General features: G+C 64.3%; 47 protein-coding genes (1 of these 47 running past the window's edge). 30 read left to right on the top strand and 17 right to left on the bottom strand.

All coding sequences use genetic code 11. From position 1 onward, the window contains the following. Both PAN31108_RS23695 and PAN31108_RS23700 read left to right on the top strand, forming a co-directional pair. Nucleotides 1-207 (top strand): electron transfer flavoprotein subunit alpha/FixB family protein (locus PAN31108_RS23695; protein WP_206093596.1); only part of this gene is annotated, 207 nt, incomplete at its 5' end. A 92-nt stretch (nucleotides 208-299) separates the two neighbouring features. Next, nucleotides 300-1,406 (top strand): NAD(P)/FAD-dependent oxidoreductase, encoded by a 1,107-nt coding sequence (locus tag PAN31108_RS23700; RefSeq protein WP_150671220.1) that lies wholly within the window; start codon nucleotides 300-302, stop codon nucleotides 1,404-1,406. A gap of 215 nt (nucleotides 1,407-1,621) precedes the next feature. On the opposite strand, the gene PAN31108_RS26525 is transcribed toward PAN31108_RS23700, so the two are convergent. Then, the gene (locus tag PAN31108_RS26525; RefSeq protein WP_039366796.1) at nucleotides 1,622-2,017 is read right to left on the bottom strand and encodes a transposase; all 396 of its coding nucleotides are present in this window, start codon (nucleotides 2,015-2,017) and stop codon (nucleotides 1,622-1,624) included. Between the two features lie 782 nt (nucleotides 2,018-2,799). Between PAN31108_RS26525 and PAN31108_RS23710 the strand changes: the two genes are divergently transcribed. From PAN31108_RS23710 to PAN31108_RS23720, 3 genes are all read left to right on the top strand, one after another. Then, nucleotides 2,800-3,603, top strand: a complete 804-nt coding sequence (locus PAN31108_RS23710; protein ID WP_150671222.1) for an IclR family transcriptional regulator — start codon at nucleotides 2,800-2,802, stop codon at nucleotides 3,601-3,603. A gap of 675 nt (nucleotides 3,604-4,278) precedes the next feature. Next, nucleotides 4,279-5,373 (top strand): porin, encoded by a 1,095-nt coding sequence (locus PAN31108_RS23715; protein ID WP_150671223.1) that lies wholly within the window; start codon nucleotides 4,279-4,281, stop codon nucleotides 5,371-5,373. Between the two features lie 211 nt (nucleotides 5,374-5,584). Next, nucleotides 5,585-6,916, top strand: coding sequence for an MFS transporter (locus tag PAN31108_RS23720; RefSeq protein ID WP_306440168.1), 1,332 nt, complete (start codon nucleotides 5,585-5,587; stop codon nucleotides 6,914-6,916). Nucleotides 6,917-7,068: 152 nt separating this feature from the next. Here PAN31108_RS23720 and PAN31108_RS23725 read toward each other — a convergent pair whose 3' ends face one another. The 3 genes from PAN31108_RS23725 to PAN31108_RS23735 form a co-directional block, all read right to left on the bottom strand. After that, on the bottom strand, nucleotides 7,069-8,079 hold the full coding sequence (locus PAN31108_RS23725) for an AraC family transcriptional regulator (RefSeq protein ID WP_150671224.1): 1,011 nt from the start codon (nucleotides 8,077-8,079) through the stop codon (nucleotides 7,069-7,071). Between the two features lie 186 nt (nucleotides 8,080-8,265). Further along, the gene (locus PAN31108_RS23730) at nucleotides 8,266-9,033 is read right to left on the bottom strand and encodes an SDR family NAD(P)-dependent oxidoreductase (protein ID WP_150671225.1); all 768 of its coding nucleotides are present in this window, start codon (nucleotides 9,031-9,033) and stop codon (nucleotides 8,266-8,268) included. Between the two features lie 109 nt (nucleotides 9,034-9,142). After that, nucleotides 9,143-10,804, bottom strand: a complete 1,662-nt coding sequence (locus PAN31108_RS23735; protein ID WP_150671226.1) for an acyl-CoA synthetase — start codon at nucleotides 10,802-10,804, stop codon at nucleotides 9,143-9,145. A 507-nt stretch (nucleotides 10,805-11,311) separates the two neighbouring features. Here PAN31108_RS23735 and PAN31108_RS23740 point away from each other — a divergent pair. From PAN31108_RS23740 to PAN31108_RS23750, 3 genes are all read left to right on the top strand, one after another. Further along, nucleotides 11,312-12,445: an acyl-CoA dehydrogenase gene (locus PAN31108_RS23740; RefSeq protein ID WP_150671227.1), complete on the top strand. Its 1,134-nt coding sequence runs from the start codon at nucleotides 11,312-11,314 to the stop codon at nucleotides 12,443-12,445. Nucleotides 12,446-12,547: 102 nt separating this feature from the next. Further along, on the top strand, nucleotides 12,548-13,693 hold the full coding sequence (locus PAN31108_RS23745; RefSeq protein ID WP_150671228.1) for an enoyl-CoA hydratase/isomerase family protein: 1,146 nt from the start codon (nucleotides 12,548-12,550) through the stop codon (nucleotides 13,691-13,693). Between the two features lie 64 nt (nucleotides 13,694-13,757). Next, entirely contained in the window at nucleotides 13,758-14,315 is a 558-nt protein-coding gene (locus PAN31108_RS23750) for a YggT family protein (protein WP_150671229.1), read from the top strand. Here the strand turns inward: PAN31108_RS23750 and PAN31108_RS26530 are convergent. Continuing rightward, nucleotides 14,289-14,666 (bottom strand): hypothetical protein, encoded by a 378-nt coding sequence (locus tag PAN31108_RS26530; protein WP_174995125.1) that lies wholly within the window; start codon nucleotides 14,664-14,666, stop codon nucleotides 14,289-14,291. The two genes, PAN31108_RS23750 and PAN31108_RS26530, sit on opposite strands and share 27 nt — an antisense overlap. Before the next feature lie 493 nt (nucleotides 14,667-15,159). Between PAN31108_RS26530 and PAN31108_RS23760 the strand changes: the two genes are divergently transcribed. The 14 genes from PAN31108_RS23760 (at nucleotide 15,160) to PAN31108_RS23825 (ending at nucleotide 31,812) form a co-directional block, all read left to right on the top strand. Then, the gene (locus PAN31108_RS23760) at nucleotides 15,160-16,305 is read left to right on the top strand and encodes a MurR/RpiR family transcriptional regulator (protein WP_246184120.1); all 1,146 of its coding nucleotides are present in this window, start codon (nucleotides 15,160-15,162) and stop codon (nucleotides 16,303-16,305) included. Further along, entirely contained in the window at nucleotides 16,302-17,258 is a 957-nt protein-coding gene (locus PAN31108_RS23765) for an isoaspartyl peptidase/L-asparaginase family protein (RefSeq protein ID WP_150671230.1), read from the top strand. The genes PAN31108_RS23760 and PAN31108_RS23765 overlap by 4 nt, the downstream gene beginning before the upstream one ends. Nucleotides 17,259-17,378: 120 nt before the next feature. After that, entirely contained in the window at nucleotides 17,379-19,265 is a 1,887-nt protein-coding gene (locus PAN31108_RS23770) for a dipeptide ABC transporter ATP-binding protein (protein ID WP_150671231.1), read from the top strand. Between the two features lie 220 nt (nucleotides 19,266-19,485). Further along, a complete protein-coding gene (gsiB, locus tag PAN31108_RS23775; RefSeq protein ID WP_174995126.1) occupies nucleotides 19,486-21,045 on the top strand; it encodes a glutathione ABC transporter substrate-binding protein GsiB in 1,560 nt (519 codons plus the stop codon). A 133-nt stretch (nucleotides 21,046-21,178) separates the two neighbouring features. Continuing rightward, complete coding sequence (gene gsiC / locus PAN31108_RS23780) at nucleotides 21,179-22,099, top strand: glutathione ABC transporter permease GsiC (protein ID WP_150671267.1); 921 nt, start codon at nucleotides 21,179-21,181, stop codon at nucleotides 22,097-22,099. A 10-nt stretch (nucleotides 22,100-22,109) separates the two neighbouring features. Then, a complete protein-coding gene (gene gsiD, locus PAN31108_RS23785; RefSeq protein ID WP_150671232.1) occupies nucleotides 22,110-23,024 on the top strand; it encodes a glutathione ABC transporter permease GsiD in 915 nt (304 codons plus the stop codon). Nucleotides 23,025-23,044: 20 nt separating this feature from the next. After that, entirely contained in the window at nucleotides 23,045-24,175 is a 1,131-nt protein-coding gene (locus tag PAN31108_RS23790; RefSeq protein WP_246184121.1) for a DmpA family aminopeptidase, read from the top strand. Nucleotides 24,176-24,220: 45 nt separating this feature from the next. Beyond that, nucleotides 24,221-25,039, top strand: a complete 819-nt coding sequence (locus PAN31108_RS23795) for a M55 family metallopeptidase (protein ID WP_150671233.1) — start codon at nucleotides 24,221-24,223, stop codon at nucleotides 25,037-25,039. A 341-nt stretch (nucleotides 25,040-25,380) separates the two neighbouring features. Further along, nucleotides 25,381-26,307 carry a DUF4118 domain-containing protein gene (locus PAN31108_RS23800; protein ID WP_150671234.1) on the top strand — a complete coding sequence of 309 codons (927 nt, stop codon included), beginning with the start codon at nucleotides 25,381-25,383 and terminating at the stop codon, nucleotides 26,305-26,307. A gap of 2 nt (nucleotides 26,308-26,309) precedes the next feature. Further along, a complete protein-coding gene (locus tag PAN31108_RS23805) occupies nucleotides 26,310-27,176 on the top strand; it encodes an alpha/beta hydrolase (protein WP_150671235.1) in 867 nt (288 codons plus the stop codon). A 152-nt stretch (nucleotides 27,177-27,328) separates the two neighbouring features. Next, entirely contained in the window at nucleotides 27,329-28,507 is a 1,179-nt protein-coding gene (locus PAN31108_RS23810) for an ABC transporter ATP-binding protein (protein ID WP_150671236.1), read from the top strand. Between the two features lie 118 nt (nucleotides 28,508-28,625). After that, nucleotides 28,626-29,939 (top strand): ABC transporter substrate-binding protein, encoded by a 1,314-nt coding sequence (locus PAN31108_RS23815; protein WP_150671237.1) that lies wholly within the window; start codon nucleotides 28,626-28,628, stop codon nucleotides 29,937-29,939. Between the two features lie 110 nt (nucleotides 29,940-30,049). Beyond that, nucleotides 30,050-30,925 carry a carbohydrate ABC transporter permease gene (locus PAN31108_RS23820; RefSeq protein WP_150671238.1) on the top strand — a complete coding sequence of 292 codons (876 nt, stop codon included), beginning with the start codon at nucleotides 30,050-30,052 and terminating at the stop codon, nucleotides 30,923-30,925. Then, the gene (locus tag PAN31108_RS23825) at nucleotides 30,922-31,812 is read left to right on the top strand and encodes a carbohydrate ABC transporter permease (protein ID WP_246184122.1); all 891 of its coding nucleotides are present in this window, start codon (nucleotides 30,922-30,924) and stop codon (nucleotides 31,810-31,812) included. The genes PAN31108_RS23820 and PAN31108_RS23825 overlap by 4 nt, the downstream gene beginning before the upstream one ends. Nucleotides 31,813-32,064: 252 nt before the next feature. Here PAN31108_RS23825 and PAN31108_RS23830 read toward each other — a convergent pair whose 3' ends face one another. The 3 genes from PAN31108_RS23830 to rarD form a co-directional block, all read right to left on the bottom strand. Beyond that, a complete protein-coding gene (locus PAN31108_RS23830) occupies nucleotides 32,065-32,526 on the bottom strand; it encodes a universal stress protein (RefSeq protein ID WP_150671239.1) in 462 nt (153 codons plus the stop codon). A 304-nt stretch (nucleotides 32,527-32,830) separates the two neighbouring features. Further along, nucleotides 32,831-33,085, bottom strand: coding sequence for a hypothetical protein (locus PAN31108_RS23835; protein ID WP_150671240.1), 255 nt, complete (start codon nucleotides 33,083-33,085; stop codon nucleotides 32,831-32,833). Between the two features lie 102 nt (nucleotides 33,086-33,187). Beyond that, nucleotides 33,188-34,096: an EamA family transporter RarD gene (gene rarD / locus PAN31108_RS23840; RefSeq protein ID WP_150671241.1), complete on the bottom strand. Its 909-nt coding sequence runs from the start codon at nucleotides 34,094-34,096 to the stop codon at nucleotides 33,188-33,190. Nucleotides 34,097-34,429: 333 nt separating this feature from the next. On the opposite strand from rarD, the gene hisN reads away from it, so the two are divergent. Beyond that, complete coding sequence (gene hisN, locus PAN31108_RS23845; RefSeq protein ID WP_150671242.1) at nucleotides 34,430-35,230, top strand: histidinol-phosphatase; 801 nt, start codon at nucleotides 34,430-34,432, stop codon at nucleotides 35,228-35,230. Between the two features lie 54 nt (nucleotides 35,231-35,284). Here the strand turns inward: hisN and PAN31108_RS23850 are convergent, their stop codons facing one another. From PAN31108_RS23850 to PAN31108_RS23865, 4 genes are all read right to left on the bottom strand, one after another. After that, the gene (locus PAN31108_RS23850; protein WP_150671243.1) at nucleotides 35,285-36,616 is read right to left on the bottom strand and encodes an MATE family efflux transporter; all 1,332 of its coding nucleotides are present in this window, start codon (nucleotides 36,614-36,616) and stop codon (nucleotides 35,285-35,287) included. Nucleotides 36,617-36,773: 157 nt separating this feature from the next. After that, complete coding sequence (locus PAN31108_RS23855; protein ID WP_150671244.1) at nucleotides 36,774-37,754, bottom strand: lipase secretion chaperone; 981 nt, start codon at nucleotides 37,752-37,754, stop codon at nucleotides 36,774-36,776. Next, nucleotides 37,751-38,812: a triacylglycerol lipase gene (locus PAN31108_RS23860; RefSeq protein ID WP_150671270.1), complete on the bottom strand. Its 1,062-nt coding sequence runs from the start codon at nucleotides 38,810-38,812 to the stop codon at nucleotides 37,751-37,753. Before PAN31108_RS23860 ends, PAN31108_RS23855 begins: the two co-directional genes overlap by 4 nt. Nucleotides 38,813-38,975: 163 nt before the next feature. Beyond that, complete coding sequence (locus tag PAN31108_RS23865) at nucleotides 38,976-40,496, bottom strand: amidase (RefSeq protein ID WP_150671245.1); 1,521 nt, start codon at nucleotides 40,494-40,496, stop codon at nucleotides 38,976-38,978. A 398-nt stretch (nucleotides 40,497-40,894) separates the two neighbouring features. On the opposite strand from PAN31108_RS23865, the gene PAN31108_RS23870 reads away from it, so the two are divergent. From PAN31108_RS23870 to PAN31108_RS23900, 7 genes are all read left to right on the top strand, one after another. Beyond that, nucleotides 40,895-41,278: a YXWGXW repeat-containing protein gene (locus PAN31108_RS23870; protein ID WP_174995127.1), complete on the top strand. Its 384-nt coding sequence runs from the start codon at nucleotides 40,895-40,897 to the stop codon at nucleotides 41,276-41,278. A gap of 648 nt (nucleotides 41,279-41,926) precedes the next feature. Then, complete coding sequence (aspT, locus tag PAN31108_RS23875) at nucleotides 41,927-43,615, top strand: aspartate-alanine antiporter (protein ID WP_150671247.1); 1,689 nt, start codon at nucleotides 41,927-41,929, stop codon at nucleotides 43,613-43,615. 97 nt (nucleotides 43,616-43,712) lie between these two features. After that, entirely contained in the window at nucleotides 43,713-45,398 is a 1,686-nt protein-coding gene (aspT, locus tag PAN31108_RS23880) for an aspartate-alanine antiporter (RefSeq protein WP_150671248.1), read from the top strand. Between the two features lie 118 nt (nucleotides 45,399-45,516). Further along, complete coding sequence (locus PAN31108_RS23885; protein WP_150671249.1) at nucleotides 45,517-47,130, top strand: bifunctional aspartate transaminase/aspartate 4-decarboxylase; 1,614 nt, start codon at nucleotides 45,517-45,519, stop codon at nucleotides 47,128-47,130. 571 nt (nucleotides 47,131-47,701) lie between these two features. Next, complete coding sequence (locus PAN31108_RS23890) at nucleotides 47,702-48,925, top strand: ShlB/FhaC/HecB family hemolysin secretion/activation protein (RefSeq protein WP_150671250.1); 1,224 nt, start codon at nucleotides 47,702-47,704, stop codon at nucleotides 48,923-48,925. A 523-nt stretch (nucleotides 48,926-49,448) separates the two neighbouring features. Beyond that, nucleotides 49,449-49,886 carry a hypothetical protein gene (locus tag PAN31108_RS23895; RefSeq protein ID WP_150671251.1) on the top strand — a complete coding sequence of 146 codons (438 nt, stop codon included), beginning with the start codon at nucleotides 49,449-49,451 and terminating at the stop codon, nucleotides 49,884-49,886. 392 nt (nucleotides 49,887-50,278) lie between these two features. Next, nucleotides 50,279-51,127, top strand: a complete 849-nt coding sequence (locus tag PAN31108_RS23900) for an EamA family transporter (RefSeq protein WP_150671252.1) — start codon at nucleotides 50,279-50,281, stop codon at nucleotides 51,125-51,127. A gap of 74 nt (nucleotides 51,128-51,201) precedes the next feature. On the opposite strand, the gene PAN31108_RS23905 is transcribed toward PAN31108_RS23900, so the two are convergent. From PAN31108_RS23905 to PAN31108_RS23925, 5 genes are all read right to left on the bottom strand, one after another. Next, nucleotides 51,202-51,435, bottom strand: coding sequence for a formate dehydrogenase subunit delta (locus PAN31108_RS23905; RefSeq protein ID WP_047907450.1), 234 nt, complete (start codon nucleotides 51,433-51,435; stop codon nucleotides 51,202-51,204). A gap of 267 nt (nucleotides 51,436-51,702) precedes the next feature. Next, nucleotides 51,703-54,567, bottom strand: a complete 2,865-nt coding sequence (gene fdhF / locus PAN31108_RS23910; protein ID WP_150671253.1) for a formate dehydrogenase subunit alpha — start codon at nucleotides 54,565-54,567, stop codon at nucleotides 51,703-51,705. 13 nt (nucleotides 54,568-54,580) lie between these two features. Further along, nucleotides 54,581-56,167: a formate dehydrogenase beta subunit gene (locus tag PAN31108_RS23915; protein ID WP_150671254.1), complete on the bottom strand. Its 1,587-nt coding sequence runs from the start codon at nucleotides 56,165-56,167 to the stop codon at nucleotides 54,581-54,583. Next, nucleotides 56,164-56,631 carry a formate dehydrogenase subunit gamma gene (locus PAN31108_RS23920; protein WP_150671255.1) on the bottom strand — a complete coding sequence of 156 codons (468 nt, stop codon included), beginning with the start codon at nucleotides 56,629-56,631 and terminating at the stop codon, nucleotides 56,164-56,166. The genes PAN31108_RS23915 and PAN31108_RS23920 overlap by 4 nt, the downstream gene beginning before the upstream one ends. Nucleotides 56,632-57,113: 482 nt before the next feature. Beyond that, nucleotides 57,114-57,671: the 3' portion of a GntR family transcriptional regulator gene (locus tag PAN31108_RS23925; protein ID WP_150671256.1), read on the bottom strand. Its footprint extends 156 nt past the window's final position; only the last 558 of its 714 coding nucleotides appear in the window; its start codon lies off the right edge, out of view — the gene reads right to left on this strand; its stop codon occupies nucleotides 57,114-57,116.

A 57,671-nucleotide genomic window follows, 5' to 3' on the forward strand; every position in this document is an offset into this window, starting at 1 on the left:
GTCGGGCAGACGGGCAAGATCGTGGCGCCGCAGTTGTACGTGGCGGTGGGGATCTCGGGGGCGATTCAGCACCTGGCAGGGATGAAGGATTCGAAGGTGATCGTGGCGATCAACAAGGATCCGGAAGCGCCGATCTTCTCGGTGGCCGATTACGGTCTGGTGGGCGATCTGTTCACCGTCGTGCCGGAACTCACGGGCGCGCTGTAAGCGTCTGATGCCCGTCTGGGAATTCGGGTGGCGCGCATCCATGCCGTCGCCCGGTTCCCGAGGCGGCCCCGAGCCGCAAACAGGGAACAGCAATGGACAAAGTCGATTGCGTCGTGATCGGCGCGGGCGTGGTGGGATTGGCCGTCGCACGAACGATGGCCATGGCCGGGCACGAGGTGGTGGTGCTGGAAGCCGAGCGCGCCATCGGCACGGGCACGAGTTCGCGTAACAGCGAGGTGATCCACGGCGGCATCTACTACCCGCCGGGGTCGCTGAAGGCGAAGCTGTGTGTCGAGGGGAAGCATCGGCTGTACGAGTTTTGCGCGTCGCATAGGGTGGAGCACCGCCAATGCGGCAAGCTGATCGTCGCGACGACCGATCGTCAGGTCGGGGAACTCGACGCCATCGCCGCTAATGCACTTGCCAGCGGTGTGGAGGATCTTCGGTGGCTCAGCGCCGGGGAAGTGGCGCAACTCGAACCTGAATTGCACTCATTTGGTGCATTGCTCTCACCGTCAACGGGCATCGTCGACAGTCACGGTCTCATGCTTGCGTTGCAGGGCGATGCGCAGACCGCTGGCGCAATGCTCGCTTTCGACGCGCGCGTGACCGGCGCTCGCGTGGGTGGCCCGCACGGCATCGCGCTGGACGTCGAGACCGACGGCGTCACCTCAACACTGTTTGCGCAGACCGTGATCAACAGTGCGGGGCTTTACGCGGTGGACGTTGCGCGTCGGTTCGACGGACTGTCGTCGGCGCACATTCCGCAGCGGTACTTCGCGAAGGGCAGCTATTTCGCCTGCGCGCAGCGAGCGCCGTTCACCCATCTGATCTATCCGGTGCCGGAGCCCGGCGGGCTGGGCGTTCACCTGACGCTCGATCTCGGCGGTCAGGCGCGCTTCGGACCGAATGTCGAATGGGTCGACAAGATCGACTACACGGTGAACCCGTCGGATGGCGACGCGTTTTACGCAGCGGTTCGGCGCTATTGGCCGACGCTGGCGGATGGCGCCTTGCAACCGGGCTATGCGGGCATTCGACCGAAGATCAGCGGACCGGGAGAACCGGCGGCAGATTTCCGAATCGATGGACCTGACGTACACGGCGTGGCAGGACTCGTGAACCTGTTCGGTATCGAGTCGCCGGGGCTTACGGCATCGTTGGCCATTGCCGAAGCGGTACGCGCAGCGCTTTCCTGACGCGACACATCGTACATGTCGCGAGGCACAATTCGCGAGATGGACCGCCCGGCCACATCTCGCCATCAGACTGCTATTACTGCTATCTGGCTAACCCCGTGATATCCCGACGACGGTGTTGCGAGCGTTGCGCAACCTTCCTGTCGGCGGAAATCCTTGCATCGGTAGACCTGCGTGAGCCGGTGTGCGGGTCAGCACACCCACAATCGCATGTATCAGCGCATGGCCACCGGCGGCTTCCACGACGCCGGATTCGTCCAGAACACACCGCGCAGGCGATCGGTGTCGCCACACGGGGTGCTACGGGCCGGCTTGCTGATTTGACCTGCACAGGCGCTGATATCGCGTCCCGATTGTTGCAGGCGTTTCAGGATCGTATCGAGCATGCCCGATTCGCGCCATTCATTCAGTTTGCGACGGCAGGTCGGCACGGAGGGATACTGCATGGGCAGCTTGGACCAGCTCTCGCCAGTGAACAGCACCCACAAGACAGCATTGGTCAGCGTGCGCTGCTCGACTTGAGGGCGTCCGCGTCGTTCCGTACGGACCGGTCGGTCGCAAATCAGATCACGCAGGGCGTGCCATTCAACGTCGCTCAGTTCAGTAAACATAACACCTCGACCCAAAACAAACGGAGGCGCCGCAAGGGGCGAGTCCGGGCTTCGCGATCTGGCACATACCGGTGCAATCTGGTGCGTACTTATCGTCAAAACTCGGCCAAGGCGGCGTCGATCCCCGATGCTGGAAATACAAGCAACAAGCATGCCAGGACATCGGGTTCTCTCGTGAAGAACACCGCGGGCGGGTCGAACCACACTGCGAAGGGAGCGTTTGACCAGCAAAAAAACGCCCACTTGGCAGGTGGGCGCAGCTCCTGAGTGGCTATTGGGATAGGCAATCGCAAAAGCGTCAGGAGAAAAGGAATACGTGCCTTTTGGCCAGTCCGGATCGTTTGTTGTTCTCGGCCCCGGCCAGGGTGTCTCGCTCCACATGCGCCAGCTTGTCAAGCTTGCAGGCGCAATCATGACAAAAAGCGGGGGTCGACGCGCTTCGGAATTACCCCCATTGCGGTGCATGGGGTGCACCGAAGGGGACGGGGTTCGGAACGACGCGAAATGTCAGGTCGCCTGCCCTAGATGAGTGCCAGACTGCGCTCCGATAGGGCACTGTGTCGCGAGAACGGGCGCAACCCATCGCAACCGGGCATTGACGCCGGCGCAACCGTGTCTCGCCTGGTGAGAAAGTTTTTCGATGAAGTGGCCCGGTGGCGTCATGGTCTTCCGTCATGGCCGTGTGGCGGGACCGTGGCCTATAATGTGCGCCTTCGATGAATATCGTCTATCGGCTGCGCGGAATCGCCGCACACCGGTCGGCGCCATTGTGCGCAAACGGCATGAGCAACGACAGCGATAACAAATACTCGGTCCCGGGCCTGGAGCGCGGCCTGCGCATTCTCATGACTTTCTCGGCGCGTGAGCCGGTGCTGGCCGGAGCGGATCTGGCGCGGCGTCTGGACATTCCGCGTTCCACGGTTTTTCGTCTGCTGCAAACGCTCGAGGCGGAGGGCTTCATCGAGAAGGCCGGGGACGATCGCCATTACCGGCTCGGCGTGGCGGTGCTGCGTCTTGGCTTCGAATACCTGAACTCGCTCGAATTGACGGATCTCGGCACGCCGGTGATCGAGAAACTGCGCGATGCCACGGGCTTTTCCAGTCACATCCTGATTCTCGATCAGCGCGACGCGGTCTTCGTTGCGAAGGCGGCGAGCCGTGAACTGGTGTTCGGCACGGTGCGCGTGGGCACGCGTTTGCCTGCGCATGCGACCGCCGTCGGCCATATTCTGCTGGGCGATTACTCGCTGCCGTCGCTCAAGCAGCTTTATCCGGAGCGCAAACTCGAAGCGTTCACGGCGCATACGCCGACGACCGTCGATGCCCTTCACCGTGTCGTGCAGGAAGACATCGCCCGTGGCTACAGCATGAGTCAGGCCTTCTTCGAGCAGAACATTTCCACGATTGCCGCGCCTGTGCGCAATCATCGTGGCCAGATCGTCGCCGTCATCAGCGTGACGATTCCGCAGGCTCGCGTCGAAGCGGATCTGCTCGAGAACGGCATCGTCGAGAAGGTTGTCTCCGCCGCCGACGAGCTATCGCACAAGCTGAACTATCGGGCCGAGCGGGCCGGGGTTTTGAGCTGATCCTGGAATGGCGGGGCGGCGCCAGTGACCGGCCCGCTGATGTCGCGGCTTCATAAAGGTCGCGCAGCGTCATAGCGCCGACGATTGCCGCTAAGCCTGCGCCATACTTTTTCGCTTTCGTGCGCCGTGGGGCTTCCGGGGCGGTTATCGGTGGAAGGTGGCGCTTTGCCGTTCATCGCGCCCGGGTGGCGCTGTCGTGTCGGTAGCGATCCTCACCTCGGCGTCCTTCATCTTCACTTTGTTCCGCGGACGATGGTGGCGCCGTCTCGCGTTTCCATTTCCCGTGCATTTCCCGCGACCTCGCTGCGCTGATCTCCCGATCGGGTTGTCGCGCCGGCGTGCGGTCACGCCCTGTCTTATTTCTTATTTATCTCTTATTTATCTTTTACCGCCGCGTGCATGGCTCGCGCCGGTTTGCCGGCCGAGTCCACCCTCGATTTTTTTCCGCAGACGCGCGACACCTTTCTGATTAGCATCTGCGCATTCTCAATAAACGCTTACTTATTTTCTGCTTGTCTCGTTGAATTCACTTCGCCATAATTGTCTCGCATATTAACAAATGTTTCATAAGTGAGACAAAAATGATGCATCGGCCGACACGTGACGTAGGGCATCGACGCTGTCGGTACAGGGGGTAAAGCGCCCAAAAAGCATCAGGAAGCACAACAGGAGTGGATGGTGAAGAGACGCAGTATCGGCGCAGCCGGCCTCTGGCTGGGACTCACGTGCGCTGGCGTGGCACATGCCGCAGGCAGTTCGTTACAGATCTACGGGACGGTCGACGACGGCCTCACTTATGTGAGCAATCAGGGCGGCGGACGTCTGTTCAAAATGGACGCCGGTATCGGCCAGCCCGATCGCTTCGGCCTGAAGGGACGGGAAGACCTCGGCGGTGGCCTCTCGGCTGTCTTCCAACTGGAGCAGGGCTTCAATACGAGCACCGGTGCGCTGATCAACAGTGGCGTGGAGTGGAATCGTCAGGCCTGGGTCGGTCTCGCGGGCGACCGGTTCGGCACGGTGTCGATCGGCCATCAGACCGACTTCATGCAAGACGTCTCGATTCGCTATTCGAACGGCTTCTGGCAGCACAATCTGTATGCCTATCACCCGGGCAACCTCGACAATCTGGCGAACTCGTCGCAGATCGATAACGCGGTGAAGTGGCACAGCGCCAGTTTTCACGGGCTGACCGGCGGTCTGATGTACGGCTTCGCCGGGGGCAACGCGCTGGGCCGCACCGTCGGGGGCTATGTGAAGTACGACAACGGGCCGCTGTCCGTTGCCGCGACTTACGTGAGCATCAACAAGCGGACGTTCGATTTCTCCTCGCGCCTCGGCATCTCGTCGATCTTCGGGCAGTCGGCGCTGTCCGCAACGAATGTCTTCAAATCGGATGCCGTGAACAACACCGGTATCGGCGCTTCGTACCGTCTGTGGTCGCGGTGGAACGTGCACGCGCTGTACACCCGCAGCGAAGTCCGTGCGCCGGGCGGCTCGGGCAACATGTTCAATTACGACATTGGCACGGAGTACCGGGTAACGGAAGCGAACGCGCTTACGCTGGGGTATTCGTATTCGTCGTTCAATCACACGCACTACAACCAGATCGAAGCGGGTGACCTGTATTCGCTCTCCAAGCGTACGCAATTGCAGGCGCAAGTGACGTATATCGCCGCGACGGGCGACCACCACGCCGCGTCGTATCCGATCGGCGCGTCGAGCAATCACGATCAGATGTTGCTGCGCGTCGGGATGTATCACAGTTTCTAAGTCGCGACGTCTCCGGGGCCAACGTCGCAGACGGCTCCATCGATGTCGATGCCGGCAGGTTTTCGGCGGCGATCCTCGGGCGCCGCCGCACATTACGAGATGCAATATGTCAGGTTCTCTGCCTCCGTCCTCTTTGAACGCTTCCTCCTCTTCGTCGTCCTCGTCGTCTTCGTTGTCCCCGAGCGCCGCGTTCTCACAACGACCATCGCGCGTGCGCTACTGGATGCTCTTTCTGATCTTCGTCGGCACGGTCATCAACTACGTCGACCGTGCCAATTTGTCGGTTGCTGCGCCGATGCTCAAGCAGGAGTTCGGACTCGGTCCCGTCGAACTGGGCTTCATTTTTTCCGCATACGCGTGGACGTACGTGATCGCGAACATTCCCGGCGGCTGGGTCATCGACCGCTTCGGCACGCGCGCGATTTACGGCGTCGCCATCCTCAGCTGGTCGATCCTCACGTTCATGCAGGGGTTCACATCGCGTTTTGCCACGCTCTTCGGCATGCGACTGGGTGTCGGTGTCGCCGAAGCCCCGACGTTTCCTGTGAACAATCGGGTGGTTTCGATCTGGTTCGCGCAACGCGAGCGGGGCGTGGCGACCAGCGTTTATCTGGTTGGTCAATACATCGGCATGGCCGCGCTCACGCCGGTGCTGTTCTGGATTGCCCACACATGGGGCTGGCGCGAAATATTCTATGCGACCGGCTTGCTGGGCATCGTCTGGGCGGGCGTGTGGTTCGTTGGCTATCGCGATCCGGACAAGTGCGCGTGGGCGAACGCCGCCGAGCTTGACCACATTCGTAGCGGTGGGGCGCTCGTCGAAGTGAAACCGGCAGCACGCGCGACATCGCAGAAATTTCCGTGGCGCAAACTGCTGGTGCTGTTCCGCAATCGTCAGATCATTGCGATTTGCGTGGGCAAGTTCGCGTCGCTCTCGTCGCTGTACTTTTTCCTGACGTGGTTTCCGACCTACCTCATGACCGAGCGGCATATGACGGTGCTCAAGGCGGGCGGTGTGACGTCGGTGCCGTTTTTGGCCGCGTCCATCGGTGTGGTCTGCGGCGGCTGGCTCTCCGACGGGTTGCTGCGCCGTGGCGTGGCGGTCGGCACCGCGCGCAAGACGCCCATCGTCACCGGGCTGCTGCTCGTGCCGACGATGTCGCTCACGGTGCTTACCGATGCCAACTGGCTGGTGATCGCCATCATGTCGTTTGCGTTCTTCGCGCAAGGCGTGGCGTCGGCGTCGTGGTCGCTCGTGGCGGACATCGCGCCGAAGGGCATGGTCGGTATCACGGGGGGCGCGGTGAACTTCGCCGGGAACCTCTCAGGCATCATCACGCCAATCGCGATCGGCTTCATTGTGAAAGCGACAGGCTCGTTCGGCTGGGCGCTCGGCCTCATCAGCCTCTTCGCGATCGCCGGTGTGCTGTGCTATCTGCTGCTGCTTGGCGAAGTGAAACGTATCGAACTCGACGACGATGACGGCGAAAGCCGCACCGTCGATGCCGGGCGCGAACCGCGTGAGCGTTGGGACGGCGCATAGCGCAAGGGGAAGGGCGCCGACGCGCATCGCCCTGGCCCGACGTCACGCGCTGCTAGCGGTCGCGACATTGCCATGACGGAACGTGACACAACGTGATGCGTCGCCGGTCCCGATACGACCGGCGTGGCCGCGCGCGATCCCAAACATCGACCTCACGCTTCGGCCGCCTGACGCCGGTAATCGCCCGGCCGTGCCCCCGTCCATTTGCGAAAAGCACGGAAAAATGCGCTGGGGTCCGCAAACCCTAACGACAGCGCGATTTCCAGCATTGGCTTGGACGTGTGGCAAAGCGCGTGAATGGCGAGATCGCGTCGCAACTGATCCTTGATCGACTGGTACGACTGACCTTCGTCCTCAAGCCGGCGACGCAGTGTCGACGGGGTGGTATGGAATTCGCCCGCCAATGCTTCGAACGCCGGCCAGCTATCCGTGGGCATGGTTTTCAGACGCCGCCGCACCCGCGCCACCATCCCCTTCGTGTTCTTGTACTTGAGAATGATGTTCCCCGGCGCGGCGCGCAGGAAGTCCTTCACGCTGACTTCGTTTTGCACGACCGGCAGGTCGAGACACGCTGCGTCGAACTCGATGGCCGTATGGGCGGCGTTGAAGATCAGACGTGCCGAATACATGGTTCGGTACTCGTCGCTGTACACCGGCTCATCGTAGGCAAAGTACGCAGTGCTCAGCGTGACGCGACGCGCGATCAGCCAGCACGTGAGCGCATAGAAGAGGATCAGCAGCGTTTCATGTCCGAACACGCGTGGCGCTCGGGCATCTGCACGCTCGTGGACTTCCAGCCGGGCGAGGGCGCCGTCGCGCACCAGTTGCATCTCCAGATCGTCGAGCAGCAAACCGAAGAAACGGGCGGCGCGCTGCAAAGCTTGCTCCAGCGTGCGGCAGGCAACCACGCTGTGACACAACATGGCAAAGCTGCCCACTTTCATGCGACGCGAATCCTGACCGAAGAATTCGTCGTCCAGCGCCACACTGATGAGGCGCCACAGATGCGCATAACGATCCGCCGACACGCGGCCTTGCGGATGCGTGAGCAGCGACGGTGCAATATCGGCGGCGTGCAGCAATGCCGCCGGATCGCCGCCGAGTCGTTCGACGTGCGCCAATGCGTTGACCACGAAATGTATCGAAATGCTGCCTTTTTCCATGCGTCGCGATTCGGAACCGGTGCAATGCCATAGCAGGGGGACGCAGGAATTCTAGCAGTGCGGCCCATGATGACGCTTCCGGCGCCGTCCGAAAAGCGGATCGGCGTATTCCGAATTCGCAGGTGACGTCGCTTACGCACTCGTCCGCGACGTCGTTCGCGGCGGAGATTGCGATGCTTCGACGGCTTACTTCGGCGCCATGCGCAGCGCGCCGTCAAGGCGAATGACTTCGCCGTTGATCATGGTGTTCTCGACGATATGACGCACGAGCGCGGCGTACTCGGACGGGCGTCCCAGCCGCGGCGGGAAGGGCACCGACGCGCCGAGCGCCGCCTGAACTTCCGGCGTCATGCCGGCCATCATCGGCGTCTCGAAGATGCCCGGGGCAATCGTCACGACGCGCACGCCCACGCGCGCCAGTTCGCGTGCGGCAGGCAGCGTGAGCGCTGCAACGCCGCCTTTAGACGCCGCGTAGGCCGCCTGTCCGATCTGGCCGTCGAACGCGGCGACAGATGCGGTGTTCACGACCACGCCGCGCTCGCCTTCGGCATCGGCCGCGCCTTGCGCCATGGCCGACGCGGCGATGCGCAGCACGTTGAAGGTGCCGATCAAATTGACGTTGACGATGCGAGCGAAGCTCTCGAGTCGATGCGGGCCCTGTTTGCCGAGAATGCGTTCGCCGATGACGAGGCCTGCGCAATTGACGACACCGTTCAACTGGCCGAAAGCGCTTTGGGCGGTGTCGACGAGACGCTGCACATCGTCTTCACGGGTAATGTCCGTGGCGACGAAGCGAGCGGCGTCGCCCAGCGCATCCGCCTGGCTTGCGCCGGCTTCGGCGTTGATATCGCCGAGCACGACGCTGGCGCCGGCGTCGACGAACATGCGCGCCGTGGCGGCGCCGAGACCCGACGATGCGCCGGTGACGAGAAAAACGCGATCCTTGATTTGCATGCGTAGCGATCCTGATAAAGGCTAGAGAGTGGCTTGGCGACTTTCACTCGACGTTCGCGCGACGTTCACTCGACGTTCAGGCGAACTTTCGGTCGACATTCATATGCGCTCATGCCGCGCTGGCCCAGGTTTGCGAGGTCTTGGCGATCTCCTGGTTGCGCAGAATGAAGCGCTGGAGCTTGCCGCTCGGCGTCTTGGGCAACTCGGTGACGAATTCGATTTCACGCGGGTACGAATGCGTGGACAGTCGTTGGCGAACGTGTTCCTGCAATTCGCGGGCGAGCGCATCGGTCGGCGCAAACTGTGCATGCAGCACTACGAACGCCTTGACCAGCTCCGTGCGTTCGGGGTCCGGTTTGCCGATCACGGCCGTCTCGATCACCGCAGGATGCTCGATCAGCGCACTCTCCACTTCGAACGGTCCGATACGGTAGCCCGAGGAGGTGATGACGTCGTCGTTCCGGCCTACGAAGCTGATACTGCCATCGGCGTTACGCTCGACCGTGTCGCCCGACAGGTAATAGTCGCCCACGAATGCCGGCGTCTCGCGCTCCCAGTAGCCGCCGAACCACATCAGCGGCGACCGCTTGCGGTCGAGCGCGAGCACGCCCGGCGTGCCGACGGGACACTCACGCCCGTCGTCGTCGAGCACGACGACGCGATGGCCGGGCGATGCAAAACCCGCTGCGCCGGTCTGCACCGGGTGGGCGAGCGCATGGTGATTGCACACGACCATGCCTAGTTCCGTTTGGCCGTAATGATCGTGAATGGTCACGCCGAGATGTTCCGCGAACCAGCGGATGACCTCCGGATTGAGCGGCTCGCCGGCGCTGGACACGGCGCGCAAACGGCCCTTGACCGATGCGGTCGCCTTGTCGCCACCGGCGATCAGCAGACGGAAGGCCGTAGGCGATCCGGCGAGATTGGTGATGCCGAGTTTGTGGATGACACGACAGGTGCTCTCGACATTGAAAGGACCATCGTAGAACGTGGTGGGAATGCCCATCGCGAGCGGCCCCGTGACGGCGTAGTAAAGCCCATACGCCCAGCCCGGATCGGCAATATTCCAGAACGTGTCGGTCGGTCGCAGATCGACGGCGTCGCGCATGTAGCCCACGAACGCCATGATCGCGCGCAGCGGCACCATGACCGGTTTGGCAGCGCCTGTCGTGCCGGACGTGAACATCATGAGGAAAGGATCGTCGCCGCGACGCATTACCGGTGTGAACGCCGCGTCATGTTGCTCGACTTCATGCCAGAAGCTGAAGTCGCCGCGTCGCACGCCCTCGCCGCGCGGACCGCTGACGGTGACGACCGGCGGGCAGTTCGCAACGTCGTCGAGCTTGATACGGTTGGCGGGGTCGGTCACCACCAGCTTGCTTTGGGCGCCATGCAGGCGATGCTCGATCGCCTTGGGGCCGAATGCGGTAAAGAGCGGCTGATAGACGGCGCCCGCCCGCCACGTGCCCAGGATCGTGATCAGCAATTCCGGTGTGCGCGGCAGCAGGCCGCTCACGCGGTCGCCGGGTTGCACGCTTTGTTCGCGCAGGAAGTTGGCGAAGCGCGCCGACAGCGTCTGCAATTGCTTGAAGGTCCATGTCTGGCTCGCGCCGTCTTTGCCCTCCCAGAATAGGGCGATGCGTCCGGGCATGGCGTGACGGTCGCAGCACTCGACGCATGCATTCATGGCGTCGAGGTTGCCGCTGAGCGTGGCGCGTACCGTAGCGTCGAGGTCGAACGCGTCGTAGGCTTGGGCGTAATCCGCAGTCATCGGTCGTCTCCTGTTGTCAGATGCTCGCCGGCGGGCGCGTCTATGATGCAAAAGGACCTCGATGCGCGTCGTCGGCTGCCCCTGGCGCCGTCTGTGGATGGGAATGGACGCGGCGCTCACGGGCAAAGGCGAAATTCATGCTAATGCGTGGCCTCGGCGGCAGGCAATGCCCAAACGGGTCAGAGTTTGTGAGGGATTTATCCACTCCGCAGATATGGGATTTCGCGCCGCCGCCGCACGCCAGGGGGCGTTGCCCTGCGGCGGGGGGCGGTGGGGGGGCGGCGGGATGTGGGGGGATATAGCGGGATATGGCGAGAAAGCGGGCAGCAAGGGTTTGTCCGGATCGGCATACAGACGATTCCGATGGCAATTCCGCTCATCCAATTTGCCGTTTTTGGCTATGGTGCCAACGCGCTGCGATCCCTACACTGGATCCATCGACATGGCATGAACGTCGGCGATTCGTCCCCGGTGGGGGCGGATCACGCCACGACGCAGGAGACCGATATGGATTTCTATACTGAAGACCAACGCATGATCCGCGACATGGCGCGCGCATTTTCGTCCGAACAACTCGCACCTAACGCCGCACAGTGGGACCGTGAGTGTGCATTGCCCGACGCGATGGTCGCGCAGATGGGCGAACTGGGGCTGCTCGGCATGATGGTGCCGGAGCAGTACGGCGGGTCGTACACCGACTACACGGCGTATGCCTTGGCAATGGAAGAGATTGCGGCCGGTTGCGCTTCGACGGCGACCATGATGTCCGTCCACAACTCGGTCGGGTGCGCACCGATTCTGAAATTCGGCACGGATGCCCAGCGTGAGCGCTGGCTGCCGGATTTGGCGGCCGGCAAGAAGATCGGCGCGTTTTGTCTCACCGAGCCGCAGGCCGGATCGGAAGCCAATAACTTGCGAACCCGTGCCGAGCGCCGTGGCGACAAGTGGGTACTCAACGGCAGCAAGCAGTTCGTGACGAACGGCAAGCGTGCCGCAGTCGCGATCGTCTTCGCGGTCACGGATCCCGCGGCGGGCAAGCGCGGCATCTCGGCGTTCATCGTGCCGACCCACACGCCGGGATTCGACGTCGGACACCCCGAACACAAGCTCGGCATCCGGGCGTCGGACACGTGTCCGATTACGCTCGTCGACTGTGAGGTCGGCGACGAGGCCCTGCTCGGTGAGCCGGGGCAGGGGCTGAAAATCGCATTGTCCAATCTCGAGGGCGGGCGCATCGGGATTGCCGCACTGGCCCTCGGCGTGGCCCGCGCGGCATTCGAAGCGGCGCTGAAGTATGCGAACGAGCGTCAGCAGTTCGGCAAGCCGATTCGTGAGCATCAGAGCATTGCGAACATGCTGGCGGACATGACGACGCGTATCAACGCGGCCCGCTTTCTGATTCTTCACGCCGCAGCCCTTCGTACGCAGGGGTTGCCTTGCCTATCCGAGGCGTCGCAGGCGAAGCTGTTCGCGTCCGAACTGGCCGAATGGGTTTGCACGCACGCGATCCAGATTCACGGCGGCTACGGCTATCTCGAAGACTATCCTGTCGAGCGCTATTACCGAGACGCGCGCATCACCCAAATTTACGAAGGCACGAGCGAGATTCAGCGGCAAGTCATTGCCCGCGCGCTCGATTGAGCGCCGTTCGGGCGTACACCGGTTCGCCGGGACGGCCGCGTGAGGCCAACGCGAGAGAATAAATCTGTCGATCCCGACCCTTCAGCGTCACGAGGAGGACGAGTGAGTTTGCACGATAGCGCGATCGATGCGCAGGATGAGGTGTTGTTCGATGTGATCAACGGATTTGGCGTGATCACGCTGAATCGGCCGAAAGCGCTGAACGCCATCACCCATGGCATGGTGCGTGCCATGTGGCGGCAGCTCAACGCGTGGGTCGACGATCCTGCGGTGCGCGCCGTGCTGATCGAAGGGGCTGGGGAGAAGGCGTTCTGTGCTGGCGGCGATGTGCGCGCGTTGTACGAGAGCCGGATAAGCAACGCCGATCGTCATCAGACGTTTTTCATCGACGAGTACCGGCTCGACTACCTGATTCACCGATACCCGAAGCCCTATATCGCCCTGCTCGACGGCATTGTGATGGGCGGTGGCATGGGCGTCGCGCAGGGCGCGGCGCTGAGAATCGTGACCGACAGAACACGGCTGGCAATGCCTGAGACGGGGATCGGACTGTTTCCCGATGTCGGCGCCAGTTGGTTCCTCGGACATCTGGCACCCACGCTCGCGCGCTATCTCGGTTTGTCCGGCGCGACGATCACAGCGGCAGACGCGCTTTACTGCGGGTTGGCAGACGTATGGCTCGAAGGCGATGCCCCGGCAGCGGTGCATGAGGTGCTGCGACGGTTCGAATGGCCGGATGGCGCTCATGCGCGTCAGGCCGATGACCTGCTGGCAGCGCTTCGCGCCGCCATCTTGCCGCTGGGCCGCACATGGACCGATGCTGCTCCGCTCGCACGGGTAAGAGCTACGCTCGACCGGCATTTCAGCGCGCCGGACGTTCAGGGGGTTGTGGCCTCGCTGCGCACCGATACCGAAAGTTCGTGGGCTGCCGAGACGCTTACGCTCCTGCGGCAGCGTTCGCCGCTCAGTCTGTGCGTGACGGACCGGCAGTTGCAGAAGGGCCGTCGTCTCGATCTGGCCGATGCCTTTCGCATGGAGTTGATGTTGGGCTATCACGCATTTGCGTCCGGTGATTTCGTGGAGGGCGTCCGCGCGTTGCTGATCGACAAGGACAAGCAACCGCGCTGGCGATACCCCTCGCTGGCTGAGGTGCCGACGGCGCAAGTCGATGCGTTCTTCGTTTGCCCGTGGCCAGCGGGCGAGCATCCACTGGCGGCCTTGGGCGATAGCGCGGTGAGCAGGGGTTGAACTCGGGCAAACGCATGCGACAATGCCGGTTTTGCGGGGGACCGCACAACCCGTTGGAGTCCAGATGCTCGTCGAAATCGCCCGTCTGCTGCTAGACCTTGTTTTCTCGCTATTCGGCGCTTTGTTGCTATTGCGTGTGTGGATGCAGGCGACACGGCTGCCGCCGAGAAATCCGCTCTCACAAGGGGTATTCCAGTTCACTAACTGGATCGTGTTGCCGTTGCGGCGTGTCGTGCCGGGTGTGGGCGGCATCGACTGGGCGTGCGTGATCGGCGCATGGCTGGCCGCCATGCTTTATCTCGTGCTGATCACAGCGGTGGTGGGGGTGTCGCCGATCTCGGTGTTTCCGCGTGGCTTGCTGGTGGCGTTGGTGCTCGTGGCCAAGTGGGGCGCCAATCTCGTGATGTGGCTAACGCTGCTTATGGCGGTGCTGTCGTGGGTGAACCCGCGCGCGACCGCCATGCCGATTCTCCAGCACCTGCTCGACCCGTTGCTGCGCCCCATTCGCCGCGTCATTCCGATGGTCGGCGGCTTCGACCTGTCGCCGTTGGGGCTGTTCCTGCTGATGCAGATTCTGCTGATCGTGCTCGCGCGCTTAAGCCTGTTCTTCGCGATGCTCTGACGTTTTCCCCGAAGCGTCCGCCGGCAGCGACGCTGCCTGCCGGCCTTCCATCGGCTGCGCCAAGTCGCGGCCGATCGGCGAATTGAGGGTGTTATCTTCTGCGCGGGCGCGCATCGCCAGATGCGACGCCGGCCCGCGCTCCCCGCCTGAGCGTTCCAATCCCAGACGACGCAACACCCGATGACCGTCTTCGGTCACGCTCACCTTCGTTTGTCCCTCGTCTACCGCGACCTGCACCAGTTGGGCTTGCTCCAGCGCCGCGAGGTCGGGCGGTTCGAGCGCATCGGCATCGATAGGACCCAGCGACGCGGCCGCCAATAACAGCGTGGCGATTTCATGCGGGCTCAGCATGGTCATGCTCCTTGAGGCGAATGGCTTTCATGTCAACGCAGTCAGGGTAAAGGGCAGATGTAAGCCCGCGACTACGCCATGTTTACTGCACGTTACGACCCGCCTCCGACCCGGCCTCCCCAGGCGGTCCTGTCACTTTGCGATGACTTTCCCATGACGTGGTGCGACGGTCGTGTACGCCGGCTATCCGACGCATCACGGTGATCCGGCGCCGCTTTGCAGACCGGTCGGCATCCACCGGGCGATACCTCGTGGCCTCAGCGTCGGATCGCAACGCCGCCGGCAAGTTCGTGCATTCGGGTTTCCCCTAGTATGCCCGTTTTTCGCGTACGACTGTGGCCCGTCCCCCTTGTTTTGACAGGGTTTGCGGGATGGGTAAGGGAAATGCCTCGTGCTCGGCGGACCGGCTGGCTGCATTTGAACTATTTTTTTTCTTTTGACGGGGTGGTGATGAAAATATACTTTCTTTTACTCCGAACGATGACTGTTATCCATGATCGACGCCGATTCGCCGTCTGCCGACTTGCCGCTCACCGAGCGCATCGTGCGAGCCATGCCCGAACTCACGCCTGCACAACAGCGCATGGCGGCGTTCGTGCTCGACAACACGTTTCGCGCGGCGACCATGCGGATCGACGAATTTGCCGATGCGGTCGGCGTCTCGCTGGCCACCGTCAATCGCTTCGCGCGGGCCCTGGGCTTCGACGGCTATCCGCAATGTCGCGCGGCGATGGTGCGTGGCTACGAGGCCACGCTCGCACCCATCGAAAGCCTGCGCACGAGCAAGGCGCAGGCGAGCGCCAGTGCTGACGTGATGGCGGCGTCGCTGGCGCAGGCCATCGAGAATCTGGAATGGACGCGCCGTGCCCTCGACGCCGCCACCTGCGAGCGCGCCGTCGATGCGATCTTGCAGGCGCAGCGCCTTTACGTGCTCGGCCTCGGCGCGAGCGGATACCTCGCCGGCTTGCTGCACCACGGCCTCGACCCATATTGCGAGAACGTGCAATCGGTCGTCGGGGCGGGCGGCTCGACGCATGCCGCGCGCCAGTTGTTCAAGCTGCGCGAGGGCGATCTGGTGATCGCGCTCGGCTTTCCACGTTACGTATCCGATACCGTTACGCTATGCCGCCGTTTGCGCGGACGCGGGGTGCCGGTGATGGTGCTGACCGACAGCCCCACGTCGCCATTGGCGCCGCTCGGCGATATCGTGATGTTCGTGCGCAGCAAACCCCGCCTGTCGAGCAATTCCGAGGCGAGCGTGCTGGCGGTGATCGACGCGATTTGCGATGCCGTCGCACAACGTGCCAAACACGCGGTCGACCGCGCCACCGAACTGACCGATTTTCTGCTGCCGTGGATCGACTCCACGTCATCGTCGGCTTCATCGCCGTCGTCGCCGTTGTCGTCGTCGTCGTCGTTGATGTTGCCGAATGCACCCGCCAACGCCTCGGCCAATCGCTTGGCCAATGCGCCAAAGACCGCCACCACGCCGGGCGCACCCAAGTCGGCGCCTGCGAACGTTTCGAACCTGTCGGCCGCACCGCTTAGCGCCGGCTGTGCCGCCGCGGCCATTGCAAGCGACGCGCTTCCCGACCTCGGGGCAGGCGGCAACGAAAGAAAAAAGGACACTGCATCATGAGTCGCACCCAACGTGCCGTGATCGCCATTCACGGTGGCGCCGGAACGATCAGCCGCGATACGCCGCCCGAGGAAGTCAAGGCGTATCACGAGGCATTGGCCGACGTGCTGCGCGCCGGGCAGGCCGTGCTCGCCGCCGGTGGCTCGGCGCTCGACGCCGTGACCGAAGCCGTGCGCCATCTCGAAGACTGTCCGCGCTTTAACGCCGGGCGCGGCGCCGTGTTCACCCATGGAGGCACCCATGAACTCGACGCCGCGATCATGAACGGCGCCACGCTCGATGCGGGAGCGATCGCGTGCGTCCATCGCCTGCGCAACCCGATTCTCGCCGCACGCTCGGTGCTGGAGCGCAGCCCGCACGTGCTGCTCGTGGGCGAAGGCGCGGAAGCGTTCGCCGCCGCGAACGGCGCGGAACTGGTCGACCCCGAGTACTTCTTCACCGAGGCCCGTTACGCCCAATGGCAACGCGCGCTCGCCAGTGCCAGCGTCTCGCTCGACCACGATATGCCGCTCAGGCAAGCGCCCATCGACCCGGACACCAAGTTCGGCACGGTCGGTGCGGTCGCCTGCGACATCCACGGCCATGTGGCTGCCGCCACGTCCACGGGCGGGATGACGAACAAGGCCGTCGGCCGCGTGGGCGATTCCCCGCTCATCGGCGCCGGCTGCTATGCCAACGACGCGACCGCCGCCGTGTCGGCGACGGGCACGGGCGAGGCGTTCATTCGCGCCGTCGCCTGTTATGAAGTCGGCGCGTTGATGGCCTACGCGGGCCTGTCGCTGGCGGACGCCGCCGAGCGCGTGATTCGCGAGCGTCTGCCCCGCGTGAACGGCCGCGGCGGGCTGATCGCCGTGGACGCACAGGGTCATGTGGCGCTGCCGTTCAATACGGAAGGGATGTACCGCGGCGTGGCGCGCGTTGGTGAAACGCCCGTGACGGCCATTCACGAGTAAGGCCGGATGTCCCGGGACGTCACCGGACGTCACCGGACGTTCGGGCAGGACGGCGCGAGGCCATACGCGGCTGCGCGTACCAGTATCGGATTCAGCAAGAGAAGATTAGCGAGGACAGGCGTGGCTGAGCGTGAGACAACCCCAACGATTTCGTTGCCCGAGGAGCGCGTGCTCGACGTGCGCGGCATTACCGTGCAGTTCGCGACGTCCGAGCGCGTGGTGACTGCCGTGCGCGACCTGTCCTTCCATGTCGACCGTGGCGAGACGCTCGCCATCGTGGGCGAGTCGGGCTCCGGCAAGTCGGTGACCTCGCTTGCGGCCATGCGCCTCGTCGAGAACGGCGGCGGTCGCATCACCCAGGGCTCGATGATCATGCGCCGCCGCAACGGCAAACTCGTCGACCTCACACGCGCCGGCGGCAGCACCATGCGCAGCATCCGAGGTGCCGACATGGCGATGATTTTCCAGGAGCCGATGACCTCGCTCAACCCGGTCTTCCCGGTGGGCGAGCAGATCGCGGAGTCCATTCGCCTGCATCAGGGCAAGGATGCCGCTGCCGCGCGCGCCGAAGCGCTGCGCATGCTCGAACTCGTGCGCATTCCCGAAGCGAAGCGCGTGCTCGGCCGCTTCCCGCATCAGCTCTCGGGCGGTATGCGTCAGCGCGTGATGATCGCGATGGCGCTCTCCTGCAAGCCGGGCCTGCTGATCGCAGACGAGCCGACCACCGCCCTCGATGTGACGATTCAGGCGCAGATTCTGCAGCTTATCCGGGCGCTTCAGGACGAAATGCACATGGGGGTCGTGTTTATCACGCACGACATGGGCGTGGTGGCCGAAGTCGCCGACCGCGTGCTTGTGATGCATCGTGGCGACAAGGTGGAAGAGGGCAAGTCGGCGGAAATCTTCGCGGCGCCGCGCGAGCGTTACACGCAGGCGCTGCTCTCAGCGGTGCCGCGTCTGGGCTCGATGCAGGGCACGGACCTGCCGGCGCGTTTCCCGCTGTTGCGCTACGACGCCCCGGCGGACGCCAAACCCGCCGCCGAAACCCCGCAACCGACCGTCATGACCGAGGCCGGCCCGATCCTGCGCGTGAAGGATCTCGTTGCGCGCTTCGATGTGCCCTCGGGCTTGCTCGGCCGCGTGAAGCAACGTGTGCACGCCGTCGAGCGCGTGAGTTTCGATCTTTATCCTGGCGAGACGCTGGGCCTTGTGGGCGAGTCCGGCTGTGGCAAGTCGACCACCGGCCGTGCCTTGCTGCGTCTGGTCGCCAGTCAGGGCGGCTCGATCGAGTTCGGCGGCAAGCCCATTCACGATCTCGCCGGCCGCGCGTTGCAGACCTTACGTCGCGACATCCAGTTCATCTTCCAGGATCCGTTCGCTTCGCTCGATCCGCGCCTGACCGTGGGCTTCTCGATCATGGAGCCGCTGCTGGTGCATGGCGTGGCGAGCGGGGCGCAAGCCGAGAAGCGCGTGGCGGAACTGCTCGAACGCGTGGGACTGCCTGCCGAATACGCACAACGCTACCCGCATGAGTTCTCGGGCGGCCAGCGTCAGCGCATCGCGATCGCCCGTGCGCTGGCGCTCAAGCCGAAGGTCGTGATCGCGGATGAATCCGTCTCCGCGCTGGACGTCTCCGTGCAGGCGCAGATCATCAACCTGATGCTCGACCTGCAAAAGGAATTCGGCATCGCGTTCCTGTTCATCTCGCATGACATGGCGGTCGTGGAGCGCATCAGCCATCGGGTGGCGGTGATGTACCTCGGCCAGATCGTTGAGATCGGCCCGCGTCGGGCGATCTTCGAAAACCCGCAGCACCCGTACACGAAGAAGCTGATGTCGGCGGTGCCGATTGCCGATCCGGCGCGTCGTCACGCCAGGCGGGAACTGTTGACGGAAGAGATTCCGAGCCCGATCCGCACGATCGGCGACGAACCGCAGGTGCAACCGCTCGTGGAGGTCGGCGCGGGGCACTTCGTGGCGCGTCACCGCGTGGCCGGCGCTTATTGATCGGCCTCGGTCGATGCTTTGGTCGGCTCGTGATCGCGTTGTGATGGATTCGGCGGCCGAACGTCCGGCACCGGATTTTGCATTCCCCGGGGATCTGGGTTCCCGGCAGTTTCAGGTAGTCCCCAAGTTGCACGTCTCGTTGTAGCCATAATGCCCGCCAAGTGGCGCAGTCTCACGACGCGTCCGCGGCGACCTCGTCAGACCAGAAGGAGAAGGACAGATGTCGAAAAACGTTGTGTTGGGCGCTCGCTGGAAAACCGCGCTCGCGTCCGTCGCCGTGGCGTCCGCCGTGTTCGGCGCAGCCCCGGCGTTCGCCGCCAAGGATGTCGTGATGGCCGTGCAGTCGACCTTCACGACGATGGATCCGTACGATGCGAACGATACGCTGTCGCAAGCCGTCGCGAAGTCGTTCTACGAGGGCATGTTCGGTTTCGACAAGGACATGAAGCTGGTGAACGTGCTGGCCGATAGCTATACGGTCTCGCCGGACGGCCTCGTCTACACGATCAAGCTCAAGTCGGGCGTGAAGTTCCAGGACGGCACGACCTTCGACGCGGCCGCCGTGAAGGCGAACTTCGACCGCGTGACGAACCCGGACAACAAACTCAAGCGCTACAACCTGTACAAGGAAATCGCCAAGACGGAAGCGGTCGATGCGCACACGGTGAAGTTCACGCTCAAGGAGCCGTTCTCGCCGTTCATCAACACGCTGGCGCACCCGTCGGCCGTGATCATCTCGCCCGAAGCGCTGAAGAAGTATGGCAAGGACATCGCCTCGCATCCGGTCGGTACCGGCCCGTTCGAGTTCGTCGAATGGAACCGCACCGATTACGTGAAGGTGAAGAAGTTCGACGGCTACTGGAAGAAGGGCTACCCGAAGGTCGACACGATCACCTTCAAGCCGGTGGTCGACAACAACACGCGCGCGGCCGTCATGCAGACCGGCGAAGCGGGTTTCGCTTTCCCGTTGCCGTATGAGCAGGCCGACGGCCTGAAGGCCAGCGGCAAGGTCGATGTGATCGCCGGCCCGTCCATCATCCAGCGCTATGTGAGCTTCAATACGAAGCAGAAGCCGTTCGACGACGTGCGTGTGCGTCAGGCGATCAACTACGCCATCAACAAGGAAGCGCTGGTGAAGGTGGCCTTCGCGGGTTATGCCACGCCGACCGACGGTGTGGTGCCGACGGGCGTGGACTACGCGGTCAAGACCGGCCCCTGGCCGTACAACCCGGCCAAGGCGAAGGAACTGCTCAAGGAAGCGGGCTATCCGAACGGTTTCGAGACCACGCTGTGGTCGGCCTACACGTACACCACGGTGCAGAAGGTGATCCAGTTCGTGCAGCAGCAACTGGCGCAGGTCGGCATCAAGGCGCAGGTTCGCGCGCTCGAAGCCGGTCAGCGTGTCGAACTGGTCGAATCGGCCCCGGATCCCGAAAAGGCGCCGGTGCGCATGTACTACGTGGGCTGGTCGTCGTCGACGGGCGAAGCCGACTGGGCGCTGCGTCCGCTGCTGGGCTCGGAGTCGTTCCCGCCGAAGCTTTTCAACACCGCCTACTACAAGAACGAGGCCGTTGACGCCGACTTCAGCAAGGCGTTGCTGACGACCGATCGTGCCGAGAAGGCCAAGCTGTACACGGACGCCCAGCAAAAGATCTGGAACGACGCGCCGTGGGCGTTCCTCGTGACGGAAAAGCTGCTGTACGCACGAAACAAGAACCTGTCCGGTGTGTACACGATGCCTGACGGCTCGTTCAACTTCACCGAAATTTCGATGAAGTAAGCGCGACGCCCGTCGCCGCCCTCAAAAACGCTGCGAGGGCAGGCGCGTGTGATGTTCCCCGCACCGCCGGTTACGGCCGGTGGTGCGGTCTACCGCAAGACATGGTTTCGGCAAGACGTTCGGCAAGACTGCGATGCTCAATTACTTTCTCAAACGCCTGCTCGGCCTGATCCCTACGTTGCTGATCGTGGCAGTGCTGGTGTTCGGCTTCGTGCACATGTTGCCGGGCGATCCGGCGCGTCTGGCTGCCGGTCCGCAGGCGGACGAGGCGACCGTGGCGCTGGTGCGTCAGGATCTCGGCCTCGACAAGCCGCTGCTCACCCAGTTCACCACTTTCATCACCAATGCGGTGCGCGGCGACTTCGGTCTGTCCATGCGCAGCAAGCAACCGGTCTCGGCGGAAATCGCCAGCCGTTTCATGCCGACGCTGTGGCTCACGCTGGTGAGCATGGTCTGGTCGGTGCTGATCGGCATGGGACTTGGGGTAGCGTCTGCCGTGTGGCGCAATCGCTGGCCCGACCGGCTCGGCATGACGTTCGCGGTTTCGGGCATCTCGTTCCCGGCGTTCGCGCTGGGCATGTTGCTCATGCAGATTTTCTCGGTGCAGCTCGGCTGGCTGCCGACCATCGGCGCCGATTCGTGGAAGAGCTACATCCTGCCCTCGATCACGTTGGGCGCGGCCGTCGCCGCCGTGATGGCGCGCTTTACACGTTCGGCGTTCGTCGAAGTGTTGCACGAGGACTTCGTGCGCACGGCCCGTGCGAAGGGCCTGAACGAAATGCGCGTGGTGTTCAAGCACGCGCTGCGCAACGCCATGATCCCCGTCGTCACCATGATGGGGTTGCAGTTCGGTTTTCTGCTCGGCGGCTCGATCGTCGTCGAGGTGGTATTCAACTGGCCCGGACTCGGACGCCTGCTGATCGACTCGGTCGAGATGCGCGACTACCCGGTGATTCAGGCGCTGGTGCTGCTGTTCTCGCTTGAGTTCATTCTGATCAATCTCGTGGTCGACGTGCTGTACGCCGTCATCAACCCGACCATTCGCTACAAGTGAGGCACGTATCATGAGCGCAAGCCAACCGACAACGCAACCGGCGACGGCGACTGCTGCGGCCGCCGGCGGCAATCGCGTGCGCACGCCGTGGCGCGAGTTCTGGCGCAAATTCAGGAAGCAGCATATCGCGATGGTCGCGGGCGCATTCGTGCTGGTGCTGGTCGTCATCGCGATCCTTGCGCCGCACCTCGTGCCGTTCGATCCGGAGAACTTCTTCGACTACGACGCCCTGAACGCCGGGCCGTCTGCAAAGCACTGGTTCGGCGTGGATTCGCTCGGGCGCGACATCTTCAGCCGCGTGCTCGCGGGCACGCGCATTTCGCTCGCCGCCGGCTTCGGCTCGGTGGCGATCGGCGCGGTGATCGGCACGGTGCTGGGGCTGCTGGCGGGTTATTACGAGGGCTGGTGGGACCGCATCGTCATGCGTATCTCCGACGTGCTGTTCGCCTTCCCGGGCATTCTGCTCGCCATCGGCGTGGTGGCCGTGCTGGGTAACGGCATGATCAACGTGATCGTGGCTGTGGCCATTTTCTCCATTCCGGCGTTCGCGCGACTCGTGCGCGGCAACACGCTGGTGCTCAAGCATCTGACGTATATCGAAGCGGCGCGCTCCATCGGGGCGTCGGACTGGACGATTATCATGCGCCATATTCTGCCGGGCACGGTATCCTCCATCGTCGTGTACTTTTCGATGCGTATCGGCACGTCGATCATCACGGCCGCGAGCCTGTCGTTCCTCGGGCTGGGCGCGCAACCGCCAACGCCGGAGTGGGGCGCCATGCTCAACGAAGCGCGTGCCGACATGGTCAATGCCCCGCACATCGCCATTTTCCCGAGCCTGGCCATTTTCCTGACCGTGCTCGCGTTCAATCTGCTCGGCGACGGCCTGCGCGACGCGCTCGATCCGAAGCTCGACCGGCATTGACGACTGCGCAGGAGCGCGAAATGATGCCCCCCTCAGACTTTCGCGAAGCATTGTTCGGCGCCCCCCACGTCGGGTGGCTCCCCGCCGGGCCGCGCGACGCGATCTCGGACGTGCCCGGTGTCTTCGTCGGGCATGCGACGCTCGCCGACGGACCGGTGCAGACGGGCGTGACGGTCGTCTGCCCGACGCCCGCCACGACGATGGATCATGGCGGCGCTGCCGCCGGCGCGATCTCGCCGAGCCCGCAGTGGGACCCGTTTCGCACCAAGATCCCTGCGGCCGCTGCCGTCATCAACGGCTTCGGCAAGAGCGTCGGTCTGATGCAGATCGACGAACTCGGCGTCGTCGAAACACCGCTGGCGCTCACCAACACGTTTTCCGTCAGTCACGTGGTGCTCGGCCAGTTGCGGGCAGCCATCGCGGCGAATCCCGGCATCGGGCGGGACAGGCCGTCGCTGAACCCCACGGTATTCGAGTGCAACGACGGCTATCTGAACGACATGCAGGCCTTCGCCGTGACCGAAGCGGATTACGCGCAGGCGCTGGCGAGCGCCTCGGTCGACGTCGCGCAGGGCGCGGTCGGCGCCGGGCGCGGCATGTCGAGCTTCGGTCTGAAGGGCGGTATCGGGTCCGCGTCGCGAGTCGTGGAGACGGCCGGGGCGATGTTTACGGTCGGTGTGCTTGTGCTATCCAACTTCGGCCGCCCGTCGCAACTCACGATTGCCGGGCGGCATGTCGGACCGGTGCTCGACGAACGCCTCGCTCAGCCCGAGTCAGGGGCGGCGCCGGAGCGTGGCTCGATCATCATGCTCGTGGCCACCGATGCACCGCTCGACGCCCGTCAGTTGCGCCGTGTGGCCACCCGCACCGGCGCGGGACTGGCCCGCACCGGTTCCGTCTACGGTCATGGCAGCGGCGACGTCGCGCTGGCTTTCACCACCGGCTACACGGTGCCTCACGACGCGATGGGGCGCGTGGCCCCTGCGGCGCTGGTCCCCGACGCCTTGCTCGATCCCATTTTTCAGGCCACGGCCGACGCGACGGAGCAGGCCATTCTGCACGCCCTGTTCGCCGCCGAGTCCGTGCTCGGGCGCGACGCTCACGTGCGGCGCGCCCTTGCCGACGTACTGCCGGACTGGGCGACGTTGTAGACGGGCCCTGCCGGCCCCGTAGCCACTCACGACACAATCGACACGATGCGAATTCTGATCTCTACCGATATCGAGGGCGTCGCAGGCGTCTTTCATGCCGAGCAGACACGGGCGGGCAACGGCGAGTACGAGCGCGCCCGCCGCTGGATGACGCGCGAAGCCAACGCCGCCGTGGAAGGTGCGTTCGCGGGCGGTGCGACCGAAGTGATGGTCAACGACTCGCACGGCGGCTTCCGTAACCTGTTGCCGGACGAACTCGATCCGCGCGCCCGTCTCGTGCTGGGCAAGCCGCGCTATCTCGGCATGGTCGCAGGCGTCGAAGCCGGATGCGACGCGCTTTTCATGATCGGCTATCACGGCAAGGCCCAGAGCGCGGGAATTCTGGCGCATACGATCAACAGCTTCGCCTTCGCGCGCGTGTGGCTGGGCGGTGTCGAGGCCAGCGAGGCCCTGCTGTACGGGGCGCTTGCGGGCGAGCGCGGCGTGCCGGTGGTCATGGGCAGCGGCGACGATGTCTTCTGCGAGGAAACGCAACTGATTTTTCCCGCCGCGCATTTCGTGCAGACGAAGGCGGCGTGGGGGCAGGGCAGCGGCATGACGCTCAGCCCGTCGCAGTCGTGCGACCTGATCCGCGAGGCGGCGAAAGCGTCGCTGGAGGACTCGCGCAAGTGGCACACGTACAGGGTGCAGACGCCCGTCGAAGTGCGTCTGCAAGCGCAGAGCACGGCGCTTGCCGATCTCTTCGGCCAGTGGCCGACGCTCGAGCGAGTGGACGGGGTCACGCTGCAATACGTCGCGCCAAGCGTCGAGGCGGCGGTGCGGGTGCTCAATTGTTTGTCGGCAATGTCGTTCATGTTGCGCTGACAGGGCGTGGCTATCGCCCGCATGTACCGCGAAATCATCTGAGATATGCCGTTTTCAAGGCTTAAACCCGTGCTAAACGGCTTCGTATCTTTTTGATTTGCCGGGATTTGTGGAGTTTTGTCACCGGTATTTCCCTGTCAACCGATCCGGCACTGCCCGCTTAGCCCCGCCAGTGCTGGATCTACGGTTTTCATGTTGCGGCGGCACGACTTTCTCAGGGTTCACCACGCCGAAACGTCAAGGGCGGACGTGCGATAATCCGTAATATTTTGTAACAGCGGCACCGCGCTATCGGGTGCTGCGACGGATTATCGAGCGTCGGCGAGCGTCGACGGTGAATCATGGATATCAGAAACGCCCGACGTTGGGCGGAGCCCGGCGCAAAGCGCTATGTGGGCGCGTTAATGGTGGTACTCGCTGCGTTTCTCATTCGCAGCCTCCTGCATCCGGTGCTCGATCACGCGATGCCGGGCGTCTTTTTCGTTTGCGCCGCCATCATCGTCGAATTCACCTGGGGGCTGGGGCCGGCCATCATGGCGATGGTCATCAGCATTCCGATTTTCGACTTTTTCTTCGTGCCGCCGTTTCGCGACATCGCCGAGCTCGACCGTCGCGACGTGATGATCGTCGCGGGCTTCATGCTCATCACGCCGCTGTCGGTCGCGCTCATCGAGCGCCTGCGCCGTGCGCAGTATCGTGCCGAGCTTCTCGCGGAAGTCGCCCAGACGCGTTACGAGATGCTGTTGCGCGCCGAGAACGAACGCATGGTGCTGTCGGACTCGGTGCAATTGGGCAACGCGCTCATGACCTACCTGACCAAGCACCTCGACTCGATCTTCTATCTGGCCAATCCCGCAACGCACTACGAATTCATCGACGAGCATTTCCGTCGCGAAACGGGCGTGTTGCCGGAGGTCGTCAAGCGAGAAGGCCTGCGGGCGCTGCTGCATCCGGAGGACGCGCAGCGCATGGCGGGGCTCTTCTCGACGGACGGCGAGCAGCCGGCGCCGGGCGCGTACAACCTGCGCGTGCGCATGCGCGACGGCGAATACGACGTGGTGCACTGCGAGTTGCAGCACTTCCGTGCGCATGTCGGCACGTATGTGATCCTGCGCCAGCATACGGGGCCGGCGGTGCGCCCGCTCAGCCCGGTGACGCAGTTGCACGCTGCCGCACCGGGCGAGCGCGCATCCCACACGCCTTCCACGGCCAGCACGGCCGGCGAGCCTGAAGTTACGCAGACGTCCGGCGTCTGTGGCGGGGTTTGACTATGTTTCAGCAAGATATCTTCTACAAAGGCGGCGAGCACGCCGTGCTGTTGCTGCCGGGCCTGTCGAGCACGCCGCTCGAGATGCGTCCGGTCGCGAAGGCGCTGCATCGCGATGACTATACCGTCTCGGTCCCGCACATCGAGGGTTACGGCCTCGGCTCGCCGTGCACTCACTGGCGCGAGTGGATCGCCGCCGCCCGCGCGAAGTACCGCGAACTGCGCGAGACGCACCAGACCGTGTCGTTGTGCGGGCTGAGCATGGGCGCGACGCTCGCACTGGCCGTGGCGGAAGAGGAGCCGGACGTGGCCGCCATCTCGGTGCTCGCCGTCACGCTGGTGTACGACGGCTGGACCATTCCGCTCGCCTATCCGCTGCTCGACCTGCTCTACCATCTGCCGTTCGGCCACCGCTATCGCTATTACGAGAAGGCGCCGTTCGGGCTGAAGAACGAGGCGCTGCGCGCCCGCGTGCAGAAGTCGATGTCGCTGCACGACGCGTCTGAAATCGGCTCCGCCTCGCTGCCCATCGCCCACCTGTACAACGCACGCCGGCTCGCGGCCCACGTGCGCAACCGGCTCGATCGCGTGACGGCGGACTGCCTGATCGTGCACGCGGTGGACGACGACACCGCCAGCCCGCACAACGCACGCATCGTCTACCAGGGCGTGTCGTCCGATGTGAAGCAGAAGTGTCTGCTCGGCGAGAGCTATCACATCGTCACGATGGACAACGAGCGTGAGACCGTCGCCGACGAGACGCGCCGTTTCTTCCGCGACGCTATCGCGCGCCGCACCGGTGCGGCCACCTCCGAGACGCGCATCATCTCCAAGGCGCTGCTGCGCGCCAAACGCCGTCAGGCTGCCTGACCGGTCGCCTGATATCCGGCTGGCGCGCGAGCCGCGCCGGCGTTGATGCACACGATGTCATCAAACTGCCATCGATGGCCGGTTAAGGTCGGGGTTTTCCGATCCAGCCGCCGCGCCGATTCCCCTCGGGCAGGCGCCGCGTACAACCGGTCATGTCATCGCTCGTCATCGAATCCGTCAGCAAGCAGTGGGGAGACACGCACGCCCTTCAGGAGGTGAGTTTCACCGCCGACGCGGGGTCGCTGGTGGTGCTGCTCGGCCCGTCGGGTTGCGGCAAGTCCACGTTGTTGCGCATGATCGCTGGCCTCGAGACGCCGACGCACGGGCGCATTCTGCTCGGCGGCGACGATGTGACGGCTTTGCCGCCGGCGCGTCGCAAGTTGTCGATGGTGTTCCAGTCCTACGCGCTCTTCCCGCACCTGTCCGTGCGCGAAAACCTGTTGTTCGGCCTGCGCGTGCGCCGTGAGCCGACGCGTGACTATCCCCAGCGTCTGGCGCGCGTCGCCTCGTTGCTGGGATTGGCGCCATATCTGGAGCGCAAGCCGTCGCAACTCTCGGGCGGCCAGCAGCAGCGTGTGGCGCTGGGCCGCGCGGTGATCGCCGAGACTTCCGTGTGTCTGATGGACGAACCGCTGTCGAATCTCGATGCGCAATTGCGTCAGGAGATGCGCCGCGAAATCCGGGCGCTGCAACAGCAACTCGGCATGACGCTCATTTACGTCACGCACGATCAGACCGAAGCGATGAGCATGGCCGATCAGGTCGTGCTGTTGCGCAACGGTCGTATCGAGCAGCACGGCGCCCCGCATTCGCTTCACGCCACGCCGTCGACGCGCTTCGCCGCGACTTTTATCGGCACGCCGCCGATGCAGTTGCTGCGCCTCGAACGTCATGGCGACGCGCTGGTGCCTGCCGCTCGGACGGGCCCCGCGCTCGCCATCGCCGGCCAGCGCGACAGCGCACTGCTCGGCCTGCGTCCGGAGCATGTCCGCGCGGTAGCGCCGACCGCCATCGGCGCTGTACTCGCGACAGTAAGCGCCGTCGAATATCTCGGTGCCGACACGCTGGTGGCCTGCACGCTCGGCGATGCCGGCGAGATCGCCACGCGCGTGCCGGGCCATCGGCCGTTTCTGCCGGGCGATGCCATCGGCCTCCAATGGGAGGCTGCCGATCAGCATTGGTTCGACGCGACGTCCGGCGTGCGGCTGGCGGACGCATCGACGAATGCGCGGCTGCCGGCGGCGGCCGCCACGACCGAAACCATCAGCACACCTGCGCCGGCCGCCGCGACCCCGCTCGTGACGGCAACGCGTGCCGAACAACACGCCTGAGCAAGGGCGGGGCAGTCGGTCGCGGCCGACGTCGGCGGGCATGGCGTGTCCGGGACGCTCACCGGCGCGATCGCGAACACCAGTCACACCACCACGCTTATATGGGGAACCCAGGGAAATGCGACGCACGATTCTGAAAACGTTTGCGACCGGCCTGATGGCGGCCGCTGCGATGTCGTTGGGCGGTCTGAGCCGCCCGGTCTTTGCGCAACAGAAGCCGGTTGAACTCCAGTTCTACTACCCGGTTGCCATCGGCGGCCCGGTTACGAAGATCATCAACGACCTGGTGGCGGATTTCGAGAAAGATCATCCGACCATCAAGATCAAGCCCGTGTACGCCGGGTCGTATCAGGATTCCGTGGTCAAGGCGCTGACCGCCGCGAAAGCCGGCACGCCCCCGCAACTGGCCGTGCTGGCCGCCGCCGATGTCTTCACGCTGATCGACGAAGACGCTGTCGTGCCTATCGACAGCATCGCGAACACGCCGGCCGACAAGCAATGGCTCGACGGCTTCTATCCGGCGCTGATGCTGAACTCGCGCATCGACGGTCACACGTGGGGCGTGCCGTTCCAGCGTTCGACCATCGTCATGTACTGGAACAAGGACGCATTTCGCGACGCCGGTCTCGACCCGGATCGCGCCCCGGCGAACTGGGACGAACTCGTGAGCTACGCCCAGAAGCTCACCCGACGCGACGCGTCGGGCAACGTGACGCAGTGGGGCATCAAGGTGCCGTCGGTCGGTTTCGCTTACTGGCTGTTCCAGGCGTTCACCACGCCCGCCGGCATCGAACTGATGAACCCGGCGGGCACGAAGACGTTCCTCAACGCGCCGCAGGCCGTGCAGTCGCTGCAATACTGGGTCGATCTGACGACAAAGTACAAGGTCATGCCGACAGGCTCGATCGAGTGGGGTACTACGCCGAAGGATTTCCTCGAGAAGAAGGCCGCCATCATTTACACGACGACCGGCAACCTGACCAACATCCGCACCAACGCCACGTTCCCGTTCGGCGTAGGCAAGATGCCGGCGAAGGTGCGCGGCGGCAGCCCGACCGGCGGCGGCAACTTCTACGTCTTCAAAAAGACGACGCCGGAAGAAAAGCAGGCGGCGATGACATTCATCAAGTGGGCTAGCGCGCCTGAGCGCGCTGCACAGTTCGGCATCGACACGGGTTACGTCGCCGTGACGCCGGCCGCGTGGGAAACGCCGGCGATGAAACAGTACGTGCAGAAGGTGCCTGCCGCCGCCGTGGCGCGTGACCAGCTGAGCGTAAGCGTGGCCGAGTTCTCGACGCATGACAACCAGCGCGTGACGAAAGCCCTCAACGATGCCATTCAGGCCGCCGTGACCGGGACCAAGTCGCCGAAGCAGGCGCTCGACGACGCGCAACGCGACGCCGATCGCATTCTGCGTCCGTATGCACGTTGAGCGATAGCGAAGGGAACCCGTTTCGTAGCCAACCGTTGCCGTACGGCATTTTCCGTGCGTCAACGGGGGCCGAACCGATGAACTGCCGATGAACTGCCGATCGACTGTCGATGAACCGTACCTCCGTCACCTGGGTGCCCTGGCTGCTGCTGTTGCCGGCGTTGCTGCTGCTCGTCGCCTTCACTCACTATCCTGCCGTCGCGACACTGTGGCACAGCGTGTTTTCGACGGCACGCGCCGGCGCACCTTCGGTGTTCGTCGGTGCCGAAAATTATCAGCTGCTGCTCGACGATCCGGTGTTCTGGCAAGCGCTGCGCAATAACGTCCTGTTCGCGCTGATCACCGTGCCGGCGGCTATCGCGTTGTCGATCGTGATGGCGCTATGGGTGCATCGGCAGGTGCCGGGGCGCGCCCTGTTGCGCCTCGCTTACTTCACGCCCGCCATACTGCCGATGATCGCCGTGGCGAACATCTGGCTGTTTCTCTACACGCCGCAGTACGGCCTCGTCGCGCAGATTACCCAGGCGCTGGGCTGGGGCGATCACAACTGGCTCGGCCAGCCGGGCACCGCGCTGCCTGCCCTGATGGTCGTGACGATCTGGAAAGAAGCCGGATTCTTCATGATTTTCTATCTGGCGGCGTTGCAGCAGATATCACCGACGCTGGCCGAGGCGGCTGCGCTCGAAGGCGCGTCGCGTTGGCAGTTCTTCCGGCGCGTGCAATGGCCGCTGCTCATGCCCACCACGGTGTTCGTCGTCGTCAATGCGGTGATCAACGCGTTTCGTCTGGTCGATCACGTGGTCGTGATGACGCGCGGCGGGCCGGATAACGCGACGCAACTGCTGCTCTATTACGTTTATCAGGTGGCGTTCAGTTTCTGGGATACGTCGTACGCGGCGGCGCTGACCGTGGTGCTGCTCACGCTGCTCGCCATCGTCGCCTTCGTGAAGTTTCGCCTGCTCGACTCACGCACGCATTATCAATGACGACCTCGGCCAATCCTTCCGGCGCCTCGCAAACGTCGGCGCAAGAGACTGCGCGTCCCACGTCGCCGGCATTTTCCGCGACGGGCCATGCAAGCCGGCTCGATGTCGCCGGCGCGTGGCTGCTCGGTCTGCTGTGGCTGCTGCCGCTGCTCTACGCGGTGTGGAGTGCGTTCCACCCGTCTGCTTACGCCACGCGCTTTTCGCTGGCGGCGCCGCTCACGCTGGAGAACTTTGTCAACGCGTGGCAGGCGGCGCCGTTCGGGCGCTATCTCGTCAACACGTTCGTGCTGGTGACGGTGATCCTCGCCGCGCAACTCGTGCTGGCCACGCTTGCCGCTTACGCGTTTGCCCGCTTCACGTTCCGTGGCAGCGAAGTGGCGTTCATGATCGTGCTGCTGCAACTGATGGTCATGCCGGACGTGCTGATCGTCGAGAACTACCGCACCATTGCATGGATGGGGCTGCGAGACACGATTCTCGGCATTGCGCTGCCATATTTCGCGTCGGCATTCGGCATTTTCCTGTTGCGTCAGGCATTCAAGACCGTGCCGCGTGAGCTCGACGACGCGGCGCGTGTGGAAGGCGCCAACGCGTGGCAAGTGTTGTGGCGCGTGTACGTGCCGCTCGCGCGTCCGGTGTATGTGGCGTATGCGCTGGTGTCGATCAGCCATCACTGGAACAACTTTCTGTGGCCGCTGATCGTGACGAACTCGGTGCAGACGCGTCCGCTGACCGTGGGCCTGCAAGTGTTTGCGGCGACCGATCAGGGCATCGACTGGTCGCTCATCACGGCGGCGACACTGATGACGGCGGCGCCGCTGTTCGTCGCCTTCCTGCTGTTTCAGCGCCAGTTCGTGCAATCGTTCATGCGCGCAGGCATTCGCTGACGCCGCTATGGCGTGGCTGGGTGGTGGCTGAGTGAGGGCCGAATGAGGGCCGAATGAGGGCCGTGCGCATGACGCACACCAAAAGCAAAACGGCACGCGGGGAGCGTGCCGTCGTATGGCGTATTTGCGCGATATTCGATCGATATTTGCGCAATACTTGCGCCTTGTCGTCTATCGTCGGCGGACGTAGCGGCCTTTTGGGGCAGGTGGAGCCGCAGGTCCTGATGACGATGCCCGCCTGAGCGGCGTGTGTTATTTATCGGCCGCCTTCACCAGCAGCACCGGCAAGGTGGTGATGCGCAGCAGTGTTTCCGCCACGCTGCCGAGCAGCAGACGGTTGATGCCGCGGCGTCCGTGCGTGCCGAGCACGATCACATCGGCGTTCCACTCCTGCGCTTCGCGCAGCACGGCGTCGGCGATTTCGTCGGTGCCGGCTTCGAGCGTGATCATCTTCGTCTCGGCGTCGACGCCGCGCTTTTTCAGATCGGCCTGCGCCTTGGCGAGAATTTCATCCGTCTCCTTCTCGAACGACGCCTGGCTCTCCAGAGGGACGAAGCCGCTGTAAGCGCCCGCGGCGTAAGCGTTAGCGAGCGATGGGACGACCGAGACCAGGCGAATTTTCCCCTGGCTGAGTGCTACGAGCTTGACCGCTTCGTCGATGGCTCGGTTCGAGGGAGTGCTGCCGTCGATCGAAACCAGAATGCGTTCATACATGATGGTGTCCTCTTGGGGCTGAAAATGCGTGAAAGCGCGCGTCTTGCCGCAGACGACGGCCGGCGTTGCGACATCGCCCGGCCTGCGACAATTCGTCGGGGGGTGAATTTCATTCTCGCACTGCGTGCCTTGGAAGTCATCCCATCCGATGCAGGGGAATTGACCGCACGCAATAAGGCATCGCAATTAAGGCATCGCAATCAACGAATCGCAATTCATGAATCGCAATTAACGCATCGTAATGCCAACGGCCGGTGCGTGCACGTCACGCTGCCGGTCGCCGAAACGCGTTTTGGGACGACGCTCAGTTCCGGTGGCAGGCGATCACCAGATTGGCGACGTTGCCGTTCACTTCGCGCGTGAGTATGTCGTAACCCTTCTGCGCGCATTGCGTGAGCGCGCGCTGTTCGCAGTCTCCCGGGCTCACGGCGGAGCACTGAATTTGCACGGTAGGGCGACCGTCGGACGTGAACAGCGGGGCGGACGAGCCGCAGGCGGACAGCGTGACAGTGAGAAGCCCCGAGGCAAGCAGAATGGCGATCTTGGCGAGATTTTTCATAGTGGTCGTCTTACAGGCTTTCGCGAGTATAGCGCGCCATCGCGCGGGTGCACGACAGGGCGCCCGCGTGGCCGGTGCGCGAGGCGATGCGTGCCGCCCGGCTCAGACCGGCGGGTTGCGCCCCATCGCGCGCTGGCGGCGCAGCGTGCGAACGCTATCGAACACGATGAGCGCCACGCCGATCCAGATCGGCACGTAGGTCCACAGCCCCTGCGCGGTGAACGGCTCGCCGAGCAGGAAGATCGACACGGCGAACAGCAGCACCGGTTCGACGTAGCCGAGAATGCCGTACAGCCCGATCGGCAGCACCCGCGCAGCAGCGAACGTGCTCGCGAGCGCGCTCGCGCTGAGCAGGCCCAGCGCCGGTAGCCAGAACCAGAAGCGCGGCTCGGCGAGCGCCGGCGCGTTTTGCGTCCACGTGCTGCCGATCAGCGCGACGGCCACCGGCGCCATCGCCAGCATCTCCAGAATGAAGCCGCTCAGGGCGTCGAGATGCAGTCGGCGGCGCAGCAGGAAGTACGGCGGATAGCCGAACATGATGAGCGCCGTGACCCAGGACAGCGCCCGGGTCTCCCATAGCTCGTGCGCGACGCCGAGCGCCGCAAAGATCACCGCCGCGGTTTGCAGCGGGCTCAGACGTTCCTGATACACCGTACGGCCGGCCAGCACCATCGTGAGGGGCAGCAGGAAGTAGCCGAGCGACGCGTCGAGCATGCGCTGTTGCAGCGGCGCCCAGACGAACAGCCAAAGCTGCACGCCGAGCATCGCCGCGCACAGCAGGACCGCGCCGAGCAGCGCAGGCCGGTGCAGCACGTGGGAGACGGTGCTGGCCACGATTTCCCAACGCCGCAGCGCCGTGACGATGACGAGCGTGCCGGGCAGCGTGAGCAGGATGCGCCAGGCGAAGACGTCCAGCCCGGACAGGGGCGACAACTGCGCCACCAGCGCCGGCATGACCGAAAACATGACCGACGCCGAAACGGAAAGCATCACGCCGCGACCGGAAAGCATGGGAGTCCTGTCAAAGAGGTGGGAGGAACGGGACCGGAAAAGGAAAAGGAGACGGAGCAAGGCCCCGATCCGGCCGCGAGCATAGCGCATTTGCACCACTTTTGGGCGCTCTCGAGGGCACGTCGCGCCTTTCCTGATCGTCGTCGTGTTCGCCGCCTCGTTGTCGCCCCATCCTCTCGAAGGCTCCCGTATCTTTCCTAATCGCGTCGTCTTGCCGCAAGCGATGGCCCCGCCTGTCGTCGCGGCGTCAGCGGGGAGCGCGTATCATCGCGATGTACCAGGTATTTTTCCCATTCGCCGCTGCACGCGGCCCCTTTTACCGGAGATTCGTGCATGTCGTCTTCCCCTGCCGTCGCTGAATATGCTGCCTTCGCCGCTTCGCTGGCCGACGCCGTTCGGCCGCTGTCGCTGGGCTGGTTCCGCCGGCGTCTGGCGGTTGACGACAAGGCTGACGAAAGCCCGGTGACGATTGCTGACCGTGAGGTCGAGACCGCGCTGCGCGAGAAGATCGCCGAGCGCTACCCGTCGCACGGGATCTGGGGCGAGGAATTCGGCAAGCGCGGACTGGACGCCGAGTTCGTCTGGTCGGTCGACCCGATCGACGGCACGCGCAGCTTCATCACGGGCCACCCGCTGTGGGGCACCTTGCTCGCGTTGCTGCAAAACGGTCAGCCCATCGTCGGTCTGATCGATATTCCGGCGACCGGCGAGCGCTGGATCGGCGTGAACGATGTTGCCGGCGGCGTGCGCGAAGCGCGCTTCGGTCAGGCGCATTGTGCGACCAGCCCCGTGACGTCGCTCGCGGACGCCACGGTCTACGCGACGTCGCCCGACATTTTCGACGCGGCCCAGTACGCCCGCTTCGAGCGTCTGACGAAGGCGGTGAGCCGCCGTCGTTTCGGTGGGGACTGCTACGCCTACGGATTGCTCGCGAGCGGGCACATCGAACTGGTGATGGAAGCGGGTTTGCAGACTTACGACTATCTTGCCGTAGCGCCCGTGATCGAAGCGGCGGGCGGCGTTATCACCGACTGGGATGGCAAACCGCTGACGCTTACCTCGCAGGGACAAGTGCTCGCGGCCGCCAACGCCGAACTTCACGCGGCGGCGCTCGCCTGTATTCGCGACGCGTAACGGCGCCCCCACCGGCCGCCGGACGCAACGCCTTCGGCCTTAGGCTTTCGGTCGTCAGGCGGCCCGGCCGGGCAAGCCCCGCCAGATGCGCGGCAACAGCACGCCGAGCACGAGGCCGCGCGTGGCAAGAAACGCCATGAGCGCGACCCACAAACCGTGATTGCCCCACGCCTCGAGCGTGAGCGGCATTAGCGCGCCAAACACCAGCAGACCGATCAGCGACGACGTCAGCAACTCGCGCGTGCGTGTCGCACCGATGAACACGCCGTCCAGCTGGAAGCACCAGACCGCGACGATGGGCGAGAGCACCGCCCACGGCAGAAATTCGCGTGCGGTCTCGCGCAATGCCGGTTGGTCGGTCAGCGCGTCGATGATCGTATGGCCCGCGACCGCGTAGATCAGCGCGAACGCAATCGCGCAGGCAAGCGCCCATCCCAGCGACAACCGGATCGCATGCAGCAGCGCCTGCCGCTGGCGGGCGCCGACGTACGCGCCGACGAGCGCCTCGGCCGCATGTGCGAAGCCGTCGAGGCCATAAGCCATGAACGTCTGAAAGTTCAGCAGGAGCGCATTGGCCGCGAGCGTGGTGTCGCCCAGGCGGGCGCCGACGCGGGCAAACCAGGCGAACGCGAGTTGCAGGAACAGGGTGCGCAGGAAGATGTCGAGATTCAGACGCAGCAGCCGCCACAGCGCGCCGCGCTCCACCAGCGTCGCCCATTGCAGCGGCGGCAGCCCTGGCGTGCGGGCCAGCCATAGCAGCCACGCGCCGAGCGCGAAGCCGAGCACGTCGGCGAGCGCCGTCGCCCACGCGATGCCGGCCACGCCCCAGTCGAAGCCGCGAACGAACGCGAGCACCGCCACGATGTTCACGACATTGATGACCACTTGCACGGCAAGGCCCTGACGCACCCGCTGGCACGCGAGCAAGTAGCCGAGCACCGCATAGTTGCCGAGCGCAAACGGCGCGGCGAGCATGCGGATGCCTGCGTATTCGCGTCCGAGCGACTGCACCTGCTCGCTGCCGCCGAGCCACGACACGCCAAGCGACACCAGCGGCTCACGCAGCACGAGCAACGCCATGCCGATCGCGAAGGCCAGCGCCAGCGCGCGGGCGAGCGTGTCGCGCAGGCGTTCGGCGTCGCGCGCGCCGTAAGCCTGCGCGGCCAGACCGGTGGTGCCCATGCGCAGGAACGAAAAACCCCAGAAGATCAGGTTCAGGAGCAATCCGCCGAGCGCGACACCGCCCAGATAGGCGGGGCCCGGCAGATGGCCGGCCACTGCCGTATCGACGGCGGAGAGCAGCGGTTGAGTGAGGTTGGCGAGCACGATCGGCACCGCCAGACGAAGCAATTGCCGGTGACCGGCAGCCGCAGGGGCAGGGTTCATGGGTGAGCTGTGCGGCGGCCGTTCATGGCGGCGGCGCCGTCGGATTCCGCACGCGGCGGCAGGTTGTGAGTGCGCCGATTATAAGGGCTAGGGCTAAGGCAGGGGCGCCACGCCCCATGTCCGCGACGGCAGGCATGTCGACGCATGGCATCGGGCGTCACTCGCCGCGCGGGCGGCCTGCGTACGCATCGAACGACACGGCACGCGCGATTTCGCCGGGGCCGGTGAACATCTGCCTGCGCAATGCGGCGATCTGCGCGGCCTTCTGATCGTCGGTCAACGGCGACGTCTCGATCGTCGCGCGCCGCGCGGCATACGTGGCGTACCGCTGTCGCCATGCGTTGTCCTGTGCCTCGAATTGCAGCAGGCGCTCGGTCGCGGCTGCACCGATGCGCGGCGACAGGATTTCGCGCATGCGCGCCGGTGGGGTGCCGTCCGTCTGCAATTGCGCGATCCATGCAATGACCTCGTTGCGCGCGCGGCGACGCTCCCGAAGCGAGCGCTCATCTGCCGGAAGGGTTTCGTCGATGACGAGCGCTTGCGCGTCGCTGAAAGCCGGCCCCTGAACGGCGCGCAATTGTGCGATGTCGCGTCGGGCGCGGGCAAAATCGTCGGCGAAGAAGATGTCTGTCCAGTCCGCCAGGGTGCGGCGCGCGAGCGCTTCGCGCTGTTCGACGATGCGTGTGAGTGCAGCCGGATCGACGCGGCCCGCCGCGTTGCCGTGCCCCGCAATGTCGCGAAGGCCGAGATCGTAGGCGCGATAACGCTGCCAGACGTCGAGCGCTTGCGCCTGTGCGGGCATGCCGGCGACTTGCCGCGCGATCTGGTCGCTGGCGAACGCGTCGAGGCCGCTCGATGTGAAATCGACCTCTGCCAGCAGGCAGTAATCGAAAAAGTCCTGAATCGCCGGCACGCGCGCGAGATGGCCGTTTGCGTCGACGGGCAGACGCGGCGCCACGGTGCCGGCGAGCGCCGGCGGCAGAGGGCGTGCGTGCCGCTCGCTTGCCGTGTCGGGCCCTTGAGGCGAGGGCAAGGCGACGCAGCCCCCGAGCGACAGGAGCAGGGCCAATCCCGCGACGGCACCGTGCCGACGCCGCAGGAAGATCGATCCGGCCGATTGACGCGTTGGCGAGTTCACAGCCCCCTCCGCTTCAGGCGATTGGCGTGGGTGCGCAATGCCGCTACCGGATCTTCGGCATAGGCGCCGAGAACGCCCATCATCTGGTTGATCTCGTCCACGTGATTCCAGTGATACGCGGTGCTGATAACGTTGCCGAACATCGCGCTGCACACGGACACGAGCCCGTCGTTGGCGCCGCCGCCGCGATTGAGCGTCACGACGCCCGTGTGCTGCATGGCGAGCGTCGTCGGGTCGAGGAAAAGGGCGGCATCGACGAACGGTCTCACGCTGGTGTCCTTCGCGAGCACCAGATCGCCGAGGGTGCCGTTTTCCTGAATGGCCGAGCCGGTCCACGAGTACAGCCAATGCCGGTAGCCGTCGACCTCTTCGCTGGGCGCGCCCGGCTCGCATGTGCCCGGCGCGGACAGTCCCGCCGTCGGATACCGCTCGTTGAAGCGGGCGGTCTGCGCCGTGGTGAGGGTGGACAGGGCACGGATCGCGTCCTGACGCGTATCGTGCGCCGTGTTCGTCAGAAAGCCGAACAGGTTGGCGATCTGTCCGACGATGGTGAGCGACGCGCCGGTGGGATCGACCGTCAGCATACGCTGGACGTAGTCGGCATACACTGCGCCGCGGTGCGGTGTGCCCACGGTGGTGACGGACGCGACGAGTTGCGGTGCAACGGCGGCGGCGTAGCGCGCTGTCAGTCCGCCCTGACTGTGGCCGATCAGATTCACTTTTGTCGCGCCCGTGACGGCCAGCACGCGCCGGAGATAGGCGACGAGTTGCTCGCCGCGCCCGTCCGGGCCGTCATCCGACTGAAATGCCCTCACGTTCGCAACGTAGACCGTTGCGCCGTGTCGTTCGAGATCCGTCTGAATGCCGTACCAGTAGTCGATGACGTTGCCGATGCGATCGGAGCCCGTCAACCCGTGCACCAGCACAATCGGGTACTGCGTGGCGGCGTAATCGTCGAGCACTTCGGCATCTTTCGCGGTGGGCGACGCCCCGGCGATCGCTGCCCCCGGCATGCAGGGCAATGCCGCACCGCTGCCGACCCACGCCGCTACGATCATGCGGCGCAGCCACTTTCCCCTCGCCGGGCTCACGGGCGTTTGATCGAGTGACATCGGCATGGTCTCCACAACGCGTTCGTACTGCCGTTCGTACTCCCGTTCGTGCTCTCGCTGGTCTTCCCGTTGGCATTCCCGGCACCGGGTCTCCCGCCGACGGTGTGCATCAGACCACCTGCGTGCGGAAGTCGGGAAACTCGCCGCCCGTGTAGAGCGAAGGGGCGGTTCGCGCGTAAGCCGACGCCAGTTGAAAGGCCGTCAGATCGTCCAGGGTGTTGGCCACGATCTGCATGCCCAGCGGCAAATTGCCCGGTCCGATGCCGATGGGCGCCGACACCACGGGGTACAGACCGAGGAGGTTCCATACCCACGTCAGCGCGAACGACAGTCCACTGACCTGTTTGTCGCCGATCTTCGCGGTGTCCGTGCCCGGGTGAAGCCCGTGCTCCGCCGGAATGAGCGGGGTGCCCAAGGTCGGCATGATCAGCGCACGATAGCCCTTCGAGAACACTGTCGACTGCACGCGTTGCTGATACTCGTTGATCAGGGCTTCGTTGCGCACCAGCGCTTCGGGGCCGATCTCGGTCTTCATCTTTTCGAACAATTGACGCGTGTAGGGCATCAGCGCGTCGGGCGACTTGAGCGCCTCGACGAGCATGCCGCCCATGCTCGTCGACATCAGCCCGCGCAGATAGGTCTCCATGTCCGCTGCGCGAAATCCCACATCGACCGTCTCGACCACCACGCCGCGTTGCCTGAGTATGTCGATCGCGCGCGCCATGCCGGTGGCGACCGATGGGTCGAGCGGCGTGATGCCCGGCATCGGGTCGTAAGCCACCTTCCATCCCGACACGCTCGCATACGTCGCCGGATAGCGCAGTCGCGGTCGCAAGGACGAGTGAATCGCGGGGTGGGGGCCGACCATGGCGTCGGTGAGGATGACCAGATCGTCGAACGTGCGCGCCATCGGCCCTTCGGCTTCGAAGGGCACTTCGCTCGTCGGCACGCGCCCGAATGGCGGCTTGAACCCGTAAAGCCCGCATTGGGACGCCGGAATGCGAATCGAGCCGCCCATGTCCGAGCCGAGCGCGAGCGTGGTAAAGCCCGCCGCGAGCGCTGCGCCCGAACCGCCCGACGAACCGCCGGGCGTGTAAGCCAGGTTCCAGGGATTGCGCGTCACGCCCCACAACCGGGTGGCGGTCGTCATCCAGACGTAGAACTCCGGCACCGTCGTTTGAATATGGAAGAGGGCGCCTGCCGCGCGCAGACGTTCGGCGACCGGTCCGTCCTCGGTGGCGAGCGGCGCGTTCCTGAGCAGTTCCGAGCCCATCGTGGTGCGCCAGCCTTTGACGGCGTACTCGTCCTTGACCGCGATGCTCAGTCCTTCGAGCGGACGCGGGTTGCCGTGCCGGTAGCTGGCCTCGGATTCGCGGGCGGCGGCGCGCGCCTCGTCGAAGCGCCTGACGGTGATGCAGTCGACTTTGCTCTCCCACGCTTCGATGCGACGAATCTGTGCGTCGAGCACGTCGAGCGGCGATAACTGTCGTTTGCGGAACAGTGTCAACAACACCGAGGCCGGCAAATAGGACGGATCGTCTGCCGCCGCCGCGCGCATCGACGATCCTGTCAGCACGGCCGCACCGGCGACATGCCCGGAGATTTTGAGAAAATCGCGTCGATTCACCATCGATCACTCCTGTGGATGTGATGCGCTGCATCGCGTGCAGGGTCGCGTGAATTTCGTACGCACCGCGGGCGCTCGGCGATCCCGGGGCAGTCGCTGACCCGAGAGGCCCGCCCGTAAAAACGCAGTCGCGCGCAGCGGCGCCGGCGGACGCCGATACGGACGCCGATATGGACGCCGATATGGACGGAGATGCGCCGATGTGGTCTGAGAGGGCGGCGTGTCAGATTTCGGACAACTATATACTAACGAGTCGACAATGGATCGAGATGATTGATTAGCATACCGATGCTTGAAGTCGTGCCGTCTGTGTGGCGGAAGGGGTCGCAGGCGCTCCCGACAGTGCGTCATTCCCGATCGGTACAATGGGCCACTTCCGTGTTTTCGCCGACCGTCTACGTATGTCGTCTTCGTTGCTTTTTGCGGTCTCGTCCGCGACAACCTTCCTGCGTGCGCATCGACGTCACGCGCTTGCCGCCGTCATGTGTCTGGCGAGTCTGCCCGCGCTTGCCGATGTGACGCTGCAACGCGGCCCGCCGCCGCCGCGCTTCGAAGACCCGCACGCCGCGCCACAGGGCGAGTTCTGGGTGCCCGGCTACTGGCAATGGAAAGACGGGCGATACGACTGGGTCGACGGCCACATGGAAGCGAAACGCCCGGGCATGCGCTACACCCCGCCGCATTGGGAAGAGACAGGCGAGCATGAATGGACGTTGCGCGACGGCAAATGGGATCCGACCGGCTGGGGCCCCGGCACGATCCACGAGATTCGTTCGCCCAAGTGATCCCCGACCGCCGACGGCCTCGCCCCCGGTCATCTCCCGCGGCCTGCTTTTTCGCACAGCAATGCGGAAAACAGGTCGCCCGGCGCGGTAGCGCGCTGTCGCATCGATTGAAATAATTTCATCTATCCCTGTTGTAATTTTTATCGACGGCGAGGGAGCAAACACTCGCTCGCGTCGAGGGAAGGCCACGTCTCGCCCCCACGGGAGACGGCTGGCGTTTATTGCTAAGTACTCCGATTGACTTGGTGAAAATGAGGACTTGACGCGCGCAAGCCGGAGACCTTACGCAAAACCTGTTGACACGTCAGAAACGTTGAACAACACTATGCCCACACTGCGTCCCCGCCAAATGCGGAACAGTGGCGGATAGCGTAATTTTTATTACTTGCGTTGCTGCGATGCGCGACGAAAGTGTCGTTTGCACAATTGAATAAGTGCGCCGTGTGCGCCCCCCAACACTAACGCCTGGCGGTTCGCGCTCGGGTGCATAACGTACGACCGGTTCCCGGTCTGCTGTCTTTCGGTCTGCGTGGCAGAGGCCGCGCAGATGAGTCGTTTCCTGAAGTCTTGTGTGCCAGAGGTGCAGGATGTCGGCCGCCGAAGCGCGGTCAGGCCATCACAGAAGTGTGACCCGTGGCAGGAGCCTGTATGCAGTGTTCAGTTCCGCTGTTCAATGCCGTGCCGTTGATCACCGTGTTCGTTTGCGTCGTCCTGGGTCAGTGGCTCGGGCGAATCAAGTTCGGCCCGATCCAGCTCGGTGGCGTGTGCGGGGCATTGCTCGTCGCGCTGCTCGTGGGGCAGACGGGGTGCATGGTCGAAGGCTCGCTCAAGGATTTCGCGTTTGCCCTGTTCATCTTTGCGATGGGCTTTTCCGCCGGGCCGCAGTTCGTTGAAAACCTGAATCTGCGCGGCTTGCGCTTTGGCGTGCTGTCGATCATCGAAGTGGTCTTCGTGTTCGGCATCGTTATGCTCGCCGTGAACTTTCTCGGCCTCGATTCGGGCACGGCAGGCGGGTTGGCCGCCGGCGCCGCGACGGAATCGGCGATGGTCGGCACGGCCATCGAAGCGTTGAGCCGGCTCGGTCTCGATCCCGCGACGTTCAAGGCCATGCAGGCCAATGTCGTGACGGCTTACACGCTCACTTACGTGTTCGGTCTGATCACCATCGTACTGTTCACCAATCTGCTCGCGCCGCGTTTGCTGGGGATCGATCTCAAGGCGGAAAGCGCACGGCTGTCCCGGGAGATGGACGACGACAGCGGTGAAGCCTTCGGCACGCCGGCGGCGCCGGATCTGGTCGGACGCAGCTACCGGGTTGCGCATCCGGGGCTGACGGTGGCTGCCGTAGAAGCGGCGCTCGACGGACGTGTCGCCGTGGAGCGGGTGCGGCGGGCGTCGGCGCACGTGCCGGTCACGCAAGACCTCGTGCTGTCGCCTGACGACGAACTCCTGCTCGTGGGGCGGCGCGACGCCATGCTCGACGCCCACGCCCTCATCGGCGCGGAAGTGGCAGGCACCGAAACGAGCGACATCGTACTCGTGGAGCGTGAGTACGTCATGACGAACAAGGAAGCCGAAGGCCGCACGGTCGCCGATCTGCGACGCGAAGCGCCGGTCGAGTTGCGCCACGGCGTGTTCGTCAAATCCGTCAAGCGCATGGGCATGCAGTTGCCCTCGCTCAACAAAATTCCGCTGCAACGCGGCGATATGGTGACATTGCAGGGCCTGTCGGGTGACGTCGAGCGCGCCGGGGCCGTGTTGGGCAAGCCCGTGCCGCATGGCAACAAGACGAGCCTCGTTTTCGTCGGTCTCGCGCTGATCGTCGGTCTGTGCATCGGGCACTTGTCCGTGCATGTCGGGGGCGCGCCCATCACGCTGGGCTCGGGAGGCGGCGCACTGGTCGCGGGCCTGGCGAGCGGTTGGTTGCTCTCGCGTCGTCCGACGTGGGGCACGTTCCCGCCGGCGGCTTATGAGTTGCTTAAGGATCTCGGGCTGGCGGTGTTCGTGGTGTGCGTGGGGTTGTCGGCAGGGCCGCAGGCGGCCGTGCTGCTGCGTGAACACGGCATGGCGCTGCCCGTCGTCGGTATCTGTGTCTCGCTCGTTCCGGCGCTGGTGTCGTTGTGGGTGGGACACAAGTTGCTGCGCATCGATGGCCCGATTCTGATCGGTGCGATCGCGGGTCAGCAGGCGAGCACGCCTGCCATCAGCGCAGTGGTGCAAACGGCGAACAGCGCATTGCCGGTCGTGGGGTACACGGTGACGTACGCCCTGTCGAACGTGCTGCTGCCATTGATGGGCCCGGCGGTGGTGTTCGTCGCCCATCAGTTCACGCGCTGAGCTGTCGTATTGCGTTCTCGTATCGCGTTGCTTTTGCGTCGTCGCGTGCCGGCTCCCCCGCCGGGCGCCGCCATTCATTTTTGACGGAGGTTCTGCCGTGGAACTGGTGCATACGATTCTCAACCATGTCCCGGAGGTCGCGATTTTCCTGTCGCTCGCCCTCGGGTACGCCATCGGGGCGATCAAGTTCGGCTCGTTCCAGCTAGGCGGTGTCGGTGGTTCGCTGCTGGTGGCCGTGGTCGTCTCGCAGATTGGCATCTCGGTCGATGCCGGCGTGAAGAGCATCATGTTCGCGCTGTTCATCTACGCCGTGGGTTATGAAAGCGGGCCGCAATTCTTCAGCTCGCTCTCGCGCAAGACGTTGCGAGAAATCGGCATGGCTCTGTTTCTCGCGGCATCCGGGCTCGTCACGGTGCTGATCTGCGCCAAGATTTTCGGCTTCGACAAGGGACTCGCCGCCGGTGTGGCCGGTGGCGGTCTCACGCAGTCGGCCATCATCGGAACGGCGGGCGATGCGATCGCGCGTCTGGGCTTGCCGGCCGAGGAGGTCAAGCGCCTGCAATCCGAAGTCGCGATCGGCTACGCGGTGACCTACATCTTTGGCAGTCTGGGCGCGATCATCGTCTGCGCGTCGCTGGTGCCGAAACTCATGGGCCGCACGCTCAAGGAAGACGCCAAGAAGGCCGAACTCGAAATGGCGGGCGGTCGCGCCGTGCTCTCCGCCGATCAGGTCGACTCGTTGCCGGCGCTCGTGGGCCGGGTGTATCGCGTGACGACCGGTGCGGGCAAGCGGGTGGTCGACGTGGAGAAGCAACTGACCGATGGCGTGACCATCGAACGGTTGCGCCGCAACGGCAAGATCATCATCGCGACCGACGATCTGGTGCTCGAAGCGGGCGACGACGTCATGCTCATCGGACGCCGCGAAGCCGCCACCGAAGCATGGCGTCTGCTCGGCGACGAACAGCGCCCGTCTGCCGATCTCGATATTCCGTTGCGCATGCAGGAGGTTGTCTTCGCCCGTAAGGGCGGCAACGGCAAGACCCTCGGCGAGTTGAAGGCCGGGGTGGAGCGCGACGTCAAACACGGTGTGTACATCGCCAAGATCATGCGCATGGGGCAGCCCGTGCCGATTCTCGACGACACGGTCGTGTATCACGGCGACGTCGTTACGCTGTACGGCGCGGACAGCGACGTGCAACGCGCGGCCAAGGAAGCCGGCTACCCGGTCGCCTACTCGGTGAAGACCGACTACGTCTACATGGGGATCGGCATCGTGGTCGGCTTGCTGATCGGCTACTTCGTGGTCAAGGTCGGCGGCATTCCGCTCACGCTGGGCAGCGGCGGCGGCGCACTGCTTGCGGGGCTGGTCTTCGGCTGGCTGCGCGGCAAACATCCGACTTTCGGCGCGATGCCGCTTGCGGCAAGCTCCCTGCTCAAGGAACTCGGGCTGGCGACGTTCGTGACCTGCGTGGGCCTCTCGGCCGGCGCGCAGGCATGGCAGACGTTGCAGCAAAGCGGTCTCTCGATCTTCGTTGCGGGTGTGATCGTCACCATCGTGCCGCTGTTGCTCACGTATCTGTTCGGGCGCTACGTGCTGCGCTACGACAACGTGGCGATTCTGGCCGGTGCACTGTCCGGTTCGCGCAGCGCCAACCCGGCGTTCGGCGAGATTCTGGACAAGGCCGAGAGCAACGTGCCGACGGTGCCGTTCGCCATCACCTACGCCATCGCCAACGTGCTGCTCACGCTGCTCGGGCCGCTGGTGGTCTCGCTCACCTGATGTCGCGCTTCGCGAAACGTCTCTGCAGTTTTCGTCCCGATTGCCCGTGGCTGTCACGCGTTCCCCCACAGCACGGAATCGACATTGGTTGTAAGTGGTTGTTCATGGAGAAATCGCTATGAAATCGAAGGAACTCGACGCACTCGCCAAACTCAGCCCGTTCGAATTCAAGGACACGCTGATCGAACTCGCTCAGGACAATGGCGCGCAGCGCTCGATGCTCAACGCCGGTCGCGGCAATCCGAACTTCCTCGCCCTCGAACCGCGTCACGGCTTCTTCCAGTTGGGCTTGTTCGCGTTGTCGGAGGCTCAGCGTCAGTTCACGTACATGCCGGAAGGCGTGGGCGGCATTCCGCCGGGCAAGGGGGTGGAAGCCCGCTGGCAGGATTTCGCTCGCGAGAACAAAGACGCCCCGGGCGTGCAGTTCCTGGAGAAGTCGATTTCGTACGTGCGCGACCAGATGGGACTCGTCGTCGAGGATTTCCTCACGGAGATGGTGCACGGCATTCTCGGCTGTAACTACCCGGTGCCGGATCGCATGCTGCGCAACACCGAGAAGATCTCCGCGAAGTATCTCAAACGCGAGATGGTCGGACGCCATCCGTTCGTGGGCAACTTCGACCTGTTCGCGGTCGAAGGCGGCACGGCGGCCATGACCTATCTGTTCAACACGCTCAAGACGAACCATCTGCTGCAAGCGGGCGACGCCATTGCGCTGGGCATGCCGATCTTCACGCCGTATATCGAAATTCCGGAGCTCGCGGACTATCAGCTTCACGAAGTGAATCTGAACGCGGATCCGGACCTGGGCTGGCAGTACTCGAAGAAGGAACTCGACAAGCTGCTCGACCCGAAGATCAAGGCGTTTTTCCTCGTGAACCCGAGCAACCCGCCGTCGGTCAAGCTCGACGACGCGTCGCTCGAGCATCTCGCCGCCATCGTCAAGAAGCGCCCGGACCTCATCATCCTCACCGATGACGTCTACGGCACGTTTGCCGACGACTTCCGCTCGCTGTTCGCGATTGCGCCTTACAACACCATCCTCGTGTACTCGTACTCGAAGTATTTCGGGGCGACCGGCTGGCGCCTCGGTGCGATCGCCACGCACGAGAAGAACGTGTTCGACGACAAGATCGCCAAGTTGCCCAAGGCGCAGCGCGATGGGCTCAATGCCCGCTACTCGTCGATCACGACGGAGCCGGAAAAGCTCAAGTTCATCGACCGTCTGGTCGCGGACAGCCGTGCGGTGGCGCTCAACCACACGGCGGGGCTGTCGACGCCGCAACAGGTGCAGATGGCGCTCTTCTCGCTGTTCTGCCTGATGGACGAGCCCGATGCTTACAAGCATGCCGTCAAGCGCATCATCCGCCGCCGCAAGGCCGCAATGTATCGCGCGGCCGGGATCGCCGAGGAAACCGGGCCGACCGCCGTCGATTACTACAACATTCTCGATCTCGAGGTGTTGGGCACGAAGATCTACGGCAAGGCGTTCGTGGACTGGTTCATGAAGAACATCGATCCGTCGGAGGTGCTGTTCCGTCTGGCCAAGGAAAGCGGCGTGGTGCTGCTGCCGGGGCGTGGCTTCGGCACGCTGCATCCGTCGGGCCGGGTCTCGCTCGCGAACCTCAACGAGCCCGACTACATCCAGATCGGTGCGACGGTGCGCAAGCTCATGGACGAGTACAACGAGCGCTTCCTCGCCGGCGGCAGCAAGGGCGGCAAGAAGAAGTAACGCCGCGCCTCAGGCGGCGTAACGTCTGCATCGCGCAGATCGCTTACACCGCTACCGCTTGCGTCCGGGCGTCGCCCGACGGTCATGATGCCGCGCCCGCATTCGACGGGTTGCGGCATCGGCAAGCCCCCCCTCGATCGCCCCTCCATGGCGATCGACCATTGCCCGGGAACCTTCTTCCCGGGCTTTTTTTTTGTGATGTGAAATCACAAAATAAAATGCCCGCACGGGGCGGGCAAAAATCACTACAGGGGAAGTCACGCGATATGAGTGGCGATCCCGTGAAAGAGTTCCCAATGTTTTTGCGCGTTTCGTGACTGGCAGAGCGTCATCCGATCGACGTAGAATGGACGCTTGTCGCTACATCACCCCCTCATGTCGAAAGCGGCGTACAACGCCAGTGGACGGCATCAGCGTGGGGTGGGATTTTGGGTGTCGAATGTCGGTAAAGCCGGTCGTGCGGAGTCGCCTCCTGCTGGCCGCGTGCCTGAGTACCGGAGTACCGGCAGGTGCGCACGCACAATCTTTGTTCTCGGATCCTAATCCGCCATGTTTCACTGAGCAGAACGCTGTGTCCTACGGACTGTGGGACCGTGGGCTTGCACCTCAGTATTTCGTACCGCCTCCACCGCCGCCGGCACCGCCCGTCGTGCAGGATCCCGGCGCCTCGACCGATCCCATCGCGTTGTTCGCAGGTGACGATCCGGGCGCTGTGGCCGCAGCCGTCGACCGCGAAGCCGCCCAGCGCGCGGCGGCAGCCGGCGACGCTGCGACTGCTGTTGCCGGCGGGGATGCCGGGGCGACGCCATCGGCCACGCCCCCTACCAGCGCCGGCGATGTCGAGAGCGCGGCGACGGAAGACGCCACAACGCCCGCACCCTTGCCATCTTCGCCGCCTCTCCCGGCGGGCGATTTTGCCGTCTCCCCGGAACTGAGCGCGGATGGCACGGCGATTTCGGCCGTCGATATCGACGCCGCAGCGTCGGCCGCTTCCGCAACGGTGGCCGGCGTCGAGACGCCGCAGCCCACGCCCGACGTCGCACCGCCCAATGCGTTTCTTGCGCGCGCGTCGTGTCTGCGCGGTATGCCGCGCCACGAGAGCCTCGCGAACCGTAATATCCGCATGCTGATGCGGCGCGGTCTGGTGGTGAGAGACGAGCAGTTGCCGCTCATCGCCACGCGCAGCCGTACGCCGGGCGAAGGGGCGGTGGGCTTTCAGGTGCTCAACGAGCGTCCGTACCAGTTCAACGTCGGCATGAACAACAGCGGCATGACGACCACGGGCAAGATGCAGGGCACCGCGAACCTGCTGATGAACAACCCGCTCGGCATGTACGGCAAGTTCAACACGACGCTCAGCCAGGACTTTCAGAACGCGCGTCGCGACGCGACCAACCGCGACCTGAGCGCCAACTATTCGGTACCGATCGATGCCGACTGGACCGTCGGCATTACCGGCAAGACCAACGCGGCCACCGATCAGATCGCGGCGGGCACGACACAGACGCAGACGTTGCAATGGCGCGTGCGTCGCGCGTTCGATGTGACGTCGAACGGCACCACGGGTGTCGAGCTGCGCTATAACCGGAGCCGCACGGAAGATCCGAACGCCATTCACACGTACGACAGCTACGCGGAAGTCGGCCTGAGCCATACGCATTATCTGGGCACATCGAAGCTCGATCTGTCGGTGATGCAGCGCCTGAACGCGCCCTGGATGCCGGCGTCGAGCGGCCCGCCGGGTTGGTCCTATCGCTTCCAGTCGATCGACGCGAAGCTTACCGTACCGTTCTGAGGACATCCGTCGCGGTATCGGACGATATCGTTGACGTGGCGCTCATGCCTCGTGTGCTTGGCCGGCATCTCGGCCGAATGCCGCTCCTCCCCGACCTGAATCACGGGCTTGCCGCCATACACGGCAAGCCCGCTTTCGTTGTGCGTACGGTGCGTACTGTGCGTAAGGTGCGTACGGTGCGTATGGTGGTTTGTGCGTATCGTAAGTGCCGCCGGCAAGACGGGCCTCTCACGCCGCCGCCGACAACTCAACTGCTGAAAGCCCAAAGGGCGTGAACGAAGCGCCGATGGCGCGGCGATCGAGAGGGGGTGCGAAATCTGCGGGCAAAAAAAAACCCGCCGGGTCGGCGGGTGAGGAAGCAGGCCTCCCACGGGGAAGTGAAAGCCTGGTCTCGCGAGGTGTTTGCGAGACCCGTGTAGTATCGTGATCCAGACGTCTGTTGGCTATGGGCTAAGTCCTAAAGTGCGTGTAAGACGCTTTCCAATTCCGTTTCCTAACCTTTCTGACGTTACCGGGGCGATAGATGACCGAACCTACCGAAACTACACCGGCCAGTGCCGCCCAGATGGCCGCCATGAAAGCGCTGCGCACGGCGCTTCTTGCCCAGCACAAGGTGTTGATCGACTACGACCGTCAGCAATACGAAGCAGTTTTCGGCCCCGTGCCCACCGGCCGTTTCGTGCAACTGTTCACTGAGGATCCCTGGTTCCGCTGGCTCGACCCGCTCTCGCGACTGATCGTCGCACTCGACGAGTGGCAGGAGCAGGAACCGCCGCTGCGTGAGGCCGGCATCGCGCTCGCCGACGATGCCGCGAAGCTGTTCCGTCACACGGACCAGGAATTCGGCGAGCGGTATCTGCTGGCCTTGCAGAAAGCACCGGACGCCGTACTGGGTCAAAGTCAGGTTGTCGCGGCACTGCGCGCGGCGCCACAGTCGCCGCCTGCCTCCGACGATGCCTGAGCGCGTTTTTTCCGGCGCAAAGTAAGAAGGAGCCCGATGCGTCCGCCATTGAGGGACCAGGCCGTTGAGCAGGGAGGGGACGGACCGTCAAGCCGAATATTTGTTCCGAGGCTGATCGTTTTTTAAGCAAGGCTCTTGACAGCCAATGTTCACGGGGCTGCCGAGAAGGTGGTCTCAGGTTATCCAGTGGGTTATCCACAAAGGGTGTGGACAACTTTCTGACCGAGAAGGGGGGCGGCACGGATCGTGCGGTTGTCGCTGTTTCGTTCGCCGATACAACGTCGGGCCGTGCTTCCACCCCATGCATCCGCTTCAGCCCTTCCACGCCTTTCACCCCCGTCGGACGCAAACTTTGTCAGTCGTTTTCCGACACCCCGCCGCGTATGATCGACATGACCACCGCCCCCATCGTGCTACTGGTGCTGCTCTCCGCGCTGATGCACGCCACCTGGAACGCTTTCCTTCACGCAAGTCCCGACCGGGTGTGGCAAGTCGGCATGATGGCGGTGCCGCAACTGCTCGCAGCGCTCGTCGGCATCGCTTTGCTGCCCATGCCGCCGGCACAGGTCTGGCCGCTCATCGGGCTGTCCGCGTGTGCACAAGTGGCCTATACGGCGGCGCTCATTCGGGCGTATCGCGTCGGTGAGTTCGGACAAATCTATCCCATCGCGTGCGGCATCTCGCCGTTGCTGATCTCGGGGGCGGCGCTGCTGCTGGCGGGCGAGTCGCCTCGGTGGATGGCGGCGCTCGGCATCGTCTGCATCTGCGCCGGCATTCTGTCGCTCGCCCTGCGCGGACGACGCCTGTCCGGCGACAGCGTGCCGGCCGCGTTGCTCACGGGGGTGTTCATCGCGGCCTATACGATCATCGACGGGTTCGGTGTGCGTCTATCGAGCGGCAACGGCGTCGCTTACATCGCGTGGGCGTATCTCTTCGCGAGCGTGCCGCTCGTGGGGACCGTGTGGATGATGCGCGGCGGATGGCGCGGCATGTTCCTCGCCCCGCGCCGTCGGGTGGCCGAGGCGCTGGGCGCCGGTGTGGTCGCGCAATGCGCGTATGGCATGGTGGTCTTCGCGCTGCAATATCTGCCGATGGGTGTGGTCTCGGCGCTGCGCGAGTCGAGTGCGATCTTCGCGGTGCTGCTGGGCTGGCTGTTTTTGCGGGAACGGCTCAACGCCCGCCGGCTCGTGGCATGCAGCCTTGTGGTCGGCGGTGCGATCCTCATCAAACTGGGCGCATGAATCGGCCGGGTGGACGGTGAGCGGTGGGCAGGACTGCGCGTCTATGCCGACGCGCGACGCGACTGCCCGTCGTGTCATCCACGCGGCCAGAGTTCGGCGCGGTGCGCAGTGATCGCCGCCACGACGATCTCGCGCATGCCGTGCCCGTCGGTCGTTTCGAGATGTTCGAGAATCGTCATGCGCATGCGTGGCGCCCAGAAGCGGCGCAGGTGGCCCGCGATGTTCTCGAGCGCTTCGCTGCGATCGGGCATCGTCTCGAAGAAATCCCCGATCTGATTGGCCATTTTGACCAGGTTGTCGGTGTCCATGATCTGTGTTTTCCCCTGTGATCGTTCTGCCGTGGCCGGCGTCGTTCGGTTTCGCTCGCGTTGTCCTGCGTTGTCCTGCGTTGTCCTGCATTGTCGTGCATTGATGCGTATGGCCAATCTCGCGTCCGCCGCGCCGCCCGTTGGCAATAGACGGCGAAGCCCGCCGGCGCTGTGCGACCTGCCCGGCGTCGGACGCGGATTGTTCCTGGCCGCGCACGGCATCGCCTCGCGGCGACACTGTGCGCGTCGTTTTTGCTTGCTGCGCCCTCAGTTCGCGCTCGCTTCCGTGGCGCTGTGCGCGTGTCCGAGGAACGCTTCTTGCTGTCGGTTGAAATCCGAGTACTGACGTTGCCATTCCGAGGGCTGCGCCACCGGCGTGACCTGCACGGCCGTCACCTTGTACTCGGGGCAGTTGGTCGCCCAGTCCGAGTTGTCCGTCGTGATGACGTTCGCGCCCGATTCCGGGAAGTGGAACGTCGTGTACACCACGCCCGGCTGCATGCGGTCGCTGACGATCGCGCGCAGCACCGTCTCGCCGGCACGGCTTTGGATGCCGACCCAGTCGCCGTCCTTGATGCCGCGCTCCTCGGCATCGTGCGGATGGAGTTCGAGCCGGTCTTCGCTATGCCACTGGTTGTTGTCGGTACGGCGCGTCTGCGCACCGACGTTGTACTGCGACAGGATCCGCCCGGTCGTGAGGATGAGCGGGAAGCGACGCGTGACCTTCTCATCTGTCGGCACGTACTGCGTGATGAGGAACTTGCCCTTGCCGCGCACGAATTCGTCGATGTGCATGACGGGCGTGCCGTCGGGCGCGTCGTCGTTACACGGCCATTGCACGCTGCCCACGCGGTCGAGCTTCTCGTAGCTCACCCCCGTGAAGGTGGGCGTGAGGCGCGCGATTTCGTCCATGATTTCCGACGGATGTGAGTAGTTCATCTCGTAGCCCAGACGTTTGGCGAGCTGAATCGTCACTTCCCAGTCGGCGTAGCCGGCGCGCGGCGGCATGACCTGGCGCACACGCGAAATACGGCGCTCGGCGTTGGTAAACGTGCCGTCTTTTTCGAGGAACGACGAACCCGGCAGCAGCACGTGCGCATACTTGGCGGTTTCGTTGAGGAAGATGTCCTGCACGACGATGCACTCCATCTGTTCGAGCGCATGCGTGACGTGCTGCGTGTTCGGGTCCGACTGCACGATGTCTTCGCCCTGGCAGTACAGGCCCATGAAGGTGCCGGCGAGCGCCGCGTCGAACATGTTCGGAATGCGCAGGCCCGGCTCGGATTGCAGCTCGACGCCCCATTCCGCTTCGAACAGCGCGCGTGCGCTCGAATCCGATACATGACGGTAGCCCGGCAGTTCGTGCGGGAACGCCCCCATGTCGCACGACCCCTGTACATTGTTCTGACCGCGCAGCGGGTTCACGCCCACGCCTTCCCGACCGATATTGCCGGTCGCCATGGCGAGGTTGGCGATGCCGATCACCGTCGTCGATCCCTGTGCGTGTTCCGTCACGCCCAGCCCGTAATAGATCGCTGCGTTACCGCCCGTGGCGTACAGGCGCGCGGCGCCGCGCACGAGATGGGCGGGCACGCCGGTGTGGGCTTCGGTGGCTTCCGGCGAATTCTCGGCGCGGGCGATGAAGTCGCGCCATTGCGAGAAGGCGCGATCTTCGCAGCGCTCGGCGATGAAGGCGTCGGCCATCAGACCTTCGGTGACGATCACGTGCGCCAGGGCATTGATCATGGCGACGTTCGTGCCCGGACGCAGTTGCAGGTGATAGTCGGCCTTGATATGCGGGCTCTTGACCAGATCGATACGACGCGGGTCGATCACGATCAGTTTCGCGCCTTCGCGCAGACGCTTCTTCATGCGCGAGCCGAATACCGGGTGGCCGTCCGTGGGGTTCGCACCCATCACGAGAATCACGTCGGACTGCTCGACCGATTTGAACGTCTGCGTGCCGGCCGATTCCCCGAGCGTGGCCTTCAGGCCGTAGCCGGTCGGCGAGTGGCACACTCGTGCGCAGGTGTCGACGTTGTTGTTGCCGAACGCGGCGCGCACCAGCTTTTGCACGAGATAGTCCTCTTCGTTCGTGCAACGCGACGACACGAGGCCGCCGATGGAGTCGCGCCCGTACTTCGCCTGAATGCGCTTGAATTCCGACGCCGCGTAATCGAGCGCCTCGTCCCACGACACTTCCTGCCACGGGTCGGTGATCTTCTTGCGGATCTTGGGCGTGAGAATACGGTCCTTGTGCGTGGCGTAACCCCAGGCGAAGCGACCCTTCACGCAGGCATGGCCTTCGTTGGCCTGACCGTCCTTGTGCGGCACCATGCGCACGACTTCGTTGCCCTTCATCTCCGCCTTGAACGAGCAGCCCACGCCGCAATAGGCGCAGGTGGTGATCTTGGCGTGCTCGGCCTGACCGAGATGGATGACCGACTTTTCCTGCAAGGTTGCGGTCGGGCAGGCGGCCACGCAGGCGCCGCACGACACGCATTCCGAATCCATGAACGGCTGGTCCTGACCCGGCGACACACGGGCTTCGAAGCCACGGCCCGAGATCGTCAGCGCGAACGTGCCCTGCGTTTCCTCGCAGGCGCGCACGCAGCGGTTGCAGACGATGCACTTCGAGGCGTCATAAGTGAAATAGGGGTTCGACTCGTCTTTCTCGCTGTCGAAGTGGTTCGCGCCATCGAAGCCGTAGCGCACTTCGCGCAGGCCGGTGACGCCGGCCATGTCCTGCAATTCGCAGTCGCCGTTCGCGGCACACGTCAGACAGTCCAGCGGGTGATCGGAGATATAGAGCTCCATCACGTCCTTGCGCAGTTCCTGGAGCTTCGGCGATTGCGTGCGCACTTTCATGCCGGGTTCGACCGGTGTGGTGCACGACGCCGGGAAGCCGCGACGGCCTTCGATTTCGACCAGACACAGACGGCACGAACCGAAGGGTTCGAGCGAGTCGGTCGCGCACAGCTTGGGCACGTTCACGCCGCCCTCGGCGGCCGCGCGCATGATCGACGTGCCGGCAGGCACGGTGATCTGTTCGCCGTCGATCTCCAGCGTGACTTCCTTCGTCGATTCACGGCGCGGGGTGCCGTAGTCCTTCTCAAACATCGGGTCCATCATGATCGGGGGTCTCCTAGGCGGCCTTGGTCGGCAGGTTCGACGATTCGGCCGCGCCGAAGTCTTCTGGGAAATGATTCAGCGCAGACAGCACGGGGTAGGGTGTCATGCCGCCCATGGCGCACAGCGAACCGTTGAGCATCGTGTCGCACAGGTCGCGCAGCAGCTTGATCTGCTTGGGGCGGTCGCGCCCGTCGATGATCTTGTCCATCACCTCGACGCCGCGCGTGGAACCGATGCGGCAGGGCGTGCACTTGCCGCACGATTCGATGGTGCAGAACTCCATCGCATACCGGGCGAGCCTGGCGAGATCGACCGTGTCGTCGTGCGCCACGATGCCGCCGTGGCCGAGCACGGCCCAGTGCGCGGCGAATGCTTCGTAGTCGAGCGGCGTGTCCCACTGCGATTCCGGCAGATATGAGCCGAGCGGGCCGCCGACCTGCACCGCGCGCAACGCACGGCCGGTGATCGCACCGCCGCCGTAGTCGTAGAGAATTTCGCGCAGCGTCACGCCGAAGGCCTTCTCGATGAGGCCGCCGTACTTGATGTTGCCCGCGAGCTGGATGGGCAGCGTGCCGCGCGAGCGGCCCATGCCGAAGTTCTTGTAGAAGTCGGCGCCGCGATCCATGATGATCGGCACCGACGCCAGCGAGATCACGTTGTTGATGACCGTGGGCTGGCCGAAGAGACCTTCGATGGCGGGCAGCGGCGGCTTGGCGCGCACCACGCCGCGCTTGCCTTCGAGACTCTCGAGCAGCGCCGTTTCTTCGCCGCAGACGTAAGCGCCGGCCGCTTTGCGCACTTCCAGGTGGAAGGTCTTGCCCGAGCCGAGAATGTTCTCGCCGAGGTAGCCCGCCTTGCTGGCGTTTGCAATGGCGACGTTCAGCACATCGATGGCGTGCGGATATTCGCTGCGAACGTAGATATAGCCGCGTGTCGCACCCACGGCGACACCGGCGATCGTCATGCCTTCGACGAGCACGAGCGGATCGCCTTCCATCAGCATGCGGTCCGCGAATGTGCCCGAATCGCCTTCGTCCGCGTTGCAAACGATGTACTTCTGCGCAGCAGGGGTGTTCAGCACCGTCTTCCACTTGATGCCGGTCGGGAATGCCGCACCGCCGCGACCGCGCAGGCCGGACTCGGTGACTTGCGCGACGATGGCGGCGCCGTCGAGCGCCAGCGCGTTGCGCAGGCCGCGATAGCCGTCGTGCGCGACGTAGTCGTCGACCGAGACGGGATCGGTGATGCCGACGCGGGCGAACGTCAGGCGCTCCTGCTTCTTGAAATACGGAATGTCTTCGGTCGGACCGAGGGCGAGCGGATGATCGCCGCCGGCGGTGACGTCGGCGTCGAACAGGCTGGCGACGTCGTCGACTTCGACCGGTCCGTAAGCCACGCGACCGGCCGGGGTCACGACTTCGAGCAGCGGTTCGAGCCAGAGCATGCCGCGCGTGCCGTTGCGTACCAGTTCGATGTCGATGCCGCGCTGCGCGGCTTGTGCGGTGATGGCTTCGGCGACTTCGTCGGCGTCCAGCGCGAGGGCGGCGGAGTCACGCGGCAGATAGAGCCGCACCGTGTGGGTGTTCGGGGACTGGCTCATACGGCATCCTTGGCGCGGGCGACCAGACGGTCGAATTTCTCGGGGGTGACGCGCGCGTGCAGCTTGTCGTCGATGGTGATGGCCGGTGAAGTCGCGCATTGCCCAAGGCAAAACACGGGTTCGAGGGCGACATCGCCGCTGTGGCTGTGCATTGCGCAACCCAATACGCGTTCGGCGTGGGCCACGAGTGCATCGGCACCCATGCTCTGACACGCCTCGGCGCGACAGATCTGAACCACGTGTCGCGGCGGCGGGCTGGTGCGGAAATGGTGATAGAACGTGATCACGCCGTGGACTTCGGCGCGAGACAGGTTGAGGGCGGTGGCGATGACGGGCACGGCATCCGGGGGAACGTAGCCGAAAGCGTCCTGAACGTCATGAAGAATCGGCAGAAGGGGGCCTTCCTGATCTGCATGAGCGTCCAGAATCGCTTGCACCGTCGCGATGGAAAAAGCCTCGCGCATGGCTGATGTCTCCTGTTCGGCGCACTGAGGGGAGCGGCGCACGTTAGGTGTTGATATGTTTTTATCCTGCCCCGGGGCGAGAGACCCAATTGGTCGCATGCGGAGACGCTGCTCGGGTCTAGCGATCAGCGCGACGCCACATGAGCGTGCGACACACAGCCCCCACCATATGTCGCACGGGCTCGGCCTCTCGCCCGTTGCTGACTTCGTCAACCTTCGGTCAGTATGTGAAACACGATATATCATATACGGTATACGTGCAATAGCGTGACAAGCGGATTTGCAGGATCGTTTACCCGGAGTCGAAAGCCCGGGCGGGCGCAGTCGAAACGTGACGCGCGAGAGGGGGCGTCGACAGATGTGCCGGACCGAAGCGGGCGGCGGTGGGACGTTACGGATCAACGAAAAAAGCCAGCGACCGTGTCGGGTATCGCTGGCTTTTTCTCGACGTGCGTTAGCGCGTCGGGCGGGGAGGGAACGGCTTACTCGAGGAAGTCGCAGTGCTCTTCGACGAAGGCCGCCAGTCCAAGGGTGTGGTCGCGCGCGAGCTTCTCGGCAAGTTCCGTGTCGCGCTTTTCGAGCGCCGTGATGATCTTCAGATGATCGACGATCGAGCGCGCTGCCCGGTCGTTCTGAGCGATCGTCACCTTGCGGATGGCGCGCACGTGAATGAACAGATTCTTGATCGTGTTGGCGATAGCCTGCGAGCCGCCGAGATTGATCAGTGCCTGATGAAAGTCGATGTTCGCGTCGGAATACTCTTCGATGTGGTCCGTCGGCGGTGCATTGACGAATTCGTCGAACAGGTGACGCAGCTTCGCAATCTCTTCGTCGCTCGCGTGCAGCGTGGCCAGACGCGCGGACATCCCTTCGAGGGCAGCCCACATCTGGATCATTTCCACGATTTCCCGCTTGGTCTTGCGGATGATAAAGATGCCCCGGCGCGGCACCGTACGAAGAAAGCCTTCCTGTTCCAGCAAGGTCATGGCTTCGCGAATCGGGGTGCGCGAAACGCCAAGCACCTGGATGAGCTGACGCTC

Source organism: Pandoraea anhela (genome assembly GCF_902459655.1).
Classification (GTDB): domain Bacteria; phylum Pseudomonadota; class Gammaproteobacteria; order Burkholderiales; family Burkholderiaceae; genus Pandoraea; species Pandoraea anhela.

Bases quoted from the DNA above. Each gene is read 5' to 3' on its own strand.
- PAN31108_RS23700 (WP_150671220.1), top strand. From the start codon at position 300: ATGGACAAAGTCGATTGCGTCGTGATCGGCGCGGGCGTGGTGGGATTG.
- PAN31108_RS26525 (WP_039366796.1), bottom strand. From the start codon at position 2,017: ATGTTTACTGAACTGAGCGACGTTGAATGGCACGCCCTGCGTGATCTG.
- PAN31108_RS23710 (WP_150671222.1), top strand. From the start codon at position 2,800: ATGAGCAACGACAGCGATAACAAATACTCGGTCCCGGGCCTGGAGCGC.
- PAN31108_RS23715 (WP_150671223.1), top strand. From the start codon at position 4,279: ATGGTGAAGAGACGCAGTATCGGCGCAGCCGGCCTCTGGCTGGGACTC.
- PAN31108_RS23725 (WP_150671224.1), bottom strand. From the start codon at position 8,079: ATGGAAAAAGGCAGCATTTCGATACATTTCGTGGTCAACGCATTGGCG.
- PAN31108_RS23730 (WP_150671225.1), bottom strand. From the start codon at position 9,033: ATGCAAATCAAGGATCGCGTTTTTCTCGTCACCGGCGCATCGTCGGGT.
- PAN31108_RS23735 (WP_150671226.1), bottom strand. From the start codon at position 10,804: ATGACTGCGGATTACGCCCAAGCCTACGACGCGTTCGACCTCGACGCT.
- PAN31108_RS23740 (WP_150671227.1), top strand. From the start codon at position 11,312: ATGGATTTCTATACTGAAGACCAACGCATGATCCGCGACATGGCGCGC.
- PAN31108_RS23750 (WP_150671229.1), top strand. From the start codon at position 13,758: ATGCTCGTCGAAATCGCCCGTCTGCTGCTAGACCTTGTTTTCTCGCTA.
- PAN31108_RS26530 (WP_174995125.1), bottom strand. From the start codon at position 14,666: ATGCTGAGCCCGCATGAAATCGCCACGCTGTTATTGGCGGCCGCGTCG.
- PAN31108_RS23760 (WP_246184120.1), top strand. From the start codon at position 15,160: ATGATCGACGCCGATTCGCCGTCTGCCGACTTGCCGCTCACCGAGCGC.
- PAN31108_RS23765 (WP_150671230.1), top strand. From the start codon at position 16,302: ATGAGTCGCACCCAACGTGCCGTGATCGCCATTCACGGTGGCGCCGGA.
- gsiB (WP_174995126.1), top strand. From the start codon at position 19,486: ATGTCGAAAAACGTTGTGTTGGGCGCTCGCTGGAAAACCGCGCTCGCG.
- gsiC (WP_150671267.1), top strand. From the start codon at position 21,179: ATGCTCAATTACTTTCTCAAACGCCTGCTCGGCCTGATCCCTACGTTG.
- gsiD (WP_150671232.1), top strand. From the start codon at position 22,110: ATGAGCGCAAGCCAACCGACAACGCAACCGGCGACGGCGACTGCTGCG.
- PAN31108_RS23790 (WP_246184121.1), top strand. From the start codon at position 23,045: ATGATGCCCCCCTCAGACTTTCGCGAAGCATTGTTCGGCGCCCCCCAC.
- PAN31108_RS23795 (WP_150671233.1), top strand. From the start codon at position 24,221: ATGCGAATTCTGATCTCTACCGATATCGAGGGCGTCGCAGGCGTCTTT.
- PAN31108_RS23800 (WP_150671234.1), top strand. From the start codon at position 25,381: ATGGATATCAGAAACGCCCGACGTTGGGCGGAGCCCGGCGCAAAGCGC.
- PAN31108_RS23805 (WP_150671235.1), top strand. From the start codon at position 26,310: ATGTTTCAGCAAGATATCTTCTACAAAGGCGGCGAGCACGCCGTGCTG.
- PAN31108_RS23810 (WP_150671236.1), top strand. From the start codon at position 27,329: ATGTCATCGCTCGTCATCGAATCCGTCAGCAAGCAGTGGGGAGACACG.
- PAN31108_RS23815 (WP_150671237.1), top strand. From the start codon at position 28,626: ATGCGACGCACGATTCTGAAAACGTTTGCGACCGGCCTGATGGCGGCC.
- PAN31108_RS23820 (WP_150671238.1), top strand. From the start codon at position 30,050: ATGAACCGTACCTCCGTCACCTGGGTGCCCTGGCTGCTGCTGTTGCCG.
- PAN31108_RS23825 (WP_246184122.1), top strand. From the start codon at position 30,922: ATGACGACCTCGGCCAATCCTTCCGGCGCCTCGCAAACGTCGGCGCAA.
- PAN31108_RS23830 (WP_150671239.1), bottom strand. From the start codon at position 32,526: ATGTATGAACGCATTCTGGTTTCGATCGACGGCAGCACTCCCTCGAAC.
- PAN31108_RS23835 (WP_150671240.1), bottom strand. From the start codon at position 33,085: ATGAAAAATCTCGCCAAGATCGCCATTCTGCTTGCCTCGGGGCTTCTC.
- rarD (WP_150671241.1), bottom strand. From the start codon at position 34,096: ATGCTTTCCGGTCGCGGCGTGATGCTTTCCGTTTCGGCGTCGGTCATG.
- hisN (WP_150671242.1), top strand. From the start codon at position 34,430: ATGTCGTCTTCCCCTGCCGTCGCTGAATATGCTGCCTTCGCCGCTTCG.
- PAN31108_RS23850 (WP_150671243.1), bottom strand. From the start codon at position 36,616: ATGAACCCTGCCCCTGCGGCTGCCGGTCACCGGCAATTGCTTCGTCTG.
- PAN31108_RS23860 (WP_150671270.1), bottom strand. From the start codon at position 38,812: ATGATCGTAGCGGCGTGGGTCGGCAGCGGTGCGGCATTGCCCTGCATG.
- PAN31108_RS23865 (WP_150671245.1), bottom strand. From the start codon at position 40,496: ATGGTGAATCGACGCGATTTTCTCAAAATCTCCGGGCATGTCGCCGGT.
- PAN31108_RS23870 (WP_174995127.1), top strand. From the start codon at position 40,895: ATGTCGTCTTCGTTGCTTTTTGCGGTCTCGTCCGCGACAACCTTCCTG.
- aspT (WP_150671247.1), top strand. From the start codon at position 41,927: ATGCAGTGTTCAGTTCCGCTGTTCAATGCCGTGCCGTTGATCACCGTG.
- PAN31108_RS23885 (WP_150671249.1), top strand. From the start codon at position 45,517: ATGAAATCGAAGGAACTCGACGCACTCGCCAAACTCAGCCCGTTCGAA.
- PAN31108_RS23895 (WP_150671251.1), top strand. From the start codon at position 49,449: ATGACCGAACCTACCGAAACTACACCGGCCAGTGCCGCCCAGATGGCC.
- PAN31108_RS23900 (WP_150671252.1), top strand. From the start codon at position 50,279: ATGACCACCGCCCCCATCGTGCTACTGGTGCTGCTCTCCGCGCTGATG.
- PAN31108_RS23905 (WP_047907450.1), bottom strand. From the start codon at position 51,435: ATGGACACCGACAACCTGGTCAAAATGGCCAATCAGATCGGGGATTTC.
- fdhF (WP_150671253.1), bottom strand. From the start codon at position 54,567: ATGATGGACCCGATGTTTGAGAAGGACTACGGCACCCCGCGCCGTGAA.
- PAN31108_RS23915 (WP_150671254.1), bottom strand. From the start codon at position 56,167: ATGAGCCAGTCCCCGAACACCCACACGGTGCGGCTCTATCTGCCGCGT.
- PAN31108_RS23920 (WP_150671255.1), bottom strand. From the start codon at position 56,631: ATGCGCGAGGCTTTTTCCATCGCGACGGTGCAAGCGATTCTGGACGCT.